The following is a 52,760-nucleotide window of genomic DNA, read 5'->3' as shown; positions in this document are numbered from 1 at the left end:
CAGCTCGGCCAGCACGCCGCGCGGCTGTTCCGGCGACAAGCGCAGCTGCGCCGCCGGGCCGTACAGGGCAGCCAGCCGCTCGCGGATATTGGCCAGCCCGACCCCGGCCGGCGCCGCTTCGGCGATGCCTACCCCGCTGTCGCGCACCAGCAAGTGGAGCGAACCATCCTGCCGCTCGGCGCGGATGACGATTTCGCCGCCGGCCACGCTGGGTTCCAGCCCATGCTTCAGCGCATTCTCCACCAGAGGCTGCAGCAGCAAGGGCGGCAGCGGCAGCGCCTTCAGCTCCTCCGCCACCTCCACGCTGACTCGCAGCCGCTCGCCCATGCGGATGGCGGCGATGTCCAATAGCGCGCCCACCATGTCCAGTTCCTGGCCCAGCGTGCCGCTTGCGCTGCGGCTGCGCGCCAGGCTGCCTCGCAAATAGGTATTCAAATAGCCGAGCATGCGGCTCGCGCGCGGCGGATCGGTCTCGATCAGGCTTTGCACATTGGCCAGGGTGTTGAACAGGAAATGCGGCTCGATCTGCGCCTGCAACATGGCCAGTTGCGCCGCCGTCTGCGCTTCGCGGCTTTCCGCCTCGCGCCGGCGCGTGGCCTCCAGTTCGCCCGCCAGCGCCTGAGAACGGTAGTACAGCAGGCTCAGCGTCATGGCGAACATCGCCACCAGCAAGGTCGGCACGAGAAACAGATACGCGCGCTCAGGCACGCGCAAAGCTAGCGCCAACACATCGAATGCGCCCAGCCAGGCCGCCAGCTTGAAGCCGAACGGCACGCTGAACAGCAGCACCAAGACATAGACCAGGGCGCGATTCAGCTTGAACCAGCCGCCCAGCACGCTGCCGCTCAACCAGCAGCTGTAGCCTATGCAAAACGAAATCAGCACATTGTCGTACAGCCGGCCCCAGCCGCCCAACGAGGAAAAGAACAAAGCGATGGCCAGGTTGATGCCGCTGCAGAGGGCAAACTCCTGAAGTACGCCGGACCAGCGCTGGAATGCATTCATGATTAGGCCTCAATAAAAATAATCAAACACCAGCTGCCAACTCTGCTGCGGCATCGCCGCGCCATACTGCGTCAGCGCTCCGCCGTCGAATCGCTGCCACTGCAAGGCCAGATCGACATGGGGCCAATGGTAGCGCGCCTCCGCCCAGTTCATGCCGCTATGGTCCACCAGGCTGGTCTGCCGCATCGCGGTCAGGTCCAGGCTGTCCACCAGCGCGTCCTGCCAGCTGGCGCGCAACAGGGCCGCCCGCCGCGTCAACAGCGAGGTCGAGTTTGCCATGCTCTGGCGATAAGACCCATAGAACAGGCTTTGCCGCAGACGGTCCCACTCGGCCGCCTCCGGCGCCGCGCCATCGTACTGGCCCTCGAGCGTCAAGCTCAGCTTGTTGGCGCCGGTCCAGGTGCTGCCCAGCGCCAGCCGGTTGCGCCAGCCGCCAGCCTCCTCACCCAGCCAGCGCCGCCAATCGCTCTTTGTCTTTCCGCCGGCCCATTCGACGTAGGCGACGGTGGAGTCGGTCAGCACATGGCTGAGATTGAATCCGAGCTGCGGCGAGCCGCCCTGCTGGCGGAACGCTAGCCATTGCGGGTTCCAGCTTTCGGAAAATTGACAACTGAAAGCCAGCAACATCCGCTCCCTGGGGTTGCTCGCGCCCCAGTCCGCGCTCAGGCCGTTGCCGCTAGGCGCGTCCGCCAGCTTGGGCGACCAGATCGCGGTCAGCGAGGCGCTATCCCACAATTTTTGCCAGCGCAGCATGGCGTTGCCCAGCCGGTTTTCGCGCAGGCTTTCCTGGTCTGCCGACACCACCGAGCGCACCGTGCCCTCGCCCAGAAAGTCGGTCGGGTTATAGCCCACGCCGACGCCGTATCGGGTGTTGACGCGGCCGATGTCAAAAATGCTCTCACTGCCGAAGGCGCGGCTCAGATAGGCCTCGCGCAGCGTATTGACGCCATGGCTGCGCGAGAGCGAATTGTCGAAACGCTGATCCAGCCGGTCCGAGAACACGCCGCGCCAGTCCGCGTTCAGGCGGCCATCCCAGCGCAGGTCGAAGGACAGCCGCTGCGCGTCCGGCATCGCTTGATTGACGATGGCGGCGGATTCGAACAGCAGCTTCAGGTCGCGCGGCTTGTCGCTCATCGCCGGCGTTTGGTCCGCCAGCTGCAGCGCCGCCGCGTCGTCATCGGCCCAGGCTGCCGCCGACAGCGCCGCCAAAGACAGCATCAACCAGGCGCGCATCGCTCACTCCGCCCTGAAGCGCGGCAGGTAGTCGCGCTGCAGCCAGGCCTCCGGCACCTCGCGCCAGGCGAAGTCGCTGTTGCGCATCACCGTCACCCACTTGGGGTTCAGGCCGTCGATGATCACGGTCTCGGTGGGCCGCTCGCGGCCCAACACCTGCCGATATCCGCGGTAATAGGCGGTTTTCAGCAGGCTGCCGCTCTCCGAGTAGAACTTGGCCTTGCGGCTGCGATAGCCGTCCTTGTCCAGCCACAGGTCGATGGCGTGATAAGTGACGCCGCCGTTGCGGGCCGACAGATGCAGTTTGTAGCAATGCTGGCTCTGGCGGTCGCCATCCTGGATGTCCTCCTCTCCGTCCAGCTTGGCGGTATAGTCCAGCGCCAGATTCACCGTCACCACGTCGCCGTTGGAAGCCTGGCCCAACAGGCGCTGTTGCGGCGAGATCGGCACGCTGGCCTTGCTGGCCGGGTCGTAAAACCATAGATCGTTGCCGTTTTTCAGCATCAGTTTGCCGGCGTCGCGCGCCGGGCTGACGAAACGCAGCAGGCTGCGAAACTGGCCGCTGTTCTTATCGGCGCGCGAATACACCGCCAGCGCGCTGCGCTCGTTCTCTTGGCCGTCCTTGTAGCTGACCAGCGAGACGATCAGGCCGAACGGCTTGTCCGGATTGCGCACCGCATCGCTGCCCGCCAGTATGGTCTGCGCGTCCGGCGCGGCCAGCGCGAACGGAGCGGCCAGGGCAAAAGTCAGGGTCATCAGCGTCGTTTTCATCTTCTTTTCCTCAAGCATGGCGCAGCGCGTCCACGATCACGGCGCGGGCGGCGCGGCGCGCCGGCCACCAGGCGGACAAGGTGGCCATCAGCATCAACCCCAGCGCGGTGGCCAGCATCATGCCGTTCTCGCCCCACAGCCGGACATAAATGGGCGACGGATCCACCTGCCCCGGCGGCAGCCAGGTCAGCCCGGCGTGATTGATCAACGCCGCCAGCAGCAAGGACAAGGCGATGCCGCAGACGCTGCCCAAGCCGCCCAGCATCACGCCCTCGCACAGGAACAGGCGCTGGATGCCGCCGCGGCGCAGACCCATGGCCCGCAACGTGCCGATCTCCACCGTTCGCTCCATCACCACCATATTCATGGTGTTGGCGATGGTGAACAGCGAGACGCAGCCGATCAGGATGGACAGGAAACCGAAGATGGTGCCGAACATGCCGGTGATCTGGCCGTATTGCGGCTGCAGCTCGCTGAAGTCATACGCCGCCAGCGGCTGATCCTTCAGCGAGGTGGCGAACAGCTGAGCCAGCCGCGCGCGCGCCGCCGGAATTTGCGCGGTGTGCCGAAGCTGCAGCGCGATGGCGGTGACGCGCGGCTCGTCCGAGCCATACACCAGCCGCTGCGCCTGGGCCAGATGCAGGCTGACGAACATATCGTCCAGCTCCTTCACCCCCATGCTCTGCGCCTTCACCACCTGCAGCCTAGCCACATTGGGCGCGCCGCTGGCGGTGGCGGCCAGCAGCTCGATGCTGCCGTCGGCCTTTGGCTGCGGCGTGGAGGCGGACAGCGCGGCGAGATCCGCCGGCATGCTTTCGCCGCTCTTGTCTTGCTTCGGCGGCGGCGAACAATGCTCCACTTTCAGCGCTCCGCACAGCTGCAGCACCCGCGCCAGGCCCTTGCCTATCACCGCCGCATCGGGCGCGCTGTCGGTCAGCGCCGTCGGCTTGCCCGGGATGCCGAAATGGTAGTCGTCCCACTGCCGCATGCGGTTCTGCCCGTCCACCTCGCTGCCCTGGGCGAAGACGGTGCGCGACGCGCCTGCGGCGTAATGGCCGGCGATGCCGCCCAGCGACAGCGTGGGCGTGGCCACCGTCAGCATGGGTTTCAAGATCGGATCGTTCTCCACCACGCGGATCACGCGCTGGTAATCGCGGATGCCGTAAGCGGCAGGATTGCCGCTGCCATACAGGAAAAAATCCTTCTGCTGGATTTGCAGATGGCCCATGCCGCGCACAAAGCTGGTTTGCAGGCCGTACTGCACGGTGCGGTTGTAGCCGCCGAACAGCAGCAGGGCCACCACGCCCGCCACCATGGTGCCCAGCGTGGCCAGGGTGCGGCGGCGGTTGCGCAAGAGATTGCGCCAGGCCAATTTGACGGTGCTCATGCGATTTCCTTTTCGATTTGCCGCTGGTGGCTGACGCGGCCGTCGCGCACATGGTAGCGGTCGTCCGCGGCGGCGATTACCTGAGGATCATGCGAGGAGAACACCACGGTCAGCTGGTACTGTCGCTGCAAATCGCGCAGCAAGGCCAGAATGGCCGCGCCGGTCTGGCTGTCCAGATTGGCGGTGGGTTCGTCCGCCAGCACCAGCGAAGGCCGATGCGCCAGCGCGCGGGCGATGGCCACGCGTTGGCGCTGGCCGCCGGACAGCTGGCCTGGCCGGTTGCGCGCCTTGTCCGACAGTCCCACCGCGTCGAGCAGCTCCATCACCCGGCTCTTGCGCTCCGGCGCCGGCACCCGGTTCAAGATCAACGGATACTCCACGTTCTCGTATGCCGACAGCACCGGCAGCAGGTTGAAGTTCTGGAAGATGAAACCGATATGGCGGGCGCGGAAATCGCTGAGCGCGTCGTCGCCCAGGTGAACGATGTCCTGCCCTGCCACCAAGATGGAGCCTGCGTCCGGTCTATCCACGCCGCCTATCAGGTTCAGCAATGTGGTCTTGCCGCTGCCGGACGGACCGGCCAATACGGTGAAACCGCCGGGACGGATGGCCAGCGCCACATCCTGCAGCGCCGGCACCGTGATCTGATCCAACTGGTAATGCTTGCAAACGCCATGCATCTCCACGGTCCACATCTGCGCTCTCCTGGGTCAATGGGAATGTTTGTACTGTAAACAGCCGCAGCGCCGCCTGCCGCGGCCTGCGACAAAATGCGGCAACGCGGCGCGAAATGCGCCCCGCCGTCGCCAAGCGCATGACATGCGCCTGCATGCGGCGTACGATTTAAACCATGCCCTCTTCATGGAGTAAGCGAAAGATGACGCAAGACCAGAACAAGACCACGCAAACGCTGGAAAACGAGGCGCCGGAAACCGCCCCTGCCCCCAAGCGCCGGCAAAGCGCGCGCGAGCGCAATGTGCAGCGCGTGCATGCGGAATCGGTGCAGACCATCGAGGAGATCAGCCAGCAACCGATGGCGCAGCAGGTTGCCCGCGCGCCGCATGGCAGCAACGAGGACAGCACCACGGCCGAGCTGCCGCCCGGCTACCCCTACCATACGCGGATGCGCCGCCCGGAATACGAGCGGGTGAAGCAGGAACTGCAGATCGAGCTGCTGAAAGTGCAAAGCTGGGTCAAGGAGAGCGGACAGAAAATCGTCATCCTGTTCGAGGGGCGCGACGCCGCGGGCAAGGGCGGCACCATCAAGCGTTATATGGAGCACCTGAATCCACGCGGCGCGCGCGTGGTGGCGCTGGAAAAACCCAGCGAGCAGGAGCGCAGCCAATGGTATTTCCAGCGCTACATCGCCCACCTGCCCAGCGCAGGCGAAATCGTGTTTTTCGACCGTTCCTGGTACAACCGCGCCGGCGTGGAGCGCGTGATGGGCTTCTGCTCGCCGGTGGAATATCTGGAGTTCATGCGCCAGGCGCCGCAGCTGGAGCGCATGCTGGTCAATAGCGGCATCCGCTTGTTCAAGTACTGGTTCTCGGTCAGCCGCGAGGAGCAGCTGCGCCGTTTCATCTCGCGCCGCGACGATCCGCTGAAACACTGGAAACTGTCTCCGATAGACATACAGTCGCTGGATAAATGGGACGACTACACCGCAGCCAAGCAGGCGATGTTCTTCCATACCCACACCGGAGACGCGCCCTGGACGGTGGTGAAGTCGGACGACAAGAAACGCGCCCGCCTCAACTGCATCCGCCATTTCCTGTCGCGGCTGGACTATCCGGGCAAGGACGCGCGCGTCGCCCACGCGCCGGATCCCCTGATCGTGGGCGATCCCGGGGAAATGATAGGCGCGTGATCGGCGCGGGGCCTGGCCTTTCTAACGGACCGGGCAAGATACTGGACATATGTGCATTGCCGTATGAATCGTCAATGGCATAAAATAACCCAAGCAAGCGTCAGGGCCTTATCTCCGTCCCGGCGCTTTCTTTCGTCCATTCCGCATGCCCTTGCCCATGAATCCTGACCCTGCTTGTCGTCGCGTCAGCGGCGCGCCATACCGCTTCCGTCCGGCAGCCGCTCTGCTATCGGCCGTCCTGGCTGGCACGCCGGGCGCTGGCGGCGTGGCGGCAGACAGACTCTCCCCCGCGCTGACCATCAGCGGCGATATCGGCCACTTCACCGATCCCGGCAGCAAAACCTACACCATCAGCTTGCCCAGCCTGGCCAGCATGCCGCAGCGCAATATCACCACAGCCACCGATTGGACGCCCAAGGGCACGTTCAGCGGGCCGCTGCTGCGCGATCTGCTGGCCAAGGCAGGCGCCCGCGGCACGCAAGTCAAGTTCTACGGCGCTGACGATTACAGCATCACCGTGCCGATTGCCGATTTCAGCCGCTACGACGTGATTCTGGCCTGGCGCTGGAACGGCAAACCGCTGCAGCTGGAAAACTACGGCCCGTTCTGGGTGATGTACCCGATTCCGACGATGCCGTCTGACGAAACCGGCGGCACGTTCACCTCCAAGCTGATTTGGCAGGTCACCCGCATGGAGGTGAGATGAGCCTCGCCAAACGCTTCTCGCTGAGCGAGCTGTTAGGCTATGGCCGCGCCATCATGGCGATATCGCTGTGCGCCACCTTGCTGATTTCCGCAGCGCTGTACTCATCGGTGATCAAGCGGCCGATTCCAGACAAGGCCAGCGATTTGTACTGGATGGTGGCGCAGCTGCAGCTATCGCTGAACCGCGTGGAAATGGACGCCTGGCGCTACCAGGCCGGACAGATTCCCCGACAGGAGGTGGACAGCAGCTACGCCATCGCCGTCAGCAAATACCGCATGTACTCGCAGCCGTCCGCCGCCAATGCCATCCTGGCGGCGGTGCCCGGCTTCCCGGAACTGCGGGCAGCGCTGGCCGGCGTGTTCGAGCGTCCGCAGCGGCAATGGAGCCGGCAAGACGCTCAGCAATTGTCCCAGGACTTGGCGCAGCTGCGTTCGCAATTGGCGGACTTCGCCGTCCAGGCCCGGCAGCGAGAAAACAGCGAGATGGTGCAGCAGATGAGGCTGATGGAAAACCATCAGACCATGTATCTGCTGGGTTTGACCTGCTGGCTGGGCTTTCTCTGCCTGTTCTGGGTAGTGATGCACCGCTTCGGCAAAATCAAGCGCCAGGCCTCTCAGCAGCAGCAGATCCTGGAGCGCGAGCAGGCGGCGCGCGCGGCGCTGGTGCAAAGCGAACTGGCGCGCGACACCTTCCTCGCCACCATCAGCCATGAAATCCGCTCGCCCCTGCAAAGCATACAGACTTGCGTCGAACTGCTGGAGTACAGCGTGCAGCCCGACACGCCGGGCTATGGCTACCTCGCCCGACTGAAGCACAGCACCGAGCACTTGCTGGAGCAAGTGCGCGACATCATGGACATCTCGGCGCTGAAAAACCATCAACTGACGCTGGAGCCGGCAGCCACCGACGTCGCCGCGCTGATCGAAACCGTAGAGCTGGCGCATAGAAGCCATGCCGAGGCCAAGGGCCTGAGCCTGCGCATAGACTGTCCGGCCCTCCCGGCATTGTGGCTGGACGGCCATCGGCTGCGGCAAATCGTCTGGAACCTGCTGTCCAATGCCATACGCTACACCGACCACGGCCAGATCGAGCTGACCCTGCGCTACTCATCGCGGCAACTGGAAATATGGGTTCGGGATACCGGCGTCGGCATTCCGGATGAAATCAAAGCCCAATTGTTTCGGCCTTTCGCCCGCGGCAAGAACCGCCGCCCCGGCAGCAGCGGCCTGGGCCTGGCCATCGTCCACGAGCTGGTCATGCTGTTCGGCGGCACCATCAAGGTTTCCAGCCAAGTAGGCGCCGGCAGTTGCTTCCGGCTGCTGTTGCCCGCCTTGGAGGCGGCAAGCATGGCCGAGCTTGAAGAGGCGGAGCCGCAGCCGGGACGCATCCTGCTGCTCGACGACGACGACCAAATCCGCGAGTCCTACCAAGCTTTGCTGGAGGCCAAGGGCTATGCCGTCGATACCGTGGCCACGGTGCCGGCGGCCATTGAAAGAGTGCTGTCGCAGCGCTACCACTTGCTGCTGCTCGATCTGCAGGTCGGCAACGCCAGCGGCTACGAAGTGGCCGAGGCGGCGCGGCAAGCGCTGACCAACCTGAAAACGCCAGTCATCGGCATGACCGCGTTCAAGCAGGAGTTCTCCGATCCACGCCACACGCTGCTCACCGGCAAACTGGAAAAGCCGTTCAACTTTGGCCAACTGCAGAAACTGCTGGCGCTCTATCTGCCCTCAGCCCGACAGGGGGCCGCCCGGACAGCCTGAAGTGTCCAAGCCCACCCTTCGCCGCGCGGCCAAGCCAGGCATGAGGCCAATCTTGGTCTATCGTGAAATTCCTAAGGAAGGTCTGAACAAGTCTCCAATCTTCCCGTAAACTGACTCCCCCTCAGTCAGATCCAGGACGCCAGCATGCGACAGCAGATGACCTTCACCGATCTCGAACTCGCCGCTAAGAAGAAGCGCACCCGCCGCGAAATCTTTCTGACAGAGATGGATCAGGTCATGCCTTGGGCGCAGCTCGAAGCCGTCATCGATCCAGTGTATCCCAAGCCTGGCAACGGTCGCCGCCCCTACCCGTTGTCCGCCATGCTGCGCGTCTACTGCCTGCAGCACTGGTACAGCCTGTCCGATCCCGCCATGGAAGAAAGCCTGTACGAGATCGCCTCCATGCGCCAGTTCGCCGGCCTCTCCCTGGACGCCGTCCCGGACGAAACCACCCTGCTGAACTTCCGCCATCTGCTGGAAAAGCACCAGCTGACCCACGCTCTGTTTACCGCCATCCACCAGCATCTCTGCGACAAAGGGCTGATGTTGAAGCAAGGCACCATCGTCGATGCCACCCTGATCCACGCGCCCAGCTCCACCAAAAACGCTCAGGGCGAGCGCGATCCGGACATGCATCAAACCAAGAAGGGCAATCAGTGGTACTTCGGCATGAAGGCCCATATCGGCGTCGACGCCCAGTCCGGCTTGGTGCATCACGTGGCCGGCACCCCCGCCAATGTGGCGGATGTCACGATGGTCGATCAGTTGTTGCACGGCGAGGAAATCGATGTGTTTGGCGACGCCGGCTTTGCTGGCGTGCACAAGCGAGCCGAACACCAATCGCGAGCGGTGCGTTGGTGGATTGCGATGAGGCCCGGCCAGCGCAAAGCGCTGACCGATTCAGCCGACGACCGGCAGATCCAGCTGGGCGAAATGGTCAAAGCCAAGATTCGGGCCAAAGTGGAGCATCCGTTTCGGGTCATCAAGCAGCAGTTTGGCTACCTGAAAACACGCTACCGCGGCTTGAAGAAGAATACCGCGCAACTGATGACGCTGTTTGGGCTGGCCAACATCTGGCTGGCGCGAAAGGCCTTGCTGGCGGCGAGTTGAAAGGGCGGATGGCCGGAAGCATCCGGTCATCCTCATGGCGCGCGATCTAGAATTGGTAGGTCTAATGCAACCGAAGCCCCCGCGAGAAATTGCATTTCTGTTTGCGTGGCAGGTTGTTCAGACCTTCCCTAACCGTCTTTCCGCTTTTCTCAAAGGGATTGCCGATAAAAAGCGGATACCGGTATATTTAAACCAAATAAGAAGAACTACTTAGGGAAGGTCTGAACAACCTGCCACGCAAACAGAAATGCAATTTCTCGCGGGGCTTCGGTTGCATTTCACCCACCAATTCCAGATCGCCCGCCATGAGGATGACCGGGTGCTTCCGGTCATCCGGCCTTTTAACTCGCCGCCAGCAAGGCCTTTCGCGCCAGCCAGATGTTGGCCAGCCCAAACAGCGTCATCAGTTGCGCGGTGTTCTTCTTCAAACCGCGGTAGCGTGTTTTCAGGTAGCCAAACTGCTGCTTGATGACCCGAAACGGATGCTCCACTTTGGCCCGAATCTTGGCTTTGACCATTTCGCCCAGCTGGATCTGCCGGTCGTCGGCTGAATCGGTCAGCGCTTTGCGCTGGCCGGGCCTCATCGCAATCCACCAACGCACCGCTCGCGATTGGTGTTCGGCTCGCTTGTGCACGCCAGCAAAGCCGGCGTCGCCAAACACATCGATTTCCTCGCCGTGCAACAACTGATCGACCATCGTGACATCCGCCACATTGGCGGGGGTGCCGGCCACGTGATGCACCAAGCCGGACTGGGCGTCGACGCCGATATGGGCCTTCATGCCGAAGTACCACTGATTGCCCTTCTTGGTTTGATGCATGTCCGGATCGCGCTCGCCCTGAGCGTTTTTGGTGGAGCTGGGCGCGTGGATCAGGGTGGCATCGACGATGGTGCCTTGCTTCAACATCAGCCCTTTGTCGCAGAGATGCTGGTGGATGGCGGTAAACAGAGCGTGGGTCAGCTGGTGCTTTTCCAGCAGATGGCGGAAGTTCAGCAGGGTGGTTTCGTCCGGGACGGCGTCCAGGGAGAGGCCGGCGAACTGGCGCATGGAGGCGATCTCGTACAGGCTTTCTTCCATGGCGGGATCGGACAGGCTGTACCAGTGCTGCAGGCAGTAGACGCGCAGCATGGCGGACAACGGGTAGGGGCGGCGACCGTTGCCAGGCTTGGGATACACTGGATCGATGACGGCTTCGAGCTGCGCCCAAGGCATGACCTGATCCATCTCTGTCAGAAAGATTTCGCGGCGGGTGCGCTTCTTCTTAGCGGCGAGTTCGAGATCGGTGAAGGTCATCTGCTGTCGCATGCTGGCGTCCTGGATCTGACTGAGGGGGAGTCAGTTTACGGGAAGATTGGAGACTTGTTCAGACCTTCCTTAGAGCGGCTAACAAAAATCAGTTTCACGGCTGATTCAAGGCGCGCCGACGCAGGCAGTACTTGAGTACGGCAAGTCGGCGCGACGCCGCATCAGGAGTTTTGTTAGCCACTCTTATAGCCCATCGCAGCCCCCGAACAACATATGGTTTAGCAGGTAATGGTCATGAGTCAGACGCAGCAGAAATGGGGCCACCTGGGCATCCGCATCATCCTGGTCGCGGCAGCCGCCATCACGGTAGCGTTCGCGGTGATGATCACGCTGATCGCCAAGCTCAATTACAACGAAGCCATCGACAACGGTTACCAGCTGGCAACGGAGCAAGCCGCCAGCTACGCCAAGGATGCCGAAAGCGATTTCGACCGCGGCTTTCAACTGCCCAAACACCTGGCCGGCGCCATCGAGGGCATACGCCGCACCGGCAAACCGGACCGCAAGCAGACCGACGCGATGATCATGCAATTGCTGGACAACGCGCCGCAATCCATCGGGCTATGGATGCTGTGGGAGCCTAACGCTTTCGACGGCAACGACAACGCTTTCCGCTTCGACTGGCCGCGCCATGACCCATCCGGCCGCTATCAGCCCTACATTACCCGCAATGCTCAGGGCAAGGCGCAGATGGACGTGATGGTGGACAGCGACCGCGTCAAGCAATTTCCCAAATACAAGGAACATCCTGAAGCCTATCAACCGGATTACGAAAAGCCGGGTTGGGGCGATTTCTACTACGTGCCCAAGCAACGCGGACGCGACACCATCACCGAGCCCTACCCCTACGAGGTGCAAGGCAAAAAGGTGCTGGAGAGTTCCCTGGCCGTGGTCATGAAGGACGCCAGCGGCAAGATGAGCGGCGTTTCGGCCACCGACCTGGCCCTGGACCAGCTGCAAAAACGCTTTGGCCCCATCCACCCGCGCGAAACCGGCTTCGTCCGCATCGTGTCCGAAGGCGGCATCTATGTCGTCAATCCCCAGGCCGAGCTGTTGGGCAAGCCGGTGGCCAAGGAAGATCCGCTGTTCGCCCACCTGCCCGACATTAAAAAAGGCAGCGACTTCGTCTATGAGGACGGGGGATTCACCCATTTCTTCCACCCCATACGCGTCGGCGAAACCGGCCAGTTCTGGTCCATCGGCATCAGCATTCCCACCGCCGCCATCACTGCCGAGGCCCGGCGCTCGATGTTCGCGGCCATCGCCATTGGCGTGGCGGCGCTGGCGCTGATCCTGCTGTTGCTGACCGTGGTGATCCGCACGCTGACCAAACCGCTGATCAAACTGGCGGAAACCATGGAGCAACTGGCCAACGGCGGCGGCGATCTGACCTCGCGCATCGCCATCGCCAACCGCGACGAGATCGGCCGCACCGCCTATGCCTTCAACCGCTTCCTGGACAGTCTGCGCGACATGTTCATCCAGGTGCGGGAGCAAAGCCGCCAGGTTTCGGCCGCCGCTAGCCAGCTCAGCCATTCCGCCAATCAGGTGCATGACGCGTCCACCCAGCAATCCGATGCCGCCTCCGCCAGCGCCGCCAGCGTGCAGCAGGTCACCGTCGGCGCCCAGCACATCGCCGACACCGCGCAGCAGGCCGGCAGCATCGCCCGCGAAACCGGCGAACTGACCGAACAGAGCGTGGCCAAGGTCAACCGCGTCACCGGCGAAATCCAGCGCATGACCGACACCATGCACGCGCTGGCCGACCGCATGAGCGGCCTGGGCAACCGCTCCAATGAGGTCACCACCATCGTCGGCGTGATCAAGGACATCGCCGACCAGACCAATCTGCTGGCCCTGAACGCGGCCATCGAAGCGGCGCGGGCCGGTGAAATGGGCCGCGGCTTCGCCGTGGTGGCGGACGAAGTGCGCAACCTGGCCGGCCGCACCGCCGAGGCCACGGTGCAGATCACTCGCATCGTCGAAGCGATCAGCAGCGAAACGCGCCAGGCGGTGGGGGACGTTCAGAACAGCAGCCAGCAGGTCGATCTCAGCGTCGGCATCGCCGAAGAAGCCAATCAGGCCATGCGCGAAGTGCAGAATTACAATCGCCAGCTAGTGGCCAGCATTGTCGACATCGCCACGGCCACCCGCCAGCAATCCAGCGCCAGCCAGGAAATCGCCCAGAATGTGGAGCGCATCAGCGGCATGGCGCAAAGCAATAACCAGACCGTGCGCGAAGTCAGCGATGCCGTCAGCCGCCTGCGCGAGCTATCCAGCGAACTGGAGCAACTGGTGGGGCACTTCAAGTTGTAATCGACGCCCGCTGCTTTGGGAGCCCGGCCTGGCCGGGCTTTTTCATTGCCCTCGCCCCGCCATGCGCAGCGCCAAACCGATGGCGAAGCCCAATAAGACAAGGCCGCAGGCAAAGTCCAACCCGCGCCGGCCGCGTGGCCCCAGCCTCAGCAAAAGCGCGCCGCCGCCATAGGACAGCAGCAGCCACCACATGGCCGAACCGCAAAACACGCCCGCCACGATTTCCAGTTGCCGCGCGGCGTCAAGGCGCAAACCGCCGGACAAAGCGGCGGCGACCGCGGCGAAAGACAATATCGTCATCGGGTTGCCCAGCGTTAGCAACAAGGCGCTGAGGTAGGCCTTGCCCAGATGCCGTTCCGCGTCATCCCGTCCTTCTGCGGCGGGCCGGCGCAAGGTGGCGATGCCAAGCCAAGCCAGCAGCAGGCAAGCCGCCCACCCCAGCGGCCGGGCCAAGGCTCCGGCGAGCTGCATGGCGAAACCGCTTCCCCATGCGCCAGAGAGCGCGAACAAACCATCGGCGCTCGCCGCGCCCAGGCCGGTGGCCAGCCCCAGCCGCGGACCGCCGCGCAGGGTGCGGCTGATGCACAGCAAACCTATCGGTCCCACCGGCGCCGCGATGGCGATGCCTATCCAAGCCGCCTGCCAAAACATTGCCGCCTCCTTTCGTATTTGCGATGCTGCTAGGGGCTGTTGACGTTTGGTGGGCGGTCGCGCCGGGATGCGTTTTACGACGAATCGAGGCGTTTCGCGCGCCGCATTTCATTCTCTGCCAGCGCGGAACAACGAAGAGTCGGCGCGAAAAGCGCCCGGCCCTGCGGGTTTGGCGAAGCTCAAATGCGATCCACTCACCAAACGTCAACAGCCCCTAGTCTGCCTGCGCGGAGCGTGGCGGCCCATGAGGTTTTTTCGGCCATCAACCATGCTAACCTTCAAAAACGTCATCAAAAGCGGGAAAGCGTTTACGAATGGAAGTCGATGCCAAATCCTGGGCGATATTGACCGCTCTGCAGGCCAACGCCCGGCAATCGCTGACCGAGCTGGCGCAGGCGGTGGGCCTGTCGGTGCCGGCGGTGTCGGAACGGGTCAAGCGGCTGGAGGAAGCCGGCGTAATCCAGGGCTATCACGCGCGGGTGGCGCCGCTGCGCGCCGGTTACGCGCTGTCGGCGCTGGTGGGCATCACCGTGCCGCAGCCAGACAAGAAAACCCTGCTCGCGCGGCTGGAGGCCATGCCGGAGGTGATGGAATGCCACCATGTGACCGGCGTGGACTCCTACGTATTCAGGCTCTTGGCGCGCGACGTGTCCCATCTGGAAATGCTGGTGGCGCAGCTGAACGACCTGGGCGAAACCCGCACCTCCATCATTCTGTCCACGCCGCTGGCAGAGCGGCCGGTGCGGCCGCCGCGCTGAGCGGCCTTAGCCTGCCTGGCGGCAGGCCTTGTCCGGCGCTTGGTATGCGCGGCTGACATCCAGCGGCGCGGCGTACGGCGAAGACCAGGTTTGGTCGTGCAAGGCGGCGATGCGTTGCGCCATCGCCTCGTTGCGCAGCACCACTTCCAGATTGCGCGATTTGTCCATATAGCCGCCGCTCCAGTTGCTGGTGCCCACCCAGGCGATCTTGCCGTCTATCGCCATGGTTTTGCTGTGGATGACGCGGGCGAACGGGATGCAGGTGCCATCGCGCGGAATGGCCACCACGCGAACCTCCATGCCGGGCAGCACCACCAGGCTCTTCAAGTAGTCCACGCCCGGCTTTTCCAGATTCCAGTCCGACACCATCAGCTTGACCTTGACGCCGCGCGCCAGCGCGCCGCGGATGGCGTTGTCGAACATCGGATAGTAACTGCGCGGCTTGCCGAAGCTGAGCGGCGCGTAATCCAGCAGCTGGATGCGCACCTCGCGCTTCGCCTCCGCCATCAGCCGCGGCAGCGCTTCTTCGGAATCGCCGACGCCGTCCGGATTGTAGGCGTTGGGGCTGGCCAGCAGCGCCGCGGGCTGCGACAAGTCAGCAGCTTGCTCCGCCGTCCGCAGCGGCTTGACCTTTCCGCCGGCGGCAAGCGTCGCCTGCGCCGCCCAATCCTGCTCGAAGATGGCCTGCATGCGGCCGGCCATCGCCGCGTCATCGACTTTGAGCCCGGTTTCATGGATATGCTGCAGCGAGCGCCAGTCGAAGTTCTGGCTGCCGACATAAGCGGACTGCCCGTCCACCACGATGAACTTGGCGTGGATGATGCCGTTGCCGGTCAGCTGGTTGTAGTCCAGCTGGCGGTATTCCAGATTGGGGATGCGCTTCAGCCGTTCTATGGTGGAGGCTTCGCTGGCGAACATGCCCTTCTTTTCCATCAGAAAGCGGATCTTCACGCCGCGGCGGCCGGCGGCGTCCAGATGATCGATCACCTGATCCAGCTTGCCGCCATCGTGCCCGGCCACATAGAACTGTTCCAACACAATTTCGCGCTTGGCAGCGTCGAACAAATGGCTCCACACCGTGGCCGGGTCGCGCAGATCGGGTGTATCCAGATGCGCATGTTGCGGCGCGGTATGCACCAGTTCGAAACCGGAAATGGAGAAATCGGCGCGGGCCAGCGAGGCTGCCATGGCCAGGGCCAGCGGCCACCAGCGTTTGGACATGAGGGCTTCCTTCGGAAAATCTCAGATCATGACATGGCCATGTTAAGCGAGTATGTACCCGACATGAAAAAAGGCTGCCCCCAAAGGCAGCCATCAAGACAGACCCGCTGCGGCCTGTTAACGAAGCGAAAGCAGCGCCAGCACCCGGTAGCGGCTGATGCCCAGCAGCGCCGGCACCAGTTGCTGCAGATGGTTGAAATCGGCGGTTTGGTTGAGCCGGGCATTGAAGTCGCTGACGAAACCGCTGGCCCAGCTTTGCTCTTCCGTGCGCGACAGCTGGCTGATCGATTGCCGGGCCTCGGCGATGGCGCCGTCAATCGCCGAATGCGTTTGCTGCAGCCGGGCGATGGCGCGCAGCACGTCCTGCAAGGCCAGGCGCACCTGGGCGTGATCGTCCGTCCGCCAGCGCGAGGCATCGATCGCAGGAGCCTCGGCCTCCAGCGCCAGCGGCTGCGGCACGCCGCCTGGGAAACGCACACCCCCGCCGCGCACGGTCAGCGCGCCTTGCAGGCTGTCCCAGTCCCGCTCGCTGCAGCTGAAGCCCAGCCGCCCATAGTCATCGAGTTCGCAACGCACGCCGGCCGGCCCCAAAGCCTGGTTCAAGCCGCGCAATGCCTCGTCTCGCCGGATGCCCTCGCCGACGCGCACCGCGGCGGGTGCCCCGCCGCCGACCGAAAAAACCAGCGTTTCCGGCTGGCCGGAGGTCAGGCTGTCCAAGTCCAGTCCGCGCGCGACGAAACGCTGCCGCGCCGGCGCGCCCAGCGACAGGCGCAGCTGGCTGTCCAGGCTGCCGGCGCTGTCATTCCGGCGGCGCTGCCATGCCTGGCCTAATGCGTCGCGCTGGGCATTCAAGCCTTCAGTATCCAGACGGCGCTGCGTCAGTTGCTGGCTCAGGCTGTCCTTGAAGCCTTGCAGCTGGCTCAGCATGTCTTCCACGTAGTCCAGCGCGCACTGCGCCGACGTCAGCTGTTCGTTCAGCTGGGTGCTGTAGCGCCAACCGGAAGCCCCGCCCGTCTGCGGACGGGCGCTGGCCAAGGCGGCGCGGGAAGCGACGACGCCGTTGCGCGCGGCGGCCGCGATCGGCGCGCCGTCCTTGCTCCAGCGCTTGTCAGCCGGCGAATGGGAAATGGAACCGAGTGTGGCGGGCATGGCGTCAGATCACATTGAACAGCGTCAGCTGGCTGACCTTGCCGTAGGCTTTCTGACTGGCCTGCAGCGCCATCGACAACTGACCCATATTCATATACGCGGTGCCGTAGTCCAGACCGCCCAGCTCCAGCAGGCTCTGTTGATTGGCCAGGCTCAGGCTATTGTGGTTGCCGTCCAGGGTCTGCAGCACGTTCTGCGCGCCGCCCAGCTCGGAAATGCTGCCGCTGACGCTGGACAAGGCGCTGTCCACGCTGTCCATGGTGGCGCGCACGGCCGCGCCCACCGCCGGGTCCTTGCTGTCCAGCGTCGGGCTTTGCAGCGTGGCGATCGCCTTGTCCAATTGGTTGAGCAGCGCCGGCATGGACTCCAGCGTGACGTTGGATGCCTGGGTGACGCCCTCGCCCACCGTGACCTGCTGGCGATCGGTGTTGCCGCTGAAGCTGTAGCGGCTGCCGGCTGCCTGGCTGGCGTCGAATTTGATGGCCGCGCTGTTGACGGCGCTGCCGGAGAACAAATAACGCCCCTCGCTGTCCTTGGTGTTGGCGGCGAACAGGATGCTGTCGCGCAGGCTGACCAAGGGCGACGCCATCGCCTTCAGGTCTTCGGCCGGCGCGGGATTGGCCGCCGCCACCAGGATGTCGCGCGCGTCGCGCAGATTGGCGCTGATGCCGCCCAGCAGCGTTTCATTCTGGCTGAGCCGGGACTTCAGCGCGCCGATATTGTCGCGGTACTGGGACAACGCAGCCTCTTCGCGCTGCAGCCGCAGCAGGCGCACGCTGGCGATCGGGTTTTCCGACGGCGCCAGCATGCTCTTGCCGCTGGACATCTTCTGCAGAAGCTCGGCCATGCCGGAACTGCTGTTCTGCATGGCCAGCAGCACGACGGACTGGTACTGGTTGCTGGAGATACGCATTCTCGTCCTTACAGGATGGCCAAGGTGCTTTCGAACAGCTGGTTCGCCACCGAAATCACCTTCATATTGGCCTGGTACATCTTCTGGAATTCGATCAAGCTCACCGCTTCTTCGTCGCCGTTGACGCCGGACGTGCCCTGCCAGTTTTTTTCCGACTCGGCGCGTATCACATTGGCGGTGTCCAGGCCAGATTTGTTCTGCTGGCTGGCGATGGCCAGGTGGCCGATCATCTGCGAGTACGCGTCGCCCAGCGTCACCTGGCCAATGCCGGACAAGGCGAAGCGCTGCTGCCGGATCGCCAGGATCTGCTGCAGATTGTCGTTGTTGCCGGGCTTGGCCGGATCGGCGGAAAAGCCCAGATCCGCCGCGCCGATGCCGGTGGTTTGCAACAAGCCGTGCGCCGCGCCGGGGTCGAACTGGAACAGCGGCTTGCCGCTCTGGCCATTCATGTCGTAGCCCTTGGCCAGCTGGCCGTTGACGCGGCCGGCCAGTTCGCCGGCCAGCACTCGCACCTGGTCCTGCGCCGGCCGCAATACCTGGACCTCGAACTGGTTGAGTCCGCCCAGCTGGCCGCCCAGATCGCCGCCGGGCATGGCGTATTTCTCGGTGCCGAAGGCCAGCTTCAGCTGCTGGCTGCCATCCGGCTGCGCCTCGCTGGACAGGGCGGCGGCGCTGTCGCCGGACACCAGCGGCAGGCCGTTGGTCAACGAAATGGACTTTCCGCCGTCCGGCTGCGCCACGACCCGCACTTCCACCAGGGACGCCAGCGCGTCGATCTGCCGGTCGCGCTCGTCCTCCAGGCCGGAGGTATTGATGCCCTGCGCCCGCGCCGCGATCAGTTTCTGGTTCAGCGTCGCCAGATTGGCGGTGGCGCTGTTGATCTGGGTTAGCGTGGCGGAGCGTTGTTCGGCGATGGCCGCCTGCTGCGAGGTCAGCACGCCGTACAGATTGTTGAAGCGCTGCGCCAGCGAACCGGCTTCCCGCACCACCTGGTCGCGCATGGTATTGGAATCCAGGCTGGCGGCGTTGAGCGCGGCGAAGAACTTGTCGAAGCCGGCGGACAGGCTGCTGCCGTCGCTACCCATCACCTTTTCCAGCTGGCTGAAGTAAGGCTGGGCGGCAGACAGGGCGCCGACATGGGAGCCGGCCTGCCATTGCTGTAGATTCTTGTAGTCGTCGCTGAAGCGGCGCACGCTGGCCACCGACACGCCATAGCCGGCGCTATTGGGATCGCCAAGTCCCGGCGTTTGCGTGGCCAGTACCACGCCCTGGCGCGAGTAGCCGGGCGTCTGCTGGTTGGCGATGTTCTGGCTGGCCGTATTGAGCGCGACCTGGGCGGCCTGCGCGCCGGTCAGCGCGTTATCGATCATGCGCATCGTGGGCGGTCATCACTTGGAAAGTGGAAACATCGGCGCGGAGAAAGCCGCCAAACCCTGGCCGGCGTCGCGCCCCTGCTGCAGACTGGCGACGGCCTGGTCCGGGTTCTTAAGGGGAATATTCCCGTCAGCCGGCAGCAGCTGCGCCAGGATCAGGTTGGCGATCCCGAAAGCGCGCTTGCCGGCCAGCTGGTCCGCCAGCGCGCCGTCGGCGATGTCCAGCATGTCGTCGTTGACGGACTTGGCGAACACGCTGTCCTCGCCGGCCACTTCGCGCGTGGTCTTGCGCATCTGCTTGAACATCTCGCGCACGAACTGCGCCTCGAACATCTCGGCGGCTTTTTCGGCTTTCTTGCGGTATTCCGGGCTGGCCGGCGAGACAGGCTGCTCGGCTCCGCCTTGCGCCGACGGGTTTTGCAAGTCATTGTTCAGCATCGCAGACTCTCCATAGAAACTGTTCATAGTATTTGCTTGCCATAGAGGCATGCCTGGTCCGCAAGCCATGCGTCTTCGTCGCGCCCAGTCCCTTCAAGCCCGCCCTCGCGAAGCGGATTCACAAGCTGCAAACGCGAGCTTTTATATCACCACCAACTCGCCATCTATCGCCCCGGCCTGATCCAGCGCCTGCAGGATGGCCATCACGTCGTCCGGCGTGGCGCCGGTGCGGTTGACGGTATCGATGATGGCGCGCAGGCTGGCGCCGGCCGGCCACTTGAACATGCGTCCCTGGCCTTGCTCCACCTGCACGCTGGAATTGGGCACCACCTTGGTGTCGCCGTTGCTGAACGGCCCGGGCTGGCTGACCTGGGACGACTCGGAGATCACCACGCGCAAGCTGCCGTGCGATACCGCAGCCGGCCGCACGGTGACGCCCTCGCTGATCACCACGGTGCCGGTGCGCGAATTGAACACCACTCGCGGAATCTCCTGGCCCACGTCCACATTGAGTTTTTCCAGCCGCGCGACGAAGGCCACGCGCTCGGTCGGGTCCTGCGGCGCCCGCACTTCTATGGTGGTGGCATTGCGGGTGCTGGCGATCTTGCCGTAGCTGCGGTTGATGGTTTTCACCACATTGGTGGCGGTTTCGAAGCTAGGGCGGCGCAGGCTGAGCCGCACCGAATCGCCCTGTTCGAAATCGCTGGGAATCTCGCGCTCTATGCTGGCGCCGTTGGGAATGCGGCCGGCGGTGGGCGTGTTGACGGTGACGCTGGAGCCGCTCTTGCCCTGCGCCGACAGGCCGCCGACCACCACGCTGCCCTGGGCCAGGGCGTACACCTCGCCGTTGGCCGCCTTCAGCTGCGTCAACAGCAAGGTGCCGCCGCGCAGGCTCTTGGCGTCGCCCAGCGACGACACCGTCACGTCTATGGTCTGGCCGCGGCTGTAGCCGGGCGGCAGACTGGCGCTGACCATCACCGCCGCCACGTTCTTGACGCGGGTGTCGGTCTTTTCCGGCATTTTCAAGCCGAACTGCTTCAGCATATTGGCCACGGACTGGCCGGAGAACTTCACCTGCGAGTTGTCGCCGGTGCCGTCCAGGCCCACCACGATGCCGTAGCCTATCAATTGGTTGTCGCGTATGCCTTCCACATTGACCAGTTGGCGCAGCGGCTGGGCGGCGGCGGCAAGCGACAACGCCGCCAGGCTGGCGGCGACGATCAGGCGCTTCAAAAGTGTCAATCTCATCGATAGCCCTAGAACGGCATCAGCGGACTGGTGAAGAACTTCATCAGCCAGCCGGGATTATTGGCGTCGGCCAGCGCGCCGCTGCCGGAATAGCCGATGCGGGCGTTGGCGATGCGCAGCGAGGACACGCGGTTGTCGGTGTCGATGTCCTCCACCCGCACATAGCCGGCCAGCTGCAAAGACTCCTCGCCCTGGTTCAGCGTCAGCTGCTTCTCGCCCTTGACCTGCAGCAGGCCATTCGGCAGCACCTTATGCACCACCACGGTCAGCGAGCCGGCCAGCGCGTTCTGCTGGGTGGAGGTGGACGAGCCGTTGAAATTGCGATTGGCGTCTATGCCCACCTGGGCGTTGAAGGTGGTGTTGCCGATCAGCGACGGGCCGATCTTGGCGCCGGATTGTTTGCCGAAAGTGGTGCCGGCCTGCTTGCTGGCCTGGGTGGTTTCTTCCAGCACCACGGTCAGGATGTCGCCGGGGCGGAAAGCGCGGTTATCCGAGATCAGCGACAGCGTGCCGCCTGCGGTGAACACGCCGCCGCCGCGCGGCGCCTCGGCGGACTGCCGCACCAGCTCGGGCAGCGGATCCGGCGGCGGCGGCGCCGGCTGGAACTGGGCGCAGCCGGCCAGCAGCAGCGCGGCGAGCGCAAATGGGCTGAGCCGGCTCATCGCACCGACTGGCCCAGTTGCTGCAGCATATTGTCGGCCGCGCTCAACACCTTGGTGTTCATTTCATAAGTGCGCTGCGCCGCGATCATGTCCACCATTTCCTCCACCACCTGCACATTGGAGCCTTCCAGGCTGCCCTGCTTCAGCTTGCCCAGCGCATCGGCGCCGGGGTTGCCGGTGGTGGCATTGCCGCTGGCGGCGGTTTCCTGGAACAGATTGTCGCCCAGCGCCAACAAGCCGGTAGGGTTGACGAAGTTGGCCAGCGTGATCTGGCCGACGTCGGTGGGCGTGGTGGCGCTGCCCTCGGTCACCGACACCACGCCGGTTTCGCTGATGGAAATCTTGGTGGCGGTGGCCGGAATCTTGATTTCCGGCTCCAGCGGCAGGCCCTGGGCGTTGACCACCAGGCCGTCCGCGTTCAGCTGCAGCTCGCCGGCGCGGGTGTAGCCGGTTTCGCCGTTGCTCATCTTCACCTGCAGAAAACCCTGGCCGACGATGGCCACGTCCAGCGTCTGGTTGGTGGTGGTCAGGTTGCCTTCGGTGAACACCTTCTGGCTGCCCACCAAGCGCGTGCCGTTGCCCAGCTGCACGCCGGACGGCGACAGATTGTTGTCGTCCACCTTGCTGCCTGGCTGGCGGTCCACTTGGTAGAACATGTCCTCGAACACCATGCGGTCGCGTTTGAAGCCTTTGGTGTTGACGTTGGCCAGGTTGTTGGCAATGGCGGTCAGGCGCGCGTCCTGCGCCTGGATGCCGGTTTTGCTGATCCACAGTGCCGGGTTCATCGAACTCTCCTATCAGCCGCGCAGCAGGCGGTTGCCCGCCTCGTTCATGTCGCTGGCGGCGTTGAACAGCTTCATTTGCATTTCGAAATTGCGGTTGAGCGTCATGGTGGCCACCATTTCCTCCACCGCGGACACATTGCTGCGTTCCAGATGGCCGCTTTGCACCGTGACGCTGTCGTCGGCCGGGAACGGCGCGCCCTGCCGCGGCACGATCAAGCCGTCGGCGCTCTTGGCCAGCTCGCGCGCATCGGGCTTGACCAGCTTCAGTTTGTCCACCGGCTGCATCTCGGCATCGCCGGGATTCAGCACCGACACGGTGCCGTCGGCGGCGACGCTGACCTTCAGATAGCCTTCCGGCAGGCGGATCGCCCCGCCGTCGCCCAGCACCGGATGGCCGTTGACGCTGAGCGTGCCGTCGGCGCCGGCCACCATGCCGCCGGCGCGGGTGTAGGCCTCGCTGCCGTCCGGCGCGGCGATGGCGAGGAAGCCATCGCCCTGCAGCGCCACGTCCAGATCGCGGCCGGTTTCCACCACCGTGCCGTTGCGGGTGTCCAGCGCGGTCGGCGCGTTCTGGCTCAGCAGCCGGGCGTCGTAGCCGTAGCCCGGCACCGCCTGGCTGACGGCGGTGTCGATGTCGGCGCGGAAGCCGCCGGTTTCGGCGTTGGCCAGATTGTTGGCATGAATTTGCTGCGATTTGAGCAAGCGGCCCGCGCCGCTCATCGCGGTGTAGATCAGCGCGTCCATCGCCTTACACCGCCTGCATCAGCGCCTGCATCACCTGGTTTTCGGTGGAGATCACCTTGGTGTTGGCCTGATAGTTGCGTTGCGCGGTCATCAGCGTCACCAGCTCCGAGGTGACGTCGACATTGGATTGCTCCAGCGAGCTGGTGGCCAGCTTGCCGGCCATGCTGCTGCCGGCGGTGGACAACAGGGCCGCGCCGGATTCGGCGGTTTCTTGCCAGCTGGTCTGCGACGAAGCGGCCAGCGCGTTCTCGTTGGCGAAATTGGCGATGGCCAGTTGCGCGATCACTTGCTTCTGGTCATTGCTGTAGCTGACGATCACCTCGCCGTGCTCGCCCAGGCTGACGCCGGTGCGCGCGCCAGGCGGATAGCCGGTGGCGGCGTTGCGGCTGGTGCTGGCCTCGCCGGCAAACTGGGTGGTGCCGCTGTAATCGACGGCCAGCTTCAGCGGCGAAGCGCTGGCCGGCGTGCCCAGGTCCAGTGCCACCGCGGCCGCCGGCTGGGTCAGCTTGCCGTTGCTGTCGAATTTGAGATCGGTGCTTGCCGTCAGGTCTTTGCCGTCCAGCGCGTAGTGCACGGTAACGGTGCTGTCCGAGCTCTTGCAGAAGTACTGGGTCAGATTGTGCTTGTTGCCCAGGGAGTCATAGACAGTGGACACGCTGGAGTGGTTGAAGCTCTGGGGCTTGCCTTTATCGAACGGGATGGTCTGCGTCGCCCAGCCGGCCGACATATTGCCGGTGTACTGCAGCGCGTCGCTGGCCTTGGCCGGAATATTGCCCGTGGGGATCTGGATGTCGCCCAGCGCCCCCAGCGCCGGACTGTCCGGCGAGCGGGCGAAACCCTGGATGCGTCCCTTGTTGGCGTCGATCAGATAGCCATCCTTGTCGGTATCGAAAATGCCGACGCGGCTGTAGCTGACCGTGCCGGCCGCGCTCTTGGAAACGAAGAAACCGCGGCCGTCGATGGCGGCGTCCAGCGCGCGGCCGGTATTCACCAGGCCGCCGTTGCGGCCGATGTTCTGGCTGTTGCCGCGGCTATCGACGCCCATGGCCTGGCTGCCTGCATAGGCGGAGGCGAAGGTCACGCGGCCGGACTTGAAGCCGTAAGTGGCGGAGTTGGCGATATTGTCGCTGATGCTGCCGAGCTGATCGTTGACGGCGTGGATGCCGGACAGGGCGATTTCGAAACTCATAGGACTCTCCGAACAGGACTTTAAGCGGAAGCGCCGGGCAGACCCAGCAGGGCGGAAACGGAGGACGACGGGAATTCCCCCAAGCCGGCCAGCGACAATACCGGTTCGCCGCCGTTGACCGGCAGGCGCACGCCGTTGACGTTGGCCTTCAGTTCCAGCAAGCCGGCGCTGCCGGAAGCGGTGGCCAGCTCCAGCTGATAATCGCCGGCCGCCAGGCCATGATCGGCCAGCTTGATCTGGAAGTCGCTGGCGCCGGCGGCGCGCTTGCCCAGCTCGATGCGGGTGCGCCGGCCGGCGGCGTCGGTCAGGATCAAAGTATTGGCCTCCTCCGCGCCGGACAGGGTCAAGCGGCCGGACAGGGCGGTCTGGCCGTCGCTGCGGAAGCGGTCGGTCTGCACCAGCACCGGCTTGCCCACCTGCGCGCCCAGCGCCAGTCCTTGCAGCTCGCGCAGCATGCCGCTCTGGCTTTGCAGCAGCTTGACCATGTCCTGAGTCGACTGCACTTGGTTCATCTGCGCCAACTGGCTGACGAACTGCGACGGATCGGCCGGGTCCAGCGGACTCTGGTTGCGGATCTGCGCCAGCAACAAGGTCATGAACATGTCCTGGGTATCATTCTTCTTGCCGGCGGCCGGCGCCACTTGCGGCGCGGCGGACGAGGCCTGGCCGCCCGGGGACTGTTGCGACGACTGCGTCTGATTCACGCTCATGCGTTGTCTCCCAGCTTCAGCAGGTCCTGCTGCATGGTTTTCACTCGCGCCAGCACTTCGACATTGGTCTGGAAGGCGCGGCTGGCGGACAGCATGTCGGTCATTTCTTCCACTGAGTTGACGTTGCTGTAGTAGACATTGCCGTCGGCGTCGGCCAGCGGATTGCCCGGCTCGTGGGCCTTGCGCACCGGCTCCGGGTTATGCACCACATCCAGCACCTGCACGCCGACGCCCTCGCCCATCATCTGGCTGGAGAACACCGGCTTGCGGCCGTGATAGGCCGCCTGCTCGTTGCCGGCAGCGGCATCGGCGTTGGCCAGGTTGCTGGCCACCGTATTCAGGCGCACCGTTTGCGCGGTCATCGCCGAGCCGGCAATGCGCGAGATATCGCGAAATGACATGGCCTATTGCCCCGCAATGACTTTGGCCAGCCCGTGCAGCTTCATATTGATGAAGGTGAGGCTGGTCTGGAATTCGGAAACGTTTTGGGAGAATTCGGCCTGTTCCACGCCCAGCTCGACGGTATTGCCGTCGCGGGACGGGTGATTGGGCAGCCGGTACAGCAGATCGCCGCCTTCATCCAGCGCCAATGGGGAGTCGGCGCCGGCCGATGCCAGCGCCGCCTTGAAATCGATATCGCGCGCCTGATAACCCGGGGTGTTTTCGTTGGCGATATTGGACGCCAACACCCGGGTCCGCTCCGCCCGCAGCCGCAAGGCCTCGGGATGGATGCTCAGGGCCTTGTCCAGATGTAAGCCCATTGCCTTGACCCTATCAGTTCACTACCATGTTCAAGCTATTCGCTACAAATAGCCCTTTAATTGGAAAGCGATACTAATAAGTGAATCCAGCATCGTATACGCAACAATTACCAAGCAATTCCGAATGGCAAAATTCACGACTCAAGCCTTGACGCTGCTCGCCCTCGTCATGCCTCAAACCATACCGGCCGCCGCAGGACCGGACGCCGCCATCCGGCAACAGGCGGAAGCCCGGATTAATCAGCGTCTGCAGGAGGCAGGACTGGAAGCCAGCGGCACGCAGTTGCAATTGCTGCCGCCGCGCGACATGCCCGCCTGCTCCGCGCCCTGGCAGGCAGAGGCAGCCGATACGCGCGCCTTCAGCCGCATGCGCTTCGCTCTGGCATGCCCGGGCATGGGCTGGCGCGGCACTGCCATCGTCCGCGCCGCGGTGTCCGCGCGCGTCGCCGTCGCCGCCCGCGACCTGCGCGCCGGCGAAATGCTGCAAGCGGAAGACATCGCCTGGGAAGAACGCCCGATTGCCGACCCAGCCGATCTGTTCGGCCCCGCCGCGCCGCCGCAAGGCCTGCAGGTCCGCTCGACGCTCAGCGCCGGCCAGCCGCTGCGACGCCGGCAACTGCAGGCGCCGCAACTGGTGAAACGCGGCGCCGGCCTGCGCATCGTAGCGCGGCAGGACGGCATCGAAGTGACCGTGGCCGGCGAGGCCCTGGCCAACGGCCGGCAGGGCGAGATCATCCCGGTGCGCAACCTCAGCAGCGGCAAGACCATCCGTGCCCGCGTCAGCGCGGACGGCGAGGTCGATCCGCTGGAGTGAGGCGCGCCGGAGCGCGACGCATCCAGCACTATGGCTTGTCAACCACACTGCAGGGGGCCAGATCGCGCGCAGATGCTCCCTTGCCCTGCCTGGGCGCGCTCCCAAGCGGCTTCAAGCGCCATCTTGGCATCGAACGCATGCCACCGGCCGGCCTCATGCCCTATCCCGTCTCCGTGATTAGCTAAGCGCAATCTTTCATTTCACATACCCGATTCGCATTGATACATTTTGCATATCAGATTATGTATTTTGTATCCAAAAATGCCTTCCATTACGCCGACCTCCTTCCCCGTTTTCCGCTGTCGCAGCCTGTCCGGCTAAAACCAAGACTCGCCGGACAGGCGCACCCGTATACCTCAAACCGATAACAAAGAAAGCCTCATCCATGATGAAACACACCCTGCTGCTGGCCGGGCTGGGCGCCGCTTTGCCTTTTTCCGCTCTCGCCGCCGACTCATCCGCGCCCGACAACACCCTGGAACGCGTCACCATCACCGGCAGCAATATCCGCGCCAGCGTCAAAGCCAAGGCCAATCCGGTCCAGGTGATCACCGCCGCCGACATCGCCAAAAGCGGCAAAGCCGACCTCCCGGACGTGCTGCGCTCGCTGGCGGTGAACAGCGGCAACAGCTTCAACGAACAAGTCACCGGCAGCTTCTCCGCCGGCACCGCCGGCGTTTCGCTGCGCGGCCTGGGCCAGCGCAACACGCTGGTGCTGGTCAATGGCAAGCGGGTTTCCAATTACGCCACCGCGCAGGAGTTGCAGGAAACCTTTGTCGACTTGAATGCGCTGCCGCTGAAAGCCGTCAAGCGCATCGAGATTCTGAAGGACGGCGCCTCGGCCATTTACGGATCGGACGCCATCGCAGGCGTGGTCAACATCATTCTTTACCCCGACTACCAGGGCGCCGAGGCCGGCGTGGAGTTCAGCCGCGACAGCAGCACCGGCCAGAACCAACAAAAGTTCAACCTGCTGGCCGGCAAGGGCGATCTGGAGCAAGACGGCTACAACGTCTGGTTCGCTTTCGATTCGCAAAAGCGCGGCCGCTTGGACCAGACCGACGTGTCCTGGCTGAAAGACAACGATTTTCGCGGCCTGCCCGGCGGCTCGCTGAACTGGGCGGTCACCAACTACTATGGATCGGATCCGACCAATCGCTTCCCCAAGGCCGTCGGCCCGCTGCAGGATACCGACTACTCGACCCTGAACCCGGCAAAGAGCGGCCGCGTCTGGGCCTACAACCCGGCGCAGTACACCACGCTGATGCCGGCCATCGAGCGCTATCACGCCGCCCTGCACGGCAGCTACAGGCTGAACGCCACAGCCGAGGCCTATGCCGAATTCCTGTACGGCGCCAGCCACGCCAGCGCCATCTTCGCCGGTCCGCTGCCGCTCACCAGCTCGCTGCGCGCCTGGGACGCCGCCGATCAGAAACTGGTGCCGATCAGCACCACGCTGCCGGTCGGCCATCCCGACAATCCCAACGCCGCGCCTACGCCGTTCAGCACCGTGCTGTTCGGGCAGGGCGAGCGCGACAAGACCGACAGCACCTCCTTCCGCCGCCTGCTGGCCGGCGTCAAGGGCAGCGGAGATAAATGGGATTGGGATGTCTCCGGCCTGTATTCCGACAGCCGGCTGCGCGAATACGCCTACAACTTCGTCAACCGCTACGCCTATGAAGCCCTGCTGCAGAACGGCGGCTACAGCTTCACCGATCCCTCGAAAAACAGCGAAGCGGTCAAGGACAGCCTGCGCATCAATACCTTGCGCCCGGCTTACTACCGGGTGATGAGCCTGGACGCCACCGCCAGCACCGAACTAGGCCGGCTGCCGGCGGGACCGATCGGCTTTGCCGCCGGCTACCAGCTGCGGCGCGAAGTCATGAACGCCGGCACCTCCTGGCAAGTGCTGAGCGGCACCGAGCTGCGTCCGGCGCTGGACCTGATCGACGGCTCGCGCCTGATCCAGGCGGCCTACTCGGAACTGAATGTGCCGCTGCTGAAGAACCTGTCGCTGAGCGCCGCCGCCCGCGCCGACCACTACAGCGATTTCGGCAACGCCTTCTCGCCCAAGCTGGGCCTGCGCTATCAGCCGCTGGAAAGCCTGACGCTGCGCGGCTCGGTGTCCAAAGGTTTTCGCGCGCCCTCGCTGCCGGAAATCACCCAGAGCACCGCAGTCAGCTACAGCAGCGCCCAGGACCCATTCGACCCGGTGACGCCAGGGCGTTCGGTATCGTTCACCCACCTGGTGGTGGCCAATCCGGCCATCAAGCCGGAGCGCTCGAACAACCTGAACCTGGGCTTTGTCTTTTCCCCGACCGCCAGCACAAGCATAGGCGTCGACTACTATCGCATCCGCCAAAAAGACGTCATCGGGCTGGAGGACCCCGAAACGTTGATCCGCAATCCGCAGGCCTATCCTGGCCAAGTGGTGCGCGACAGCCAGGGCCGCTTGCAATCGATCTCCCAGAAATTCATCAACCTGAGTTCGCAAAGCACTTCCGGCTTTGACCTCGAGCTGTCGCAAAGCTGGAAATTCGCGCCCGGCAAGCTTACGCTGGCCGCGCAATGGACCCGGCTGCTGTCGTTCAGCAAGCCGCTGCAGCAAAACAGCCCGCAGGTAGAAGGCGCCGGCAGCAATGTCCACGGCGCGCTGCCGCGCTGGAAGGGCCAGACCTCGGCCAACTGGGAGGCCCGCGACTGGAGCGGCACGCTGACCTGGTTCCATACCAATGGCTATACCCAGGCCACCCGCGACGACGACAATGATCAGGCCTGGGTCAAGGGTTCCGACACCTTCAACCTCAGCGCCAGCTACAAAGGCTTCAAACGGCTGACGCTGACCGCCGCGGTGGACAACCTGACCAATAAGCGCCCGCCATGGGATGCCCACAGCGGCGTCTACTTCGACTCCAGCCAATACGACCCTACCGGCCGCACTTTCATACTGGGCGCGCAATACAAGCTGGACTGACTCTCGTGCCCATTGGCCGTCCGGCCCGATCAGAAGCGCCCGCCCTAGCGGTAATGCCGTTCACTTAAGAGAAAAGCACCGTCTCCATGCATGGGAAACGGTGCTTTTTTTGTGGATTCCTGTGCTCTCAAGGCCAGAAAAGTCGCCCGAAAATCCTTAAGTGAACGGCATTACCGCCCTAGCGGGCGCTTTTGCCATGGCATGACGCATCATAACGATCCGTATTTCTACTAATATTGACTGTGCCGTCACGTCCCAATGCATCCCTCGCCGGTCCCTGCGCGAAGGTTGCATGGCTTTTCAAGGAGCACGCCATGTCATTTTTCAACCGCGGCCTCTCCCGCGAACTCGACGCCGTCCGCCTGGAGCTTGAGCAAGCCCGCAGCCGTCTCGCGGCCATCGATCGCTCTATGGCGGTGATCGAATTTGCAGCCGATGGCACTATCCGCCATGCCAATGAACACTTTCTGCGGGCGATGGGTTACCAGATGCAGGACATCGCCGGACAGCACCACCGCATTTTCTGCCCCCAGGCTTACGCGGCCAGCCCGGCTTATCGCGATTTCTGGCACAAGCTGGGACAGGGAGAATTCCAATCCGGCCGCGTGCGCAGACTGCGCAAGGACGGATCGGAAATCTGGCTGGAAGCCAATTACACGCCGATTCGCGATCAATCCGGGCGGGTTACCGGCGTGATCAAGGTGGCGATCGACATCACGGCCCAAGTGCGCGCGGAGCAGGACAGCTTGGCTTTGCGCCAGGCGATAGACCACTCGATGGCGCGCATCGAATTCGATCTGGACGGCAATATCCTCGACGCCAACGATAACTTTCTGAAGGTTTTCGGCTATTCTCGCGGCGAAGTGATAGGCAAACACCACCGCATGCTGTGCGAGGCAAGCTACGCCGCCAGTCCGGAATACGGCAAATTGTGGCAACAGCTTAGGCAGGGACACTTTATGGAGGGCCAGTTCCGCCGCCTGCGCAAGAACGGCGACACGGTGTGGCTTCAGGCCACCTACAATCCGGTGCTGGACCCGGACGGCCGTCCGGTGCGGGTGGTGAAGTTCGCCAGCGACATCAGCGAGCAGATGCTGCGGTTGCGGCAACAGGCCGAAAACGCGCAAAGCGCGGTAGAAGCCTCGCAGAACACCGAGCAACTGTCGATTCAAGGGACATCGGTGCTGGAACAGGCTGCCAGCGAAATCAACCGGGTGGCAGGCAGCGTGGAAACCTCGTCCAGCATTCTGGCCAAACTGGGCGACAGCTCCAGCCAGATCGGCAGCATCGTGGACACCATCAGCGACATCGCCGACCAGACCAACCTCTTGGCGCTGAACGCGGCGATAGAGGCGGCGCGCGCCGGCGAAATGGGCCGCGGCTTCGCCGTGGTGGCGGATGAGGTAAGAAAGCTGGCGGAACGCACCAGCCAGTCCACCGGGGAGATTTCCGGCATCGTCAAGAGCATTCAGGACGACTCGCGCTCGGCGATCGAGGCGATGCAACAGATGCAGACGCTGGCCGACAACAGCCTGCAGCTGGCCGACCAAGCGCGCGGCGCGATTCAGGAAATCCGCAGCGGCGCGCGCGATGTGGTGCAAGTCGTGCGCGAGGTGTCGGAACTGCTGCAGCAAAGCTGAGCCGGGCGCCGTCCGCCGGACGGCGCAAACCGGCATCACAAGCAGGTCTGCGGCTTAGTAGCCCAAGCCCATCGCCGCGCGCACCTCGCCCATGGTCTCGCGCGCCACCTTCTCGGCGCGGGCATTGCCGTCGGCCAGGATTTCCGTGACCAGCTTGGGATTGGCCAGGTATTTCTCGGCGCGCTCGAACATCGGCTGCTGCTCGCGCACGACGGCGTCGATCACCGGCTGCTTGCAATCCAGACAGCCGATGCCGGCGCTGGTACAGCCGGCCTTGACCCACTCCTTGGTTGCGCCGTCGCTGTACACCTCGTGCAGCTGCCACACCGGGCACTTGGACGGAGTGCCGGGATCGGTGCGGCGCACGCGCGCCGGATCGGTCGGCATGCCGCGGATCTTCTTGCTCACCGTCTCCGGCGCTTCGCGCATGGTGATGGTGTTGCCGTAAGACTTGGACATCTTCTGGCCGTCCAGGCCCGGCATTTTGGAGGCGGCGGTCAGCTTGGCCTCGCACTCGGACAGGATGCTCTTGCCCTTGTTTTCCAGCCAGCCATACAGACGCTCGCGGTCGGCGCTGCCCAGGTTCTGGCTGGCGGCCAGGATATCGCGCGCCTGCGCCAGGGCCTCCACCTCGCCGTCCTGCAGATAGCGGTTGCGCAACTGCTCGAACAGCTTGCCGGTCTTGCCGATTTTCTTGACGGCGGCGCGGGCCAGCTCTTCGAAATTGGGCTCGCGACCGAACATATGGTTGAAGCGGCGCGCCACTTCGCGCGTCAGCTCGATGTGCGGCACCTGGTCCTCGCCCACCGGCACCAGCCCGGCCTTGTACACCAGGATGTCCGCCGCCTGCAGCAGCGGGTAGCCGAGGAAGCCGTAGGTGGTCAGGTCCTTGTGGCTCAGCTTCTCTAGCTGGTCCTTGTAGGTGGGCACCCGCTCCAGCCAACCCAGGGGCGTCACCATGGACAGCGCCAGGTGCAGCTCGGCATGCTGCGGCACTTTGGACTGCACGAAGATGGTGGCGGTTTCCGGATCGACGCCGGAAGCCAGCCAGTCGATCACCATTTCGTTGATCGATTTGCCGATGATGGAAACGTCGTCGAAATTGGTCGTCAGCGCGTGCCAGTCGGCCACCATGAAGAAGCATTCGTGATGATGCTGCAGTTCCACCCAGTTCTTGATCACGCCATGGTAGTGACCAAGGTGCAGGCTGCCGGTGGGGCGCATGCCGGAAAGGATGCGGTTGGCGGACATATTATTGTGCTCTCGATTGGCCGCGGGAAAGCAAAAGCCGCCGGCACCATCCGGCGGCCTGGCCCGCGCAGGGTTCTAGAAAAACAGTTGCAGCAGATGATACATCAACTGGTAAAACGGTTGCAGAATGGTGCCCAGCAAACCGGTGGCGATCAGCAGCAACAGTATCCACATGCCGTAACGCTCGGTCTGGGAATACTTCCAGGCCGTGCCAGGCGGCAGCAGGCTCTCCACGATGCGGCCGCCGTCCAGCGGCAGAATCGGCAGCAGGTTGAGCAGCATCAGCGAGATATTGATGGCGATGCCGGCCTTGCTCATCAGCATCAAAGGCTCGGTGTAGGCATTGTCGGTATGCAGCGCCAGCTTCAGCAGCAGCGTCCAGCCTATGGTCATGGCGAAATTGGCGGCCGGCCCGGCTGCGGCCACCCAGCGGCTGTGCTGGCGCGGCTTGCGCAGCGCGCCGAAGTTCACCGGCACCGGCTTGGCCCAGCCGAACACGAAACCGCCCATCCACACCGTCAGCAGCGGCAGCAACACCGTGCCCACCGGGTCGATGTGTTTCAGCGGGTTCAGCGTCATCCGGCCCATCATATAAGCCGTGCTGTCGCCAAAACGGCGAGCCGCATACGCGTGCGCCGCCTCATGCATGGTGATCGCCAGCAGCACCGGCAAGGCATAAATGGCGACACGCTGCACCATCAGGTCGAGATCCATCCCCACTCCTTGTCTATCCGGCCGCGCGTGCGCGGCCTGTTCATTGGCTTAACGGCGCTCACAGCGCCGCGCCGACTATCAGCATTACGATGGCCTGCACTAGCGGCAACAGCACCTTGCCCAGAATGCCGCTGAACATCAACAGCAGCAGTATCCAGAAGCTGTAGCGCTCCACCTTGGAGAACTGCCATGCGGCGCGCGCCGGCAGCAAGGCCTGCGCAATGATGCCGCCCGGCAGCGGCGGTAGCGGGATCAAAGTGAAGATCATCAGCGCCACATTGACCTTGATGCCTATCAGCGCCATCAGTTGCAGCGGCTCGCCGAAGTAGACCGACAGATGGTCGGCTGCCAACGCCACGCCGGCCCACAGCAACGCCATCGCCAGATTGGCCAGCGGCGTCACTGCCGCCACCTTGGCCAGCGCGCTGCGCGGCTTGCGCATGGCGCCGGGATTGAATTGCAGCGACTTGGGCCAGCCCATGATGAAGCCGCCCATGGCCACGCCGGCCAACGGCAACGCGATGGAGCCGATGGGGTCAATGTGGGCCAGCGGGCTGAAGGTTCGGCGGCCGGTCATGTAGGCGGTGCGGTCGCCCAGATAATCCGCCATGAAAGCCTGGGCGCCGGCCGGAATGGTGATGGCGAACAGGATGGGAAGAATGGACACCGCCAGTTGTTGAATCAGGGACAGGGACTGCATGATTTCCTATTGCAATGGGGTTACAGACCAAACGGCGCCAGCGGACCCTTGCCCTGGCGCACCAGCTCCATGCCGTCGGTCATGTCGATCACGGTGGTCGGCTCGGTGCCGCACCAGCCGCCGTCTATCACCGCGTCCACCGCATGCTCCAGCCGCTCGCGGATTTCGTACGGATCGGACAGCGGTTCGGCGTCGCCGGGCAGCAGCAGCGTACAGGACAATATGGGTTCGCCCAGCTCTTCCAGCAAGGCCAGCGCCACTTTATGGTCCGGCACTCTCAGGCCTATGGTTGAGCGCTTGGGGTGCAGCGTGCGGCGCGGCACCTCGCGCGTGGCCTGCAGGATGAAGGTATAGCTGCCCGGGGTGGTGGACTTCAGCACGCGGAACTGGCCGTTGTCCACTTTGGCGTAATTGGCCAGTTCGGACAGATCGTGGCACACCAGCGTCATCATGCGCTGCTTGAGGTCCACGCCGCGAATATCAAGGATGCGCTCCAGCGCGGCCTTGTCGCCCAGCATGCAGCCCAGCGCGTAACAGGAGTCGGTGGGATAGACGATCACCCCGCCTTCGCGCAGGATCTTCACCGCCTCGCGGATCAGCCTGGCCTGCGGATTGTCGGGGTGAATGATAAAAAACTGAGCCATGTTTACCGTCGCTTCAAAGCCGTGTTTCAGTACGGCTGTTGCTATTGATCAGATAATCGCTCTGCACCAGCCCGCTGGCAAAAGCGCGAGTGGACTGATGTTGCAACGCCACCTCGCGCCCGAAGCTGCCAAACAGGGGAATGCCGCCGCCCAAAAGGATAGGCACCCGGCTGATGATGACGCGGTTCAACACCCTCGCCGCCAAAAAAGACGTGACCAAGCGTCCGCCATCAACATACACGCAGCGCGCCCCATCTGCTGCAAGCCTTGCCACCAGCTCAGCCGGCGCGTCAGCGCTCACCGTCACCTTGTCGCGCAGCGCCGCTGGCAAGTCAGCCTCGCTCAAGCTGGAGCTGGCCACCACGACTTTCACGCCAGGATATGGCCACTCGGCAAAGCCCATCACTTTGGCGAACGTGCCGCGCCCCATCACCAGCGCATCCACCGTCTCCATAAAAGCGCTATAGCCATAATCCTCGCCCTCAACGGCCACCTGGTTCAGCCACTCCAAGCCGCCATCTTCCCGAGCAATATAACCATCCAGACTGGTAGCCATATACGCTACGCAACAGACGTCACCATGAACGCTTTTCATATCATCCCTCTTGAGTTCCGGGGCTACGCCCGGATAACGCGCGCATCCAGCTCGCGCCAGATCGGCCGGCAGATAGGCGGCAAATCCTCGGTGTGGCCGACGTCGCGGCCACCCTCGCCCGGCGCGTGGAAATCGCTGCCGCTGCTGGCGAACAACTCGTGCCGGTCCGCGTGCAGCGCGAATTTGTGCATATCGTCCAGGCTATGGCTGCCGCTGGCCACTTCTATGCCCTGCCCGCCTGCGGCCTTGAAGTCCAGGATCAGCCGTTCGATCAGGGTGCGGCCCATGTCGTAGCGGCCGGGATGGGCGATGGCCGCCATGCCGCCGGCGCCGACGATCCAGCTGACGGCGTCTTCCAGGCTGGCCCATTCGTGGGCCACGTAGCCCGGCTTGCCCGGCGTCAGATACTTGCGAAACACGGTGCGCACGTCCTTGACCGCCCCGCAATCGACCAAGTGGCGAGCGAAGTGGGTGCGGCTGATCATTTCCGGATTGTCGCACCAGCGCATGGCACCCTCGAAACAACCGGCGATGCCGGCCGCGGCCAGCGAGTCAGCCATCTGCCGCGCCCGCTCCAGCCGCCCGTGGCGTATGCTTTGCAGTCCGGCTGCCAACGCGGCGTTTTCGGGATCGACGCCCAGCCCGACGATATGCACAGTATGGCGGCCCCAGCTCACCGAAATTTCGACGCCGTTCAAAAAGCCTATGCAATGCCTGGCCGCAGCCGCGGCGGCCTCGGCCAAGCCGCCGGTGCAATCGTGGTCGGTCAGCGCCAGCAGCGCCGGCTGGCGCAAGGCGGCGCGGTCTATCACCTCGGTCGGCGTCAGCGCGCCGTCCGAGGTGCGGGAATGGAAATGCAGGTCAATGCCGGCCATCGTATTCTCCTTCTCCCTGCGGTGCGGCCTGCCGCCGCTCCCAAGCCGCAAGCCGGACGCGGTATTCGCGCAGCGCCTGCTGATGCAGGTCCAGGATGCACGGCTCGCAGCCGCTGCCGCAGCACATGTCGTCGCTGACCTCGAACGGCGGCTCCGGCCTGATGTCAGCCGGGTCGATCATGTCAGGCGGCCTCGACCACGATGCTGAAGCCATCGCCGCTGACTTGCTGGCCGGCGCGGATCTTGCAGGTCTTGCGCAGCTCAACCTGCCCATCCACCCGCACATTGCCCTCGCCGATGAAATGTTTGGCGGCGCCGCCGGAATGGCAGACGTTGCAAGCCTTGAGCAGATCGCACAGCGCGATGTATTCGCTGGACAGCTTGAAGGTTTCTTTCATTTTTTCACACTCATTCTGGACAGGCTTGTGAGCGGCCTGTGGACAAGGCCGCCAAGCCCTTAATCTGTCTGATGTTTTTCTTGCCGCCCATTTTTTAGGCAGCCGCGCCGGGCTATCCACGCTCGCGGCGAACAATCTTGTGGAGGCGCTGTGGACAAGCGCGGCAAGCCGCTGTTTTTCCTGCCCGTTTCGCCCCTGATTATTTTTTAGGCAGCCAACAGGGCCAAGACCGACCGCAGCGCCCTCTCTAGCCGCGGCTCGCGCTCGCCGCGCAATTCCACGGCTTGGATGCCCTGCCGCGCCAGTTCCTGCCTGTGCAGCGCCAGCAGCCAGTCGCGCTGGGTGGGGTGGCTGCGCAATGGATCAGGCTGCCAGGGAATGTCCGGGCAGGCCAGCAGCGTCAAGTCGTAATCATGCGGCCGGTACAAGGCCAGCAGCGCCGCCGAAGCCGCGCCGTGGGCCACTTCCGCCCAGATCTTGCAGGTCAGCACCGTGGTGTCGCACAGCAGGATGCGGCTGCCAGCCGCCGCCGCGTCCTCCGCCGCCAGCTGGCCGGCGGCGATCGCCTCGATGTCGGCCGGCGTGGAGACATAGGGCTTATCGGCGTAATAGGCCCGGGAATATTCCTCCACCCAGGTCGCCGCCCACCCTAGCCCGCGCAAGCGGCGCGCCAGATCTTCCGCCAATGTGCTCTTGCCGCTGGACTCCGGGCCGACTATCGCCACCCGGATCGGCTTGTCGCCATATTGTTGCCGCATTGCCCTCGCATCCGCGCCAAGCCGCCGGCAGGACGCGCCGGCCATCGCTCGGCCAAGCCCGCCATTATACCGCGACGGCAAAGGCTTTCCGCGTTTTTAACAATAGACGGGGACAGCGCTGTGAGCCGGCTGTGGAAAACCCAGCCAAAGGCTTGATGGAATAAGACATTTGCCCACCCGTCTATTTTTTAATCAAGCGGGAACTTTTCCACCAGTTCAAGTGAAGCGTTGTGTGGACCCGCTGTGGATAGCTTGAGCAAGCCGATGAAATCCAAAGAAAAAATCTGATCGCCTATTTTTTAGGCAAATCCATCCCCCCGCCCCTCCAGAGAAATCCCCACCTACGGTACACAATCCTGCGCGCCGATTGTGGACAAACAGCGCAAGTGGCTGATTTTGCTTTACCCAGGCCGATCTGACTATTTTTTAGGCAGGCGGCAATGCAAGCCGCCGCTTCCATCTTCCGCGCCGGACGAGGCGCTTGCCCACATCTCCGGTGTAGAAAAATGTGGAAGCGTTGTGGACACGCTCGGCAAGTCATTGAATGCCAAGCATGAAAAAAGGCTGCCCGTTTTTTAGGCAGCCTGGCTTCGGCGCCCGACGCGCCCTACAGGGTGATCTCGCCACGCAAGGAGCAAGCCAGCGCCTCTCGCAGCGCCGCGGCGGACGGCGCCGCCGACAACAGCACATGCAGCTTGGCCAGCGCCGCCTCCGGCGTCAGATCTCCTCCCGGCAGCGCGCCGGCTCGCGCCAGCGGCTGGCTGGCGGCATAAGCGCCCACCTCCACCGCGCCCTTCACCACCTGGGTCAAGGTCAACACTGGGCAGCCGCGCGCCGTCATCGCCGCTATGCCGTCCAGCAGCGCGGGATCGGCGGGAGCGTTGCCGCTGCCGTAGCTCAGCACGATGGCGCCATCCAGCTCCCCGCTTTGCAAGGCGCGCCCGGCCCATGCGCTGCCATAGCCCGGCGTCAGCATCAGCGCGGCCAGCTTCAGTTCCTCATTGACCCGTTGCGGCCGCCATCCTCCATCCTGCTTGAGCCAGCGATCGCGTCGCCAATGGGCATGAATGGCGAACTCGGCCAGCGGCTCGGCATTGGGGCTGTTGAAGCCGTCAAAATGTTCAACGTCCAGCTTGCGGGCTCGGCAGCCGCGCAGCAGCAGGCGGTTGAAAGCGATGGCGACTTCATGCAGATCCGGCTGGCAAGCGGCCTCGAAAGCATCTGCCAGATTGGCCCAGCCATCGGAGCGCGGATGCACCAGCGGCAACTGGGCGCCGGTCAGCACCACCGGCTTGGCCAAGCCCTGCAGGGCGAAGGCAAGCACGCTGGCGGTATAGGCCATGGTGTCGGTGCCGTGGATCACGACGAAGCCGTCGTATTGCGCATAGCGCGAGACCAAGGCGTCGATGATCTCGTTCCATTGACGCGGGGTGATGGCGGACGAGTCGATCAGCTGCGCGAATTCAACGATGTCGAACTCCAGCCCGGGACGTTCGAAACGCCGCAGCAGGCGCGGCAGCAGACCCGGCACGGGCGCCAGGCCATCGGGGGTGTGGTCCATGCCTATGGTACCACCGGTGTAGAGCACCAGGATTCGGCTCATTGCATACTCCATCTGGCTTAATCTTGCCTGATGGTAGCGCAAGCCCTATCCGGCGTCACACCGGCTGCAGGCCGGACTCAGCGCAATGCGTCGTTGACTGCCTGATCAATGGCGCGCTGGGCCTGGTCGATGTGATGGACAATGTCGCGCTGCAGCGAGCGCAGATATGGATCATCCTCGCGATGGGTCGCGTCCTGGCGCGCCTTGGCCAGCAGTTCCTTGGCCTGGTGAAAGCGGTCTTCCGGCCGCCAGCGGGCATCCGGCGGCATGCGGTCGTAGATGTCCTTGCCATCGTCGATGGCCGCGTCGCGCATCTTGCGCATCGCCTTGTTTATCTCATCCACGGCATGGCGCTCGTCATCCATGACCTGCGGATAATCCGGCCTGGCCAACAGATCGCGCGCCTGGCGCAAATCGCTCATCGCGTGCAGATAGTACGGGTGCTCTTCCGGATGCCATTGGTGCTGCTGCCAGTTCCACGGATCTCCCTCGCGCCAGCCATCGGCCCAGGCGGGGGCGCTCAATATGGCGTTACCGGCGGCTGCAAAAGCCAGAACAGTGAACATTGCACGCAGTTTCATGCTTGTCTCCTCGAAATTATCCGATTTACCCAGCGCTTAGCGCAGGGCGTCCTTGATAGCCTGCTGCACGGCATGGTGGGCGCCGTCTATGTGATGAAGGATGCGATGCTGCAGATCGCGCACCCACGGATCGTCTTCCTGATGGCTGGCGTCGCGGCGGGCGGCATCCAGCAACTCCAGCGCCTTGTGGAAGCGGTCGGTGGGGCTCATGCGCGCGTCGGGCTGCTCATAGCGCCAGGGGTCTTTGCCATCCTCAATCGCGGCGCGCTGCATCTCGTTCAGCGCGGCATCGATCTCGCCTACCGCGCGGCGCTCGTCATCGGCTATCTGCGGATAATCCGGCCGCGCCAGATAAGCCCGCGCCTGACGCAAATCGCTCATCGCATGCAGGTAGTACGGGTGCTCCGCCGGCCGCCATTCTCGCGGCAAGTCCAGGCGCACCGATGCCGGCTGATACACCACCTGGGCGCGCGGCGGCGTGACCACGCAAGCGCCGAGGCTGGCGGCCGCCAGCATCAAGGCTATCCATTTGCAGCCCTGTTTCTTCCATTCCACCTTGCATCTCCTTGGAATCTGTCTTCTCGATGTTTCCGGAGTCCGAAGCAAACTCCCGCTGATCACAGCATGGCAGCGATCGCCTGCGCTTTCAGCGCGCTTTAGGTTTCGGCATGTAAGGGTTTGTAGCCGCCTCGCGTCGCAGTCATATTTGTTTTAAATAGAAATTTCTAAACAAGGTTTTTATATGAAATTCTGTTAAGAAATCGGCCCAATTCGCATGAACAGACTGTCCGAAAAAAGTAACAGACAGTTTGGAAAACTGTCATTTTCCGAAAGATATGAATTCAAAATTTGATTTTTGTTAAATGAACAAAATTCAAGTGATGATAAAAATTTATTCAAATTAAGTTAATTTCCTTATGTCATAATTATTTTCATTCAATCAATACTCGCCCCATGGGCAAACAAGTAAAGCATGGCGGGAAAGGAAGGGCGGCTCTCCCGACGCATGCAGATACAAACACGCCCGCCAAATCTTCCATTCAGCAAGGTGTTTCATGGCTCTAAAACGCAATCATGACATCCAGGCCCTGCAAGGCCAGACACTCACCATACACATCAACGAAGAAGCGGTTGTCGCCGCCCCTGGAGAAACCGTGCTGAGCGTGCTCAACGCTGTCGGCCTGCGCCGGCTCAGCCGCAATGACAATCAACAGATCGCCGGCTCCTATTGCGGAATGGGTGTCTGCCATTGCTGCCAGGTCCGCATAGACGGCCGCCACAAGCGCCGCGCCTGCCAGACCGTGGTCCGCCCCGGCATGAAGGTGGAAACCGCCAGCAACCGCTTCGATACGGAGGGTCTGCAATGAGCGCCAAACCCGTCATCGTAGGGGGCGGCCCGGCCGGCATGTCGGCCGCCATGGAGCTGGCGCGCCACGGCGTGGAGTGCGTGCTGCTGGACGAGGCCTCCCGCGTGGGCGGCGTGGTCTATCGCGGCCCGCTGCGGGAAGGCGTAGTGCTGGACTACCTGGGCGAGCGCTATCGCGAAAACATGCAGGCGCTGCACCGCGAATTCGAACAAGTCCGCGATCGCATCGACATCCGGCTGAACACCCGCGTCGTCGGCGGCGGAGAAGGCGAACTGTTCGCGCTGACGCCGGACGAACGAGTCGAGGCCGTCCCTTTTTCCCAGCTGCTGCTGGCCGCCGGCTGCCATGAGCGCAGCGTGCCCTTCCCCGGCTGGACCCTGCCGGGCGTGATCATGCTGGGCGGCCTGCAGCTTCAGATCAAGAGCGGCGTGGTCAAGCCGCTGGGACGCACCGTGCTGGTCGGCACCGGCCCACTGTTGCCGCTGGTGGCGTGCCAGCTGCACCGCGCCGGTGCCGCAGTGGCCGGCGTTTACGAAGCCAGCGCCTTCGGCCGGCTGGCCAAGGAAACGATCGCCCTGCTCAACCAGCCGCAGCTGTTCCTGGACGGCCTGAGCATGGTGGCCTACCTGAAGCGCCACGGCATCCCGCTGCACTACGGCTGGGGCGTGGTGGAAGCCCATGGCGATGCCGAGCTGAACGAAGTGACGGTCGCGCCCTATGACGCAGACTGGCGCGCCGACCTGACGCGCGCGCGCCGCTTCCCCGCGCAAACGCTGGCCGTCGGCTACGGCTTCATCCCGCGCACCCAGCTGACCCAGCAGATGGGCCTGGAGCACCGCTACGCCGACGACGGCTTCCTGAAGCCGGTCAACGACGAATGGCAGCGCAGCAGCCGCGGCGACATCCACCTGGCAGGCGACATCGGCGGCTTGCGCGGCGGCGAAGCGGCGATGATCAGCGGCCGCATCGCCGCGCTGTCCATGCTGCTGCAGCTGGGCAAGCTTGACGAACAACAGGCGCTGCGCCAACGCCAGGCGTGCCTGGACCAGATGGCGTCCATCCTGCGCTTCCGCAAGGGCATAGACAGCTTCACCCGACGCGGCCTTGGCCAATTGGCGCTGCCCACCCCCGACACTGTGATCTGCCGCTGCGAGCACGCCACCCGCCAGGACATCGACACCGCCCTGGAACAAGGCGTCAACGACCTGATCAGCCTGAAGATGCGCACCCGGGTCAGCATGGGCGACTGCCAGGGCAAGATGTGCGTCGGCTATTGCAGCGACCGCCTGCGCGAGCACACCGGCAAGCGCGACGTGGGCTGGATACGCCCGCGCTTCCCGCTGGACCCGCTGCCGTTCTCGGCCTTCTCCGCCATCGACGCCCAACAGACTGAAGAGATTTGACATGAGCAAGCAATACGACATCGTGATCGCCGGCGGCGGCGTGATCGGCGCCTCCTGCGCCTACCAGCTGTCCAAGAATCGCGACCTGAAGATCGCCCTGATCGACAGCAAGCGCCCCGGCAACGCGTCACGCGCCTCCGCCGGCGGCCTGTGGGCGATAGGCGAATCGGTAGGCCTGGGCTGCGGCGTGATCTTCTTCCGCATGACCTCGGCCAAGCGCAAGCGCGAGGCGGCCGGCGCGGCGGTGGCGGTGGACGCCAGCACGCCGCACATCCTGCCGCAGAGCTTCTTCGACTTCGCGCTGGCCTCCAACGCGCTGTACCCGGCCCTGCACCAGGAGCTGATGGCAAACCACGGCATGGACTTCAAGTTCGAGCGCACCGGGCTCAAGTACATCATTTACGATGAAGAAGACCAGCTGTACGCCGAGCACATCGCCGCCCAGATTCCGCATCTGGCCAGCCAGGTGAGCTGGCTGGACCGCGCCCAGCTGCGCGAGAGCGAACCCTACGTCAGCGGCGAGGCGCAAGGCGCGCTGGAATTCCTGTGCGACCATCAGGTCAGCCCGTTCCGCCTGACCGACGCCTACACCGAGGCGGCGCGGCAAAACGGCGTCGACGTGTTCTTCAACGTCAACGTCACCGGCGTCACCCGCCAGGGCAGCCGCGTGACCGGCGTGCGCACCGCCGAGGCCGGCGACTTCTCTTGCCACACCCTGATCAACGCCGGCGGCTCCTGGGCGGCCGAGCTGTCGCGCTGGGCCACTGGCCGCACCATCCCGGTCAAGCCGGTCAAGGGCCAGATCGTGCTGTCGGAGAAGATGCCCAAGCTCTTGCGCGGCTGCATCACCACCAGCGACTGCTACATCGCGCAGAAGGACAACGGCGAAATCCTGATCGGCAGCACCACCGAGGACAAGGGCTACGACACCGCCATCACCTATCCGGAAATCAACGGACTGGTGCAGGGCGCGATACGCTGCGTGCCGGAGCTCGCCAACGTCAACATCAAGCGCTGCTGGGCAGGCCTGCGCCCCGGCACGCCCGACGAGTTGCCTATCCTGGGGCCGGAAGACGGCATCCAAGGCTATCTGAACGCCTGCGGCCACTTCCGCACCGGCATCCTCACCTCGGCCATCACTGGCGTGCTGCTGAACGGCTTGGTTCGCGGCGAACCGCTGCCGCTGGACATCACACCCTTCCTGGCCGGCCGCTTCCCCAACCGCACCGAAAAAGAAATGGATTTCGCGCTGCACGCCTGATCAAGGCCCAGCCCACAGCCTGCGCCGCCAAGGTCTTTTGGCCTGGCGGCTTTCCTCCCACCGCCTTGTCATCTCCCCTTGAAACCAGTTTGTCATATTAATGACGTCGTTTTGTCATCAATCCCTCATACCATCGCATCAGTTTTTCGATAGATAGGCCACTGGCCGTGAAAGGGGACCAATGATGAAGAATAAGCTCGCTTACCTCGCCGTTGCCGGCGCGCTGGCCACGATTGCCAACGCCGCTCTGGCCGCCAACCTCGATGCCCTGGTCAAGGCCGCCAAGAAGGAAGGCGAACTGACCGTGATCGGCCTGCCCCACGACTGGTGCGGCTACGGCAACGTCATCGCCGGCTTCAAGGCCAAGTACGGCATCAAGGTCAACGAACTGAATCCGGACGCCGGCTCCGCCGACGAGCTGGAAGCCATCAAGGCCAACAAGAACAACAAGGGACCGCAAGCGCCGGACGTGATCGACGTCGGCCTGTCCTTCGGCCCGCAAGCCAAGGCCCAGGGCCTGCTGCAGCCGTACAAGGTATCCACCTGGAAAACCATCCCGGACAACGTCAAGGACAAGGACGGCTATTGGTACGGCGACTACTACGGCGTACTGACCTTCCAAGTCAACAAAGACCTGATCAGCAAAGCGCCGGCCGACTGGGCCGACCTATTGAAGCCGGAATACAAGAACGCCGTAGCCCTGGCCGGCGACCCGCGCGCCGCCAACCAGGCCATCCAGGGCGTGTTCGCCGCCGGCCTGTCCCAAGCCAAGGGCGATGTGGGCAAGTCCGCCGACGCCGGCCTGAAGTTCTTCTCGCAACTGAACAAGAACGGCAACTTCGTGCCGGTGATCGGCAAGGCCGCCTCGCTGGCCCAGGGCACCACCCCGATCATCGTGCGCTGGGACTACAACGCGCTGGCCGACCGCGACACGCTGAAGGGCAACCCCAAAATTGACGTGATCGTGCCGAAGACCGGCGTCGTGGCCGGCGTCTACGCTCAGGGCATCAGCGCCTACGCGCCGCACCCGAACGCTGCCAAGCTGTGGATGGAATACCTGTTCTCCGACGAAGGCCAAGTGGCCTGGCTGAAGGGCTACTGCCACCCGATCCGCTTCAACGATCTGACCGCCAAGAACAAGATTCCGGCCGATCTGATCAACAAGCTGCCGGACGCCGCCGCCTACAAGAAGGCCGTGTTCCCGACCATCGAGCAGCAAGAAGGCTACAAGGCCGGCATCACCAAGCAGTGGGACAGCGTAGTGGGCAGCAACGTCAAGTAAGCCGCTCCCTCGTCAGTCGCCAGGGCCGCCCAGGGCGGCCCTTTTACCTCGCTCGAGAAAAACAACGATGTCCGCATCCACCGAATCCATACCGACGCCCGTCGCCGGCGCAGCCGCCGGAGGCACCCGCGCCCCGCTGCTGTCCTGGCTGGGCGCCGCGCCCTTCCTGATCTTCGCGCTGCTGTTCCTGATCCTGCCCACCGGCATGCTGATGGTGGGCGCATTCCAGGACGCGCAGGGCCATTTCACGCTGAACAACATCGTCCGCCTGTTCGACGACAACATCCTCGGCGCCTACCAGATCAGCCTGCAGATCAGCGCCGCCTCGGCCATCCTGGGCACCTTGCTCGGTCTGCTGCTGGCGCTGGCCGCCATCCGCGGCGGCCTGCCCGCCTGGATCCGCCCGACGCTGACCACCTTCTCCGGCGTCGCGTCCAACTTCGCCGGCATTCCGCTGGCCTTCGCCTTCCTGTCCACGCTGGGCCGGATGGGCCTGGTGACGATGCTGCTGCGCAAGTATCTGGACGTCGACCTGTACGCCGGCGGCTTCTCCATCCTGAGCTTCGCCGGCCTGACCCTGACCTATCTGTACTTCCAGGTGCCGCTGATGGTGTTGATCATCGCCCCCGCTGTGGAAGGCCTGAAGGACGAATGGCGCGAGGCCTGCGAGAGCCTGGGCGGTTCCGGCCTCGCCTACTGGCGCCACATCGCGCTGCCGGTGCTGTGGCCCAGCCTGGTCGGCGCCGCGCTGCTCCTGTTCGCCAACGCTTTCGGCGCGGTGGCCACCGCCTACGCGCTGACCGGCAGCTCGCTGAATATCGTCACCATCCTGTTGTACGCGCAAATCCACGGCGACGTGCTGCACGACCAGAACCTGGGCTACGCGCTGGCGCTGGGCATGGTCCTGATCACCGGCAGCGCCAACGCCGGCTACATCTGGCTGCGCAAGCGCAGCCAAAGGGAGGCCGCATGAAACCTACCGCCACCTCGCGCCTGGGCGCCTGGCTCGCCATTCTTTTGGGCAGCGGCTACTTCCTGCTGCCGCTGATCGCCACCTTCGAGTTTAGCCTGAAGATGAGGCGCGAAGGCTACAGCCTGGAAGCCTATAAAGTCGTTCTGAGCGATCCCGGCTTCCAGGCCAGCTTCGGCTACTCCGCGCTGCTGGCGCTGCTGACTATTCTGGCCGGCATTGTGTTGGTAGTGCCCACCGCCTTCTGGATCCAGCTCAAGCTGCCCAGGCTGCGCCCGCTGATCGAGTTCATCACCCTGCTGCCGCTGGTGATCCCCGCCATCGTGCTGGTGTTCGGCTACCTGCGCCTCTACGGCAGCGGCGGCTGGCTGCCGTTCACCGGCAGCGAGCGCGGCACCGATCTGCTGCTGGTGTTCGGCTACGTGACGCTGGCCCTGCCCTATCTGTACCGCTCGGTGGACACCGGCCTGTCGGCGATAGACGTGCGCTCGCTGACCGAAGCGGCGCAAAGCCTGGGCAGCGGCTGGTTCGACATCCTCAGGCTGGTGATCTTCCCCAATCTGAAAACCGCCATCCTGTCCGGCGCCTTCCTGACCTTCGCCATCGTCATCGGCGAGTTCACCCTGGCCAGCCTGCTGGCGCGTCCGGCCTTCGGCCCCTACTTGCAGCTGATCGGCGCCAACCGCGCCTACGAACCGGCCGCACTGGCCATCATCGCCTTCCTGGTCACCTGGGCCGCGATGGGGCTGATGCAGGTGGTCAGCCGCAACCGCGCCGCGCTCGGCGCCGACGAACATTGAATTGGAAACGGAAAGCATCATGGCATTTCTGCACATCGACCATCTGAACAAGCGCTTCGGCCAGCAAGCCGTGGTCCACGATTTCAACATGCAGGTGGAGGCCGGCAAGTTCGTCACCTTCCTCGGCCCGTCCGGCTGCGGCAAAACCACGGTGCTGCGCATGATCGCCGGCTTCGAAACGCCCAGCGGCGGCAACATCCGCCTGGCCGGCGACGACATCACCCGCCAGTCGCCGCAAAAGCGAGGCATTGGCATGGTATTCCAGAGCTACGCCCTGTTCCCCAATATGAACGTGGCCGACAACATCGCCTTCGGCCTGAAGATGCAGAAGCGCTCGGCCGATGAAATCCGCCACAAGGTGGGCGAGGTGATCGCGCTGGTGGAGCTGAACGGCCGCGAGAAGCACTTCCCGCACCAGCTGTCCGGCGGCCAGCGCCAGCGCGTGGCCCTTGCCCGCGCCCTGGTGGTGGAGCCGCGCCTCCTGCTGCTGGACGAGCCGCTGTCCGCGCTCGACGCCCGCATCCGCAAGAACCTGCGCGAGCAGATCCGCGACATCCAGCGCCGCCTGGGCCTGACCACCGTCTTCGTCACCCACGATCAGGAAGAGGCGCTGACCATGTCGGACCGCATCTTCGTGATGAACCAGGGCAAGGTGGAGCAGGAAGGCGCGGCGGAGACCATCTACACCCAGCCGGCCACCGAATTCGTCGCCCGCTTCATGGGCAACTACAACCTGCTGACGGCGCAGCAGAGCCACGCGCTGCTGGGGATGGAGATCAGCGGCCATCTGGCCATCCGCCCGGAATCGGTCCAGCTGCTGAGCCACGACGATCCGACCGAAGGCGCCCTGCCAGCGGTGATCCGCCAGCACCAGCTGCTGGGCAACGTCATCCGTTATCAGGTGGAAGCCCACGGCGCGATGCTGCAAGTAGACCGGCTGAACCGCAACGCGGCCGATCTGCTGGCCGGCGGCACCCAGGTGCGGCTGAAGATCGCGCGCGACGACTTGCGCGAAGTGCGCTGAACGCCAGCCCGAGCGGCTCTACCGCTTGACCGCTACGGCCCCGCCTCTGCGGGGCCGTTTTGCTGCGCCGGCTCCGCCCCCTGCTGGAAATACTGCATCTGGCGCCGCAGGCTATCGGCCCGCATCGCCACCTCCTGCGCCGCCGCGGACAGTTCCTCGCTGGCGGCGGCGTTGTCCTGCGACAGCTGGTTCAGCCGCTGCATGGCCTGGTTGATGCCGCCCACCCGTTGCGCCTGCTGCGTGGCCTCGCAGGAAATGCCCTTCACCAGCTCCAGCGTCTTGAGGCTGGACTCCACGATATCGCTCAACTGCTGGCCGGCGCTCTCGGCCAGTTGCACGCTGCTGATCGCCACCTGGCCGATCTCCTGCGCCGCCGCCTGGCTGCGCTTGGCCAGCTTGCGCACCTCGTCCGCCACCACGGCGAAACCCTTGCCGTGCTCGCCGGCCCGCGCCGCCTCTATCGCCGCATTCAAGGCTAATAGATTGGTCTGGTAGGCGATGTCGTCGATGATGTCGGTGCGCTTGGCGATCTTGTGCATCGCCGCGATCGTCTGCTGCACCACCCGGTTGCCCTCCGCCGCCTGGACGCTGGCGGTATCGGCCATGCCGCCGGCGTGATTGGCGTCGTTAGCCATGCGGAACATGCAGCCGGCGATATCGTCCACCGAGGTGCTGGTGCCCTCCACATCGGCCGACGCTCGCGCCGCGCCCTGCGACAGCCCCTGCGACGCCGAATTCAGCTCGTCCGAAGCATTGGCCACCGCATCGGCATCTTCCTTGACCTGCATGATCACCCCGGACAGCCGCTGCCCCATCTGGCGGATGTGGGCGGCCAGGCTATGGGTATCGCCTTCGCGCAAGGGCAGGAAGAAATCCAGCCGTCCGGCCGACAGCTCGCGCATGCCCTGCGCCACCTCGTCCGGCTCCGCGCCCAGGGTGCGGATGATGTTGCGGCCCACCACCACCGCCAGCCCTACCGGCATCAACAGCAGCAGCAAACCCAAGAGCACCAGATAACTGCTCAGCCGCGCCGAACTGGCCTGTTGCTCCAGCAAGCGGCTGATCTGGGCCAGGATGGCCTTCTCCACCCCCATCAAGGCGTCCACCCGCCGGCTGGACACCTGGAACCACTCGTCCGGACGCAAGCTCTGCATGGCGCCGGCCCCGCGCGCCAGCACGGCGTCGCGCGCCGACTCGAACTGGCGCGAGCTGTCCATGGCCGCCTGCAGCACGGACTCGTCGCCGCCGTATTGGCGGTATTGCGCCCGGCACAGCTCCTCCTGCGACACGACCCCGCTGACCTGGCGGAAATTGGTGATGCTGAAGCTGCCCACCGTCAGCACCCCGGTGATCAGCCCGCGCGCGCGGCCGGTGTATTCCTTCTGGCAATTCAGCGCCGACCATTGCAACACCAAGGCCTGCACTTGCTGCGTGTTGGCGTGGAACAGCGCGACGATGCGGGACAGCTGCTCGATCATGTCGGAGTAGCGCAGAAATGCCGGATCGGGAGAGATATGGCGGGCATCGATGTCGCGCCGCAATTGCGCCAAGGCGTCCGGGCGCGGCACGGCGTTGTCGAGATAGGCGCGCAGTTCATCGGACATGTCGGCGCGCGGCTGCCGTTGCAGACGCTGCAGCACATCGTCCGCCGCCGCCCTGGCCTGGCTCAGCGGCGGGGGCAGCGGCTGATGCAGGTTCAGATAGCCATAGCTCAGCCCGCGCTCCGCCTGCAGGTCATGAATCAGATCGCCTGCCAGCGCGATGTTTTCCGCCAACGACTGATCCCGGTTCAACTCCCTCAACAGCTGGCGTTGATGCCAGGCATAGCCAAGCGTCGCCACGAACAGCGCCAGCACCAGCGGCGCAATCAACAGCACCAGTTTGTGGGCGACCTTGAGCCGCGCTCGCATAGCCATCCCTCCCACGGCAGAATGATTCACTATAGGAGTACCCAGGCATTGGTGTAAGCGAAAGCACTTAAAGCTTGCCCAAGTTGCTTTCCCGCGACCGATCAGGCTGGGAGATTTATCGGGCAAAACGCCTATCCATTCTCGACAACGCCGCATCGGTCCAGGGCAATCCGGCAACCCGCGCCAAACCGTGAAACCTCTGCGCGATGGCGTATGCTCCTGGCAACCGCAGTCGGTTCCTTATTTACGCAAGGCGGAATCCTGAACAGGCCGCGCATTGCGCCAGCGGGCCCAGGGGTTGTTGACGTTTGGGAGAGGTCGCGCCGGGATGCGTTTTGCGCCGAATCGAGGCGTTTCGCGCGCCGCATTTCATTCTCTGCCAGCGCGGAACAACGAAGAGTCGGCGCGAAAGGCGCCCGGCCCTGCGGGTTTGGCGAAGCTCAAACGCGATCCACTCACCAAACGTCAACAGCCCCTAACAGAAGACAGGATGGCATCAAGCTGGTAACATCGCCCGCTGTAGTCATTGGGGAGTAGCCATTCCCAGCGCCCCGCTGGGAAGACCACGTCAACAAACTTGAGACAGCTGTCTCATGGCGTGGTCAGCCGCTGCAGCAGCAGCGTGAGCCCGGCGAGACCTTTGGCCGCAATGCGCTTTGCCAGCCGGGCAAGCCGCGTTGCCGCGCCATTGGAATCTTGCTTGCCCGGCCGGACCGTTTCATGTTTCTCACTCTTGTCCTGTTTTTCCTGTCAGCCGTAGCGATCTATCTCGCCTGCGAATATTTCGTCAATGGCATTGAATGGGTTGGCCGCGGCATGAAGCTCGGCGCCACCGCTGTGGGCTCTGTGCTGGCGGCCTTCGGCACCGCGCTGCCGGAAAGCGCCGTCACCTTCATGGCCGTGGTGTTTGGAGACACGCCGGCGCATAAGGATCTTGGCGTAGGCGCCGCGATGGGCGGGCCGCTGGTTCTGGCCACCTTGGCCTACGCCGTGGTCGGTTTCGCCCTGCTGCTCAATCGCAAACGCCTGGCTCGGGGCTCGCATCGGGTGCGGGTCGACCATGCCCGGCTTAGCCGCGACCAGGCCGCATTTTTGGCGGTGTTCGTCGTCAAGGTGGCGCTCGGCCTGGCCGCCTTCGCCATCAAGACCTGGCTGGGCGTGCTGTTTCTCGCCGCTTACGCCATCTATGTCTGGCGCGAAATCCGCGATGCCGATACCGCGGCGGACGAGGATGCGCTGGAACCGCTGAAAATCCGCCCGCGCAACAGCCAGCCCTCGCTGGCCTGGGCCGGACTGCAAACCCTGCTGGCCTTGGCGGTCATCGGCTTCGCGTCGCATCTCTTCGTCGCCCAGCTCGAAGCCATCGGCACGCTGATGGGATGGTCGCCCCATCTGGTGGCGCTGCTGCTCAGCCCTGTGGCGACGGAGCTGCCGGAAACCATGAACGCGCTGATCTGGGTCCGCCAGGGCAAGGAGCGCTTGGCGCTGGCCAACATCTCCGGCGCGATGATGATCCAGGCCACCATCCCCAGCGCGCTGGGCATGTTCTTCACGCCCTGGCGCTTCGATGGCCCGTTGCTGGCCTCCGGCGTCATCACCTCGCTGGCTATCGCCTTCCTATGGCTGCTGTTCCGGCGCGGCGCAGTGGACAGCCGGGCGCTGATCGCCGTCAGCGGCCTGTATGGCGTATTCGTGGCCTTCGTCGTCGCCTGTAGCTAGCCGAAACCGATGCAGCGAATCGGCTACAAGGCATGCGGATCAATGTCCGCCACGCTGTCGAACACATAGTCCGGCTGATACGGAAACTGCTCCATCGATTCGCGGGTGGAGACGCCGGACAACACCAGCGCGGTGCACATGCCGGCCTCCAGGCCGCCGACGATGTCGGTATCCATGCGGTCGCCTATCATCACCGCCTCTTCCGGATGGACGCCCAGCTTGCGGGTGGCCAGCAGCATCATCAGGGAGTTGGGCTTGCCGACGATATAAGGCTTCTTGCCGGTGGCGGCCTCGATGGCGGCCAGCAGGGTGCCAGCGGCCGGCTCGTAGCCGCCCTCGATCGGGTCGATCATGTCCGGGTTGGTGCCGATGAACTTGGCGCCTTGGTCGATGAAGCGCACGGCTTTTTTGATCTGCTCGAAGCTGAAGGTTTGCGACTTGGCCACCACCACGTAGTCCGGGTGCGATTCGGAAATCGAGAAGCCCACGTTGTACAGCTCGTTGATCAGGCCGGCGCCGCCCACCACATAGGCAGTGGGCATGGCCTTGCGGGTCTGGCTCTTCAGGAACATCGCCGTCGCCATCGCGCTGGTGATGAAGTTGTCCTCGGTCAGCCCAATGATTCCCAAGCCTTCCAGCTTCAGCCGCAGATCCAGCGGCGTCTGCTCCGCATTGTTGGTTAGAAACAGGAAGGGGGTTTGGGTATCGATCAGGCGTTGGACAAACTCGCGCGCGCCGGGGATCAACTGCTTGCCCCGATAGATCACGCCATCCATGTCGGAAATGATGCTCTTGCTCATAGGTGGTTCCAGAACGCAGTGCCGATTGCGCGGGCACGATCGCGGGCCGCGGCTGGGTTGCGCGACCGGCACAGCATAGCACGATGGCGCGGCGGCTTTATTGCGCGGCCCACGATCTGCCGGGTGGGGCATGATCGCGGAGCGCGCATGTCCACGGCAGATTGGCGCGCTTCTTGTTTATGATAATGATATTTATTATAAGGAAAACGAAAAAATACGGAACAAAAGCGACTATCCTGGCTCAGACCTGTCTGGCTGACGCCCAAGCGGGCCGGCCAGACGGATGCCGCGCCCGTTCCTCAAAGACCGGCCGGCGCCCAACTCATCGAAAAGATGCAGTATCTCGTTCGGCGAGGCTCCTATGCAAACACAGGTCACTGATCTGACGACGTCGAGAGACGCCCAAGGTTAGGACAGGCTTTATCGGATTAAGGTTTAGCCCAAAGTGACTTCCCTGGCAGGATACGTTGCATAGTGCCAAAACCTAGACGCGGAGATCGCTTCCTGCACTCGCCTCCTGGTTGTCGCCCCCATTGAGAACTGTTTGCGGTTTAAACAGCTAAACGGGGAATTCCTACATGACTTACGTCGCAAGCCACATCCACGCCGC

Annotated in this window: 51 protein-coding genes, 1 pseudogene and 2 riboswitches; of the genes and pseudogenes, 18 read left to right on the top strand and 34 right to left on the bottom strand. The window is 63.9% G+C overall.

The annotated features are described in order from the left end of the window. The 5 genes from BI343_RS09440 to BI343_RS09420 all read right to left on the bottom strand — a co-directional run. Nucleotides 1–1,005: sensor histidine kinase (locus BI343_RS09440; protein WP_071109515.1), on the bottom strand; the 1,005-nt coding region annotated here is incomplete at its 3' end. Between the two features lie 9 nt (nucleotides 1,006–1,014). Further along, a complete protein-coding gene (locus BI343_RS09435) occupies nucleotides 1,015–2,238 on the bottom strand; it encodes a hypothetical protein (RefSeq protein ID WP_071109514.1) in 1,224 nt (407 codons plus the stop codon). Between the two features lie 3 nt (nucleotides 2,239–2,241). Then, the gene (locus BI343_RS09430) at nucleotides 2,242–3,009 is read right to left on the bottom strand and encodes an outer membrane lipoprotein-sorting protein (RefSeq protein WP_139165692.1); all 768 of its coding nucleotides are present in this window, start codon (nucleotides 3,007–3,009) and stop codon (nucleotides 2,242–2,244) included. Nucleotides 3,010–3,019: 10 nt separating this feature from the next. Continuing rightward, the gene (locus tag BI343_RS09425) at nucleotides 3,020–4,396 is read right to left on the bottom strand and encodes an ABC transporter permease (RefSeq protein ID WP_071109512.1); all 1,377 of its coding nucleotides are present in this window, start codon (nucleotides 4,394–4,396) and stop codon (nucleotides 3,020–3,022) included. Further along, nucleotides 4,393–5,091 carry an ABC transporter ATP-binding protein gene (locus BI343_RS09420; protein WP_071109511.1) on the bottom strand — a complete coding sequence of 233 codons (699 nt, stop codon included), beginning with the start codon at nucleotides 5,089–5,091 and terminating at the stop codon, nucleotides 4,393–4,395. Before BI343_RS09420 ends, BI343_RS09425 begins: the two co-directional genes overlap by 4 nt. Before the next feature lie 338 nt (nucleotides 5,092–5,429). On the opposite strand from BI343_RS09420, the gene ppk2 reads away from it, so the two are divergent. From ppk2 to BI343_RS09400, 4 genes are all read left to right on the top strand, one after another. Continuing rightward, nucleotides 5,430–6,263, top strand: a complete 834-nt coding sequence (gene ppk2, locus BI343_RS09415; protein WP_052246895.1) for a polyphosphate kinase 2 — start codon at nucleotides 5,430–5,432, stop codon at nucleotides 6,261–6,263. 157 nt (nucleotides 6,264–6,420) lie between these two features. Continuing rightward, nucleotides 6,421–6,969: a putative pterin-binding protein gene (locus tag BI343_RS09410; protein WP_071109510.1), complete on the top strand. Its 549-nt coding sequence runs from the start codon at nucleotides 6,421–6,423 to the stop codon at nucleotides 6,967–6,969. Next, nucleotides 6,966–8,732 (top strand): hybrid sensor histidine kinase/response regulator, encoded by a 1,767-nt coding sequence (locus BI343_RS09405; RefSeq protein ID WP_071109509.1) that lies wholly within the window; start codon nucleotides 6,966–6,968, stop codon nucleotides 8,730–8,732. The genes BI343_RS09410 and BI343_RS09405 overlap by 4 nt, the downstream gene beginning before the upstream one ends. Before the next feature lie 144 nt (nucleotides 8,733–8,876). Then, nucleotides 8,877–9,842, top strand: a complete 966-nt coding sequence (locus tag BI343_RS09400) for an IS5 family transposase (RefSeq protein WP_083340712.1) — start codon at nucleotides 8,877–8,879, stop codon at nucleotides 9,840–9,842. A gap of 341 nt (nucleotides 9,843–10,183) precedes the next feature. Here the strand turns inward: BI343_RS09400 and BI343_RS09395 are convergent, their stop codons facing one another. Then, on the bottom strand, nucleotides 10,184–11,149 hold the full coding sequence (locus tag BI343_RS09395) for an IS5 family transposase (protein WP_083340712.1): 966 nt from the start codon (nucleotides 11,147–11,149) through the stop codon (nucleotides 10,184–10,186). Nucleotides 11,150–11,383: 234 nt separating this feature from the next. Between BI343_RS09395 and BI343_RS09390 the strand changes: the two genes are divergently transcribed. After that, a complete protein-coding gene (locus BI343_RS09390; RefSeq protein WP_071109508.1) occupies nucleotides 11,384–13,465 on the top strand; it encodes a methyl-accepting chemotaxis protein in 2,082 nt (693 codons plus the stop codon). Nucleotides 13,466–13,507: 42 nt separating this feature from the next. Here the strand turns inward: BI343_RS09390 and BI343_RS09385 are convergent, their stop codons facing one another. After that, the gene (locus BI343_RS09385) at nucleotides 13,508–14,116 is read right to left on the bottom strand and encodes a LysE family translocator (RefSeq protein ID WP_071109507.1); all 609 of its coding nucleotides are present in this window, start codon (nucleotides 14,114–14,116) and stop codon (nucleotides 13,508–13,510) included. Nucleotides 14,117–14,430: 314 nt separating this feature from the next. On the opposite strand from BI343_RS09385, the gene BI343_RS09380 reads away from it, so the two are divergent. After that, on the top strand, nucleotides 14,431–14,874 hold the full coding sequence (locus tag BI343_RS09380; RefSeq protein ID WP_043626360.1) for an Lrp/AsnC family transcriptional regulator: 444 nt from the start codon (nucleotides 14,431–14,433) through the stop codon (nucleotides 14,872–14,874). Nucleotides 14,875–14,880: 6 nt separating this feature from the next. Here BI343_RS09380 and BI343_RS09375 read toward each other — a convergent pair whose 3' ends face one another. The 13 genes from BI343_RS09375 to flgB all read right to left on the bottom strand — a co-directional run bounded on the left by BI343_RS09375 (nucleotide 14,881) and on the right by flgB (nucleotide 26,067). Continuing rightward, on the bottom strand, nucleotides 14,881–16,095 hold the full coding sequence (locus BI343_RS09375; protein ID WP_071109506.1) for a phospholipase D-like domain-containing protein: 1,215 nt from the start codon (nucleotides 16,093–16,095) through the stop codon (nucleotides 14,881–14,883). 117 nt (nucleotides 16,096–16,212) lie between these two features. After that, a complete protein-coding gene (locus BI343_RS09370) occupies nucleotides 16,213–17,244 on the bottom strand; it encodes a hypothetical protein (RefSeq protein WP_071109505.1) in 1,032 nt (343 codons plus the stop codon). A 4-nt stretch (nucleotides 17,245–17,248) separates the two neighbouring features. Continuing rightward, a complete protein-coding gene (flgL, locus tag BI343_RS09365) occupies nucleotides 17,249–18,157 on the bottom strand; it encodes a flagellar hook-associated protein FlgL (RefSeq protein WP_071109504.1) in 909 nt (302 codons plus the stop codon). 8 nt (nucleotides 18,158–18,165) lie between these two features. Further along, entirely contained in the window at nucleotides 18,166–19,533 is a 1,368-nt protein-coding gene (flgK, locus tag BI343_RS09360) for a flagellar hook-associated protein FlgK (protein ID WP_071109503.1), read from the bottom strand. A gap of 12 nt (nucleotides 19,534–19,545) precedes the next feature. After that, a complete protein-coding gene (locus BI343_RS09355; RefSeq protein ID WP_071109502.1) occupies nucleotides 19,546–19,968 on the bottom strand; it encodes a rod-binding protein in 423 nt (140 codons plus the stop codon). A 141-nt stretch (nucleotides 19,969–20,109) separates the two neighbouring features. Continuing rightward, nucleotides 20,110–21,216: a flagellar basal body P-ring protein FlgI gene (locus BI343_RS09350; RefSeq protein WP_071109501.1), complete on the bottom strand. Its 1,107-nt coding sequence runs from the start codon at nucleotides 21,214–21,216 to the stop codon at nucleotides 20,110–20,112. 8 nt (nucleotides 21,217–21,224) lie between these two features. Next, nucleotides 21,225–21,878: a flagellar basal body L-ring protein FlgH gene (gene flgH / locus BI343_RS09345; protein ID WP_071109500.1), complete on the bottom strand. Its 654-nt coding sequence runs from the start codon at nucleotides 21,876–21,878 to the stop codon at nucleotides 21,225–21,227. Then, nucleotides 21,875–22,663: a flagellar basal-body rod protein FlgG gene (flgG, locus tag BI343_RS09340; RefSeq protein ID WP_071109499.1), complete on the bottom strand. Its 789-nt coding sequence runs from the start codon at nucleotides 22,661–22,663 to the stop codon at nucleotides 21,875–21,877. Before flgG ends, flgH begins: the two co-directional genes overlap by 4 nt. A 12-nt stretch (nucleotides 22,664–22,675) precedes the next feature. Further along, a complete protein-coding gene (locus BI343_RS09335; RefSeq protein ID WP_071109498.1) occupies nucleotides 22,676–23,407 on the bottom strand; it encodes a flagellar basal body rod protein FlgF in 732 nt (243 codons plus the stop codon). A gap of 4 nt (nucleotides 23,408–23,411) precedes the next feature. Further along, entirely contained in the window at nucleotides 23,412–24,596 is a 1,185-nt protein-coding gene (locus tag BI343_RS09330) for a flagellar hook protein FlgE (RefSeq protein WP_071109497.1), read from the bottom strand. Nucleotides 24,597–24,616: 20 nt separating this feature from the next. Next, a complete protein-coding gene (locus BI343_RS09325) occupies nucleotides 24,617–25,306 on the bottom strand; it encodes a flagellar hook capping FlgD N-terminal domain-containing protein (RefSeq protein ID WP_071109496.1) in 690 nt (229 codons plus the stop codon). Then, a complete protein-coding gene (gene flgC, locus BI343_RS09320) occupies nucleotides 25,303–25,707 on the bottom strand; it encodes a flagellar basal body rod protein FlgC (protein WP_043626392.1) in 405 nt (134 codons plus the stop codon). Before flgC ends, BI343_RS09325 begins: the two co-directional genes overlap by 4 nt. Nucleotides 25,708–25,710: 3 nt before the next feature. Beyond that, on the bottom strand, nucleotides 25,711–26,067 hold the full coding sequence (gene flgB / locus BI343_RS09315; RefSeq protein ID WP_071109495.1) for a flagellar basal body rod protein FlgB: 357 nt from the start codon (nucleotides 26,065–26,067) through the stop codon (nucleotides 25,711–25,713). A gap of 124 nt (nucleotides 26,068–26,191) precedes the next feature. Between flgB and flgA the strand changes: the two genes are divergently transcribed. The 4 genes and pseudogenes from flgA to BI343_RS20730 all read left to right on the top strand — a co-directional run bounded on the left by flgA (nucleotide 26,192) and on the right by BI343_RS20730 (nucleotide 31,495). Continuing rightward, nucleotides 26,192–26,881 (top strand): flagellar basal body P-ring formation chaperone FlgA, encoded by a 690-nt coding sequence (gene flgA, locus BI343_RS09310; RefSeq protein ID WP_071109494.1) that lies wholly within the window; start codon nucleotides 26,192–26,194, stop codon nucleotides 26,879–26,881. Between the two features lie 385 nt (nucleotides 26,882–27,266). Continuing rightward, nucleotides 27,267–29,855 (top strand): TonB-dependent receptor plug domain-containing protein, encoded by a 2,589-nt coding sequence (locus BI343_RS09305; protein WP_071109493.1) that lies wholly within the window; start codon nucleotides 27,267–27,269, stop codon nucleotides 29,853–29,855. 314 nt (nucleotides 29,856–30,169) lie between these two features. Continuing rightward, nucleotides 30,170–30,934: pseudogene (locus BI343_RS20735) on the top strand (PAS domain-containing protein); the annotation flags it as partial. A 12-nt stretch (nucleotides 30,935–30,946) separates the two neighbouring features. Next, nucleotides 30,947–31,495 (top strand): methyl-accepting chemotaxis protein, encoded by a 549-nt coding sequence (locus tag BI343_RS20730; protein WP_390861586.1) that lies wholly within the window; start codon nucleotides 30,947–30,949, stop codon nucleotides 31,493–31,495. Between the two features lie 54 nt (nucleotides 31,496–31,549). On the opposite strand, the gene BI343_RS09295 is transcribed toward BI343_RS20730, so the two are convergent. From BI343_RS09295 to BI343_RS09240, 12 genes are all read right to left on the bottom strand, one after another. Beyond that, on the bottom strand, nucleotides 31,550–32,746 hold the full coding sequence (locus BI343_RS09295; RefSeq protein WP_071109491.1) for a tryptophan--tRNA ligase: 1,197 nt from the start codon (nucleotides 32,744–32,746) through the stop codon (nucleotides 31,550–31,552). Between the two features lie 75 nt (nucleotides 32,747–32,821). After that, nucleotides 32,822–33,460, bottom strand: coding sequence for a site-2 protease family protein (locus BI343_RS09290; protein WP_043626414.1), 639 nt, complete (start codon nucleotides 33,458–33,460; stop codon nucleotides 32,822–32,824). Nucleotides 33,461–33,518: 58 nt separating this feature from the next. Continuing rightward, entirely contained in the window at nucleotides 33,519–34,160 is a 642-nt protein-coding gene (locus BI343_RS09285; protein ID WP_071109490.1) for a site-2 protease family protein, read from the bottom strand. A 20-nt stretch (nucleotides 34,161–34,180) separates the two neighbouring features. Further along, nucleotides 34,181–34,804 (bottom strand): L-threonylcarbamoyladenylate synthase, encoded by a 624-nt coding sequence (locus BI343_RS09280; RefSeq protein WP_071109489.1) that lies wholly within the window; start codon nucleotides 34,802–34,804, stop codon nucleotides 34,181–34,183. A gap of 13 nt (nucleotides 34,805–34,817) precedes the next feature. After that, nucleotides 34,818–35,399: a dihydrofolate reductase family protein gene (locus BI343_RS09275; RefSeq protein WP_052246842.1), complete on the bottom strand. Its 582-nt coding sequence runs from the start codon at nucleotides 35,397–35,399 to the stop codon at nucleotides 34,818–34,820. A gap of 23 nt (nucleotides 35,400–35,422) precedes the next feature. Then, the gene (locus BI343_RS09270; RefSeq protein ID WP_071109488.1) at nucleotides 35,423–36,274 is read right to left on the bottom strand and encodes a 3',5'-nucleoside bisphosphate phosphatase; all 852 of its coding nucleotides are present in this window, start codon (nucleotides 36,272–36,274) and stop codon (nucleotides 35,423–35,425) included. Further along, complete coding sequence (locus BI343_RS09265; RefSeq protein WP_071109487.1) at nucleotides 36,261–36,455, bottom strand: oxidoreductase-like domain-containing protein; 195 nt, start codon at nucleotides 36,453–36,455, stop codon at nucleotides 36,261–36,263. Before BI343_RS09265 ends, BI343_RS09270 begins: the two co-directional genes overlap by 14 nt. A gap of 1 nt (nucleotide 36,456) precedes the next feature. Beyond that, on the bottom strand, nucleotides 36,457–36,672 hold the full coding sequence (locus BI343_RS09260) for an RNA-binding S4 domain-containing protein (protein ID WP_043626432.1): 216 nt from the start codon (nucleotides 36,670–36,672) through the stop codon (nucleotides 36,457–36,459). Between the two features lie 206 nt (nucleotides 36,673–36,878). Further along, nucleotides 36,879–37,430 carry an AAA family ATPase gene (locus BI343_RS09255; protein WP_071109486.1) on the bottom strand — a complete coding sequence of 184 codons (552 nt, stop codon included), beginning with the start codon at nucleotides 37,428–37,430 and terminating at the stop codon, nucleotides 36,879–36,881. A 607-nt stretch (nucleotides 37,431–38,037) separates the two neighbouring features. Continuing rightward, a complete protein-coding gene (locus tag BI343_RS09250) occupies nucleotides 38,038–39,033 on the bottom strand; it encodes an asparaginase (RefSeq protein WP_071109485.1) in 996 nt (331 codons plus the stop codon). 77 nt (nucleotides 39,034–39,110) lie between these two features. Continuing rightward, complete coding sequence (locus BI343_RS09245; RefSeq protein WP_139165691.1) at nucleotides 39,111–39,614, bottom strand: hypothetical protein; 504 nt, start codon at nucleotides 39,612–39,614, stop codon at nucleotides 39,111–39,113. A 36-nt stretch (nucleotides 39,615–39,650) separates the two neighbouring features. Then, nucleotides 39,651–40,169, bottom strand: a complete 519-nt coding sequence (locus tag BI343_RS09240) for a hypothetical protein (RefSeq protein ID WP_083340886.1) — start codon at nucleotides 40,167–40,169, stop codon at nucleotides 39,651–39,653. 500 nt (nucleotides 40,170–40,669) lie between these two features. Between BI343_RS09240 and hcnA the strand changes: the two genes are divergently transcribed. From hcnA to BI343_RS09205, 7 genes are all read left to right on the top strand, one after another. Further along, entirely contained in the window at nucleotides 40,670–40,981 is a 312-nt protein-coding gene (hcnA, locus tag BI343_RS09235; protein ID WP_043628821.1) for a cyanide-forming glycine dehydrogenase subunit HcnA, read from the top strand. Then, entirely contained in the window at nucleotides 40,978–42,384 is a 1,407-nt protein-coding gene (locus BI343_RS09230; RefSeq protein WP_043628820.1) for an FAD/NAD(P)-dependent oxidoreductase, read from the top strand. Before hcnA ends, BI343_RS09230 begins: the two co-directional genes overlap by 4 nt. A gap of 1 nt (nucleotide 42,385) precedes the next feature. Further along, complete coding sequence (hcnC, locus tag BI343_RS09225; protein WP_071109484.1) at nucleotides 42,386–43,645, top strand: cyanide-forming glycine dehydrogenase subunit HcnC; 1,260 nt, start codon at nucleotides 42,386–42,388, stop codon at nucleotides 43,643–43,645. A 184-nt stretch (nucleotides 43,646–43,829) separates the two neighbouring features. Further along, nucleotides 43,830–44,927: an ABC transporter substrate-binding protein gene (locus tag BI343_RS09220; RefSeq protein WP_244886615.1), complete on the top strand. Its 1,098-nt coding sequence runs from the start codon at nucleotides 43,830–43,832 to the stop codon at nucleotides 44,925–44,927. 67 nt (nucleotides 44,928–44,994) lie between these two features. After that, nucleotides 44,995–45,900 carry an ABC transporter permease gene (locus BI343_RS09215; RefSeq protein WP_071109482.1) on the top strand — a complete coding sequence of 302 codons (906 nt, stop codon included), beginning with the start codon at nucleotides 44,995–44,997 and terminating at the stop codon, nucleotides 45,898–45,900. After that, entirely contained in the window at nucleotides 45,897–46,697 is an 801-nt protein-coding gene (locus tag BI343_RS09210; RefSeq protein ID WP_071109481.1) for an ABC transporter permease, read from the top strand. The genes BI343_RS09215 and BI343_RS09210 overlap by 4 nt, the downstream gene beginning before the upstream one ends. 19 nt (nucleotides 46,698–46,716) lie before the next feature. Next, nucleotides 46,717–47,721, top strand: coding sequence for an ABC transporter ATP-binding protein (locus BI343_RS09205; RefSeq protein ID WP_071109480.1), 1,005 nt, complete (start codon nucleotides 46,717–46,719; stop codon nucleotides 47,719–47,721). Nucleotides 47,722–47,753: 32 nt separating this feature from the next. Here the strand turns inward: BI343_RS09205 and BI343_RS09200 are convergent, their stop codons facing one another. Beyond that, complete coding sequence (locus BI343_RS09200; protein WP_071109479.1) at nucleotides 47,754–49,631, bottom strand: methyl-accepting chemotaxis protein; 1,878 nt, start codon at nucleotides 49,629–49,631, stop codon at nucleotides 47,754–47,756. A 513-nt stretch (nucleotides 49,632–50,144) separates the two neighbouring features. Continuing rightward, nucleotides 50,145–50,289: riboswitch (yybP-ykoY riboswitch) on the top strand. A 62-nt stretch (nucleotides 50,290–50,351) separates the two neighbouring features. Between BI343_RS09200 and BI343_RS09195 the strand changes: the two genes are divergently transcribed. Next, nucleotides 50,352–51,350 (top strand): sodium:calcium antiporter, encoded by a 999-nt coding sequence (locus tag BI343_RS09195; protein ID WP_071109478.1) that lies wholly within the window; start codon nucleotides 50,352–50,354, stop codon nucleotides 51,348–51,350. A gap of 23 nt (nucleotides 51,351–51,373) precedes the next feature. Here the strand turns inward: BI343_RS09195 and BI343_RS09190 are convergent, their stop codons facing one another. Further along, complete coding sequence (locus BI343_RS09190) at nucleotides 51,374–52,150, bottom strand: HAD-IIA family hydrolase (protein WP_043628805.1); 777 nt, start codon at nucleotides 52,148–52,150, stop codon at nucleotides 51,374–51,376. Nucleotides 52,151–52,485: 335 nt separating this feature from the next. After that, nucleotides 52,486–52,653: riboswitch (M-box (ykoK) riboswitch) on the top strand. The last annotated feature ends 107 nt before the right edge of the window (nucleotides 52,654–52,760 follow it).

It is taken from the genome of Chromobacterium amazonense (assembly GCF_001855565.1).
GTDB lineage: Bacteria > Pseudomonadota > Gammaproteobacteria > Burkholderiales > Chromobacteriaceae > Chromobacterium > Chromobacterium amazonense.
The sequence above is the reverse complement of the archived record's forward strand: the minus strand, read 5'-3'. Positions and strand labels throughout refer to the sequence as shown.

Bases quoted from the DNA above. Each gene is read 5' to 3' on its own strand.
- BI343_RS09350 (WP_071109501.1), bottom strand. From the start codon at position 21,216: ATGAGATTGACACTTTTGAAGCGCCTGATCGTCGCCGCCAGCCTGGCG.
- BI343_RS09205 (WP_071109480.1), top strand. From the start codon at position 46,717: ATGGCATTTCTGCACATCGACCATCTGAACAAGCGCTTCGGCCAGCAA.
- BI343_RS09265 (WP_071109487.1), bottom strand. From the start codon at position 36,455: ATGATCGACCCGGCTGACATCAGGCCGGAGCCGCCGTTCGAGGTCAGC.
- BI343_RS09250 (WP_071109485.1), bottom strand. From the start codon at position 39,033: ATGAGCCGAATCCTGGTGCTCTACACCGGTGGTACCATAGGCATGGAC.
- BI343_RS09245 (WP_139165691.1), bottom strand. From the start codon at position 39,614: ATGAAACTGCGTGCAATGTTCACTGTTCTGGCTTTTGCAGCCGCCGGT.
- BI343_RS09200 (WP_071109479.1), bottom strand. From the start codon at position 49,631: ATGCGAGCGCGGCTCAAGGTCGCCCACAAACTGGTGCTGTTGATTGCG.
- flgH (WP_071109500.1), bottom strand. From the start codon at position 21,878: ATGAGCCGGCTCAGCCCATTTGCGCTCGCCGCGCTGCTGCTGGCCGGC.
- BI343_RS09420 (WP_071109511.1), bottom strand. From the start codon at position 5,091: ATGTGGACCGTGGAGATGCATGGCGTTTGCAAGCATTACCAGTTGGAT.
- flgG (WP_071109499.1), bottom strand. From the start codon at position 22,663: ATGAACCCGGCACTGTGGATCAGCAAAACCGGCATCCAGGCGCAGGAC.
- BI343_RS09305 (WP_071109493.1), top strand. From the start codon at position 27,267: ATGATGAAACACACCCTGCTGCTGGCCGGGCTGGGCGCCGCTTTGCCT.
- BI343_RS09260 (WP_043626432.1), bottom strand. From the start codon at position 36,672: ATGAAAGAAACCTTCAAGCTGTCCAGCGAATACATCGCGCTGTGCGAT.
- BI343_RS09330 (WP_071109497.1), bottom strand. From the start codon at position 24,596: ATGAGTTTCGAAATCGCCCTGTCCGGCATCCACGCCGTCAACGATCAG.
- BI343_RS09430 (WP_139165692.1), bottom strand. From the start codon at position 3,009: ATGAAAACGACGCTGATGACCCTGACTTTTGCCCTGGCCGCTCCGTTC.
- BI343_RS09335 (WP_071109498.1), bottom strand. From the start codon at position 23,407: ATGGACGCGCTGATCTACACCGCGATGAGCGGCGCGGGCCGCTTGCTC.
- BI343_RS09405 (WP_071109509.1), top strand. From the start codon at position 6,966: ATGAGCCTCGCCAAACGCTTCTCGCTGAGCGAGCTGTTAGGCTATGGC.
- BI343_RS20730 (WP_390861586.1), top strand. From the start codon at position 30,947: ATGCTGCGGTTGCGGCAACAGGCCGAAAACGCGCAAAGCGCGGTAGAA.
- BI343_RS09215 (WP_071109482.1), top strand. From the start codon at position 44,995: ATGTCCGCATCCACCGAATCCATACCGACGCCCGTCGCCGGCGCAGCC.
- BI343_RS09395 (WP_083340712.1), bottom strand. From the start codon at position 11,149: ATGCGACAGCAGATGACCTTCACCGATCTCGAACTCGCCGCTAAGAAG.
- BI343_RS09195 (WP_071109478.1), top strand. From the start codon at position 50,352: ATGTTTCTCACTCTTGTCCTGTTTTTCCTGTCAGCCGTAGCGATCTAT.
- BI343_RS09375 (WP_071109506.1), bottom strand. From the start codon at position 16,095: ATGTCCAAACGCTGGTGGCCGCTGGCCCTGGCCATGGCAGCCTCGCTG.
- BI343_RS09255 (WP_071109486.1), bottom strand. From the start codon at position 37,430: ATGCGGCAACAATATGGCGACAAGCCGATCCGGGTGGCGATAGTCGGC.
- BI343_RS09325 (WP_071109496.1), bottom strand. From the start codon at position 25,306: ATGAGCGTGAATCAGACGCAGTCGTCGCAACAGTCCCCGGGCGGCCAG.
- BI343_RS09210 (WP_071109481.1), top strand. From the start codon at position 45,897: ATGAAACCTACCGCCACCTCGCGCCTGGGCGCCTGGCTCGCCATTCTT.
- BI343_RS09435 (WP_071109514.1), bottom strand. From the start codon at position 2,238: ATGCGCGCCTGGTTGATGCTGTCTTTGGCGGCGCTGTCGGCGGCAGCC.
- BI343_RS09370 (WP_071109505.1), bottom strand. From the start codon at position 17,244: ATGCCCGCCACACTCGGTTCCATTTCCCATTCGCCGGCTGACAAGCGC.
- BI343_RS09280 (WP_071109489.1), bottom strand. From the start codon at position 34,804: ATGGCTCAGTTTTTTATCATTCACCCCGACAATCCGCAGGCCAGGCTG.
- flgC (WP_043626392.1), bottom strand. From the start codon at position 25,707: ATGTCATTTCGCGATATCTCGCGCATTGCCGGCTCGGCGATGACCGCG.
- BI343_RS09295 (WP_071109491.1), bottom strand. From the start codon at position 32,746: ATGTCCGCCAACCGCATCCTTTCCGGCATGCGCCCCACCGGCAGCCTG.
- BI343_RS09410 (WP_071109510.1), top strand. From the start codon at position 6,421: ATGAATCCTGACCCTGCTTGTCGTCGCGTCAGCGGCGCGCCATACCGC.
- ppk2 (WP_052246895.1), top strand. From the start codon at position 5,430: ATGGCGCAGCAGGTTGCCCGCGCGCCGCATGGCAGCAACGAGGACAGC.
- flgB (WP_071109495.1), bottom strand. From the start codon at position 26,067: ATGGGCTTACATCTGGACAAGGCCCTGAGCATCCATCCCGAGGCCTTG.
- BI343_RS09390 (WP_071109508.1), top strand. From the start codon at position 11,384: ATGAGTCAGACGCAGCAGAAATGGGGCCACCTGGGCATCCGCATCATC.
- hcnC (WP_071109484.1), top strand. From the start codon at position 42,386: ATGAGCAAGCAATACGACATCGTGATCGCCGGCGGCGGCGTGATCGGC.
- BI343_RS09230 (WP_043628820.1), top strand. From the start codon at position 40,978: ATGAGCGCCAAACCCGTCATCGTAGGGGGCGGCCCGGCCGGCATGTCG.
- BI343_RS09380 (WP_043626360.1), top strand. From the start codon at position 14,431: ATGGAAGTCGATGCCAAATCCTGGGCGATATTGACCGCTCTGCAGGCC.
- BI343_RS09270 (WP_071109488.1), bottom strand. From the start codon at position 36,274: ATGGCCGGCATTGACCTGCATTTCCATTCCCGCACCTCGGACGGCGCG.
- BI343_RS09355 (WP_071109502.1), bottom strand. From the start codon at position 19,968: ATGCTGAACAATGACTTGCAAAACCCGTCGGCGCAAGGCGGAGCCGAG.
- BI343_RS09190 (WP_043628805.1), bottom strand. From the start codon at position 52,150: ATGAGCAAGAGCATCATTTCCGACATGGATGGCGTGATCTATCGGGGC.
- BI343_RS09400 (WP_083340712.1), top strand. From the start codon at position 8,877: ATGCGACAGCAGATGACCTTCACCGATCTCGAACTCGCCGCTAAGAAG.
- flgK (WP_071109503.1), bottom strand. From the start codon at position 19,533: ATGCGCATGATCGATAACGCGCTGACCGGCGCGCAGGCCGCCCAGGTC.
- hcnA (WP_043628821.1), top strand. From the start codon at position 40,670: ATGGCTCTAAAACGCAATCATGACATCCAGGCCCTGCAAGGCCAGACA.
- BI343_RS09290 (WP_043626414.1), bottom strand. From the start codon at position 33,460: ATGGATCTCGACCTGATGGTGCAGCGTGTCGCCATTTATGCCTTGCCG.
- BI343_RS09220 (WP_244886615.1), top strand. From the start codon at position 43,830: ATGAAGAATAAGCTCGCTTACCTCGCCGTTGCCGGCGCGCTGGCCACG.
- BI343_RS09385 (WP_071109507.1), bottom strand. From the start codon at position 14,116: ATGTTTTGGCAGGCGGCTTGGATAGGCATCGCCATCGCGGCGCCGGTG.
- BI343_RS09275 (WP_052246842.1), bottom strand. From the start codon at position 35,399: ATGAAAAGCGTTCATGGTGACGTCTGTTGCGTAGCGTATATGGCTACC.
- flgL (WP_071109504.1), bottom strand. From the start codon at position 18,157: ATGCGTATCTCCAGCAACCAGTACCAGTCCGTCGTGCTGCTGGCCATG.
- BI343_RS09285 (WP_071109490.1), bottom strand. From the start codon at position 34,160: ATGCAGTCCCTGTCCCTGATTCAACAACTGGCGGTGTCCATTCTTCCC.
- flgA (WP_071109494.1), top strand. From the start codon at position 26,192: ATGGCAAAATTCACGACTCAAGCCTTGACGCTGCTCGCCCTCGTCATG.
- BI343_RS09425 (WP_071109512.1), bottom strand. From the start codon at position 4,396: ATGAGCACCGTCAAATTGGCCTGGCGCAATCTCTTGCGCAACCGCCGC.